Consider the following 57,671-nt stretch of genomic DNA (forward strand, 5'->3'; position numbering starts at 1 on the left):
TAGAGAGCAGCTCCTGATCTGCCTTGGAGAAAAGTTTCTTACTCATGATAACCTCCTTAGATGCCAATACCAGTATACAAAAAGGACCCCACAGCCTAAACACTTTTTTTTCAAGTGTTCAGTCTATGGGGTCCAGTTTACAAACAGGGGCCTCTTCTTTTTTCATGCTATTATTTTTGCGGAGCGAAGTTATTGTAAATACGCGTTGCGTTTACTTTGCCGGAGCTCAGATCTTCCGTTGTAAAGCCGGATACCGCGTTGCCTACTTTGAATTCTTTTTGCAGCAGCTCATCGGATTGTTCGCCGGCTGTTGGTTCCGTGATGCCCATAATGGTGTCCGGAGTAACCGTTACCCATACGTCGTTCACTTTGAAGCTTTTGCCGTCGGCACTTACTTCGGAGATGATACCGTCAATGTTAACCGCCATTTTTCCTGTCGTAGCAGGCTTGCCTGCGTCTTCTTTCTCAGGCGCGATCAGGTTGTAGATCACGTCAGCCGTAACTTTGCCCGTGCTTACATCTTGGGAAGTATACCCGGATACGATGTCACCAACTTTGAAATCTTTATTAAGCAGCTCTTGGGACGGTGCTGTCGCTGTTGGCTCGCTGCTTCCCAGCTGCGTTTTATCCGTTACTTCTACCCACAGATCGCCTACTTTGAAGCTTTTTCCGTCCGTGCTTACTTCAGAAATAACGCCATCGATGTTAACCGCAACTTTGCCCATGATAGGAGGCTTGGATGTCGCTTCAGCTGTCTGCCCTTGATTAGTTGGCGTGGATGCCGGGCTGTTTTGATTCTGGTTTACGCTAATTACGCCAACCGCCAAGATTGCTGCTGCTGCAATACCTACTGTCCAACCTGTCAATTTCTTTTTGCTTTTTTCCATTTTAATCGGCTCCTTTTGATTTGTAGGATTATGTGAAGTCTTCTCTAATTCCAGCATTAACTTCTGATAGGTTGCCTCTTTGAAGTCGTCGCTGGTTCGCAATTTAGACATCGCGGACTTATAGACAGATTTCTTCATTCTCCAGGCCTCCAATCTTATCTTTTAAGAGTGCGCGTCCTCTGGCCAGCCAGGTTCCTACCGTTGCGGCCTTCGCCTGCATAATAACGGCAATCTCCTGGATCGAATATCCTTCGTAATAATGAAGATGGATCGGAATCCGATACTTCTTGTCCAAGGAGAGCACCGCCTGCAGAACCTCATTTTCTTCCTTGGGGAGGTAGCTCAGGTCTTCGGGAACAGGGTTTCTGCTTTTGAACCAGCCGGTCTTCAGCATATTTTTGCTTTTATTAATGGTTGTTCGAATCAACCATGCTTTTTCGTGTTCACTGTTCTCGAAGACAGGACGCTTCTGCAGATACGTCAGGAAAACCTCCTGCGTCACTTCTTCCGCATCGGCTATATTTTTCAAATAAGCAAAAGCAATCTTGATCATGCTTTGCGAATATAGATCCAAGGCCCGTCGCACAGATTCATTGAGCTCATATGAATTGTACACCTCAGCACCTCCTTTCACTTGTAATACAACTGAGTGCCCCATTATTTTTCATTCATGCGTTATTTTTTTAGTAGACGTAATGAGATGCGGAAATGACTGCAATGATCCGGCTAGTAAAATAGCCCAAACAACAAAAAGGGCACAATCCCTTTGCCCGCCATGCAGGTTGAGGAATGTGCTTTTTTTACGGAAACAAAATCCACTCATATTTTTATTTCTACAGCTAACCTTAAGCGAGGGGAAAAAAACATACCTAACTTAAGGAGAGAACAACAAATGAAAAAAGCAGCAATGATCGCAGTAACTACATGCCTATTCCTGTCCGTGTCCGCAGCAACAGCTTCCGCATCGGCTGTGGAACCAACAGCGACTAAAAAAGTTGAGCACAAAATGCATGTTAAAGAACACAAAGTAAAAGCAAAGGAACATAAGATGCATGCGAAGCAGCACAAAGCAAAAGCGCATGAGCTTCGCGCTAAATCCGAATCTAAAGTGCATAAGCTGCATGCCAAATCAACTAAGGAACAAAAGCTGCGTGCAAAGGCTCTCCCTAAAACAGGCTACGGCGGAGTAAGCGAATAAGACGCCGGTCGAATCACTAACAGCGGAGGAATAGAGACAGCTTGCTCTCTATTCCTTTCCCTTTAGAGGATGAATAATATGAGCAATCGTTATGGTATTTTAATTTTGGCACTATTTATACTGCTAACAGGCTGCACGTCGGGACAAACCAAGCAATCGCCCAAACAACAAACCAAGGAACAAACCAAGCAGCAAAGTAAACCAAATAGAGAAATCACGCTGCCCGCCCCTTCTCACACTATGGTACCGTTGCGTGAAGCGGAGACGAAAGCTCCGTCAAAGCCTAAAGACATAACTGCCAAAACTCCCGTTATTGTACCTAATCGGATCTGGATACCGTCTGTCGGGATAAAGGCTCCCGTGGAGCCTGTTGGATTACTGGAAAACGGACAGATAGACGTGCCTGTATCCAGCGATATCGCCGGGTTATTTATAGATGGAGTTCTTCCGGGAGAAAAGGGCAATGCTATTATTGCGGGGCATGTTGATAATTATACGGGGCCAGCTATTTTCTATCCCTTGAAAAAGCTGAAACCGGGCGATCCCGTCGTCCTTTCCGACTCGTCCGGCAAATATCTCGTATATGCGGTTGATGCTGTTGAATCCTATCCGACGGCTGAAGCGCCACTCGATAAAATTTTCGGCGACACAAACGGTAGAAGGTTAAACATGATTACCTGCACCGGAAAATACAACCGCCTCAAAAAGGAGCATGAAAAGCGCCTTGTCGTATATACCCATTTACTGCAATAAAAAAGCCGCTAAACTTGCTCGCGGCTTTTACATATTCAAATTTCGCTACTTGCTTCTTGCAGCCAGCCGGCCTTCCCGCACGAACCTTGCCGCTTCCACCATATTCGACTCGCTTACGGCCTCCATTGTGGCAAAGCCGTATGGCTTGTGCTGCTCAAGCAGCTCGAAGAATAACGGATAATTCAGCTCGCCAAGACCGGCTGCCGTTTCTATTAAGGTACCGTCAGCCGCGCGATTCAAATCCTTCACATGGGCGCTTACGATGCGCGGGCCAAGCAAACGGAAAGCTTCGCGGACCGTATGATCCTGATTCTCGAACCGGGCCGGATTCATCAAATTGCAAGGGTCCATCACGACGCCAACGCAAGAGGATGGAAAACGTTCAATCGTCTCGGCCAATGTTTCAGCCGTATCGATCATATGTCCTTGGGCCGCTTCCAGCCCAATTGTTACGCCCCAGCGCTCCGCCTCTTCAACAAGCTCCTCAAGCGCACGGTTTAACCGTTTCATGTGCTCCCCGCGGCGCTCCGGATCCGTTACACCGCCAACCTCCGTCGCCACAATCGGCGCGCCGAAATGACGGGCATTCCGAAGATGCTCTTTGAAGCGGTCTACATTATGGCGGTAAACCTCGTCATCGAGATCGACCAGACTTGCATAACAGCCGAGCACCGCAATGCGGACGCCATTCTCCGCAAATACGCCGCCTACTTCCTGAGCAAGCCCCGGGCTTAACTTGCCAAGCCGCGAGTCTATATCGGAGAACGCTTTCCCCAGCGCCAATTGGACATACGGAAATCCGTTAGCGGCTATCTTGGCCGCCAATTCCTTATAAGGCAAAGTTCCAAGCAAATGAGCTAAAATTCCGACTGACATGATAACCATCCCCTCACGTTTCATCTGAAATCTACTTGTCTCTCATTATACGTTGTAATGCCCGGATGGCAAGGCGAAACCAACGTAAAAGAAACCCGCGCTTCACTCTCGAAGCAACGGGTTTTCTATCTAGCCTTCCTGCAAAACAAGGTTTAACCGATCAAAGTTTTGCTCATTGCCATCGGCCGCATAAGCCTTAACCGCCTCAAAGGTCTTCTTGTCCATGAACAGCTGACGGAACGTTAGTCTCGCACGGCCATCCAAATCCTCGAATATAGCCGTCACCCGGAACTCGGGATTGGACATATGCTTAAGGACGATCCGCTCCAAGGGTACAATCTCTTCGAAGACATTATGATTCGCATAGTCGACGCCGTTGGGGCCATGCATCGTAAACCGCCAATTACCGCCCGGCTTGATCTCGAACTCGTGGAAGGTATTCGTGAAGCCGTTAGGTCCCCACCAGCGCTTGAGCAGCTCCGGATTTACCCATGCTTCAAACACCCGTTCACGGGAAAACTCAAACTCACGCGTCGAAACAATCTCATTCTCGCCAAGAATAGCAGCCATAATTAATCCACTCCGCCTTCCGTATATTCATTCATTAGAGATTAGCGCTAACTGTTTACCGGTAGCCTAAGCATAATAGATGACGTTACGTAAGGTTCAAGAGGTTTTTTATGCGAGCTCAAAATTTTTCATCAAAGCCCTTGCTTCCTCATGGTCAGGTTCGAGCCTCAGCAGCTCCCCTAGGTAATGCAAAGCCTGTTCTTCCAGCTCCAGCTCGAAACAGCATATTGCCAGACAATAAAAGACGGTAGATACAATCTCCTCTTCGTCTTCCTCCACGGAAATCTCCAGGAACCGCTTGGACTCGCCGTACATGTCCATTTCGAACAGCACGAGACCCGCTTCAAGCGCCAGATCGTACTTCTGCTCCATCACGTAATACGACGACCACATCCGTTCGATTCCGAGCAGAATATCCTCCTTCTCCTCATCAAGGGCATCCGGCAGCAGACTCGAAATCTGCTTCGTGCTCTGGATAAAGAATTCCGCGTCATAACCGCCAAGACGCCAGAAGCTTAAGATTTGCCGAAGCCCCATGTCGTCGATAAAACGGTCTATCCACCACTTCAGGCTGTAAAAATCATCCGGTCCGAAACGCTCGACGCCCCGACGGTAAGCCAGCCTTGTCTGGTAATAGTCCTGCGGCGAATTCACGCTGATCATACAGCCGATATTAATATTGTCATAGTGATGCGAAGGGAACATGACCAGAGCACCGCTGCGTTCCAACACTTCCCCCATCGCATGATAGTTCGCCGTCAGAGAAAAGCTGCCATGAAAGACAAGCTCCGGCGGTTCCGCGAACCTCCAGTGCTCGAGCAGGTGATCCCCTTTATCCGCCGTCAGCAGCACGATTCCCGCCTGAGACAACTGATTCAGCCGGTCCAGGCAAGCCAGAGAGGCCTCCGGGAATAAAATATGCGAGTCCTCCAGCTGCTCCTGATAGACGGCAATAACGTCGCGGTAAGGATAAGACGCATCCTCGTACTGCGGCGCGCGCCGGAGCTCGTAGCTCAAGGCGATTTGCGACAGCAGCTCCGATGGTTTAAGCGAATCCTTGTCTTCAGGGTACTTAACCAGCACATCGGCCTCATATACCTGGCCTTCGCCTATATAGAGCAGCTCCTGCGGAATACTGTCAAAAAAGTAGTTCGCCACAATGACGAGAGGCTGCTGCAAATCTCCCCTCCGGATGGTTTCTCCGGATGCAGCCAGTAATAATTCCGAATCTTGCACAGCATCAAACCGGGCAAAATCAAGCATTCCCCGCTCGATAAAAGTCTGAAGAGCAGGATGCTTCTGCCATGCCTCCACATTGTTTGCCGCAAGGTCCGTCATAATATACCGGAACGGCGGCACCGCAATTCCCGCAAAGTCTATTAAACGGCTTAACTCATGCAGCACATGGAAGGCAAACCGCCCCGCACCTGCTCCAAGCTCCACGATCTGAACAGGCTCATGGCATTGTCCCTGATTAGCTCTGTCCTGAAGAAATCCGAACAGCATCTCAGCATAAGCAGCCGCGATCATCGGATTACTCGTTATATATTGAGGAACCTGGTCGTTATTCCAGGCCCTCAAGCCTTCTTCTTCGTAATATTGTCTGTTTATTTGCCATATTGGCGCTTCACTAAAGCGGTAACGCTGCGTATTTGAAATCGTCATCTATTCTTAACCCTGCTTTCTATGCTTTGAACAATATCTCCTATATTACCTCAATAGAAGACATTTTACGAAATTTAGGGCTAAATTTCTCTTAAGAGGCCTCTACCTTCTGCGGTTTCTTGCCTGGGGCAAACCAGCCGAGAAGCGCAATGGCAACCAACACGCCGTAGAACACAAGCGTCCAACCCGTACTATGAGGGAAATCATGATCAAGCACGCCGATGTCCTCATGAGCAAGCGTAATTACGGCCAGCTTCACCCCTACCCAAGCTACGATGGCATACGCCGTAGTCTCCAGTGCCGGGCGATCGGCAAGCAGCTTCACAAACCAGGTTGCCGCGAATTTAATTAGGATAAGACCCGCAATACCGCCAAGCAATACAACTGCGAATTTGCCTCCGTCCATACCGCCAAACTCGCCAAGCGGAGAGTCAGGCAAACCAAGCGCAAGAGCTACCGCAGCCAGAATGGAGTCAATTGCAAAAGCGAGATCCGCGATAGCGATTTTGCTTACCGTAGGCCAGAAGCCCGAGCCCGCCTTTTGTTTCTCGTCCTTATGAACATCCTCGTTCTTTTTGCCGAAACGCGCTTGAATGATGTGCTTTAAACCCAGGTATAGCAGATAGGCTGCGCCAATCGCCTGTACCTGCCAGACATTCGCAATAAAAGAGATTGCGAATAGAGCGCCAAAACGGAAAACAAACGCCATAATAATACCGTAGTTAATCGCTCTTTTCTTCTGATCGTCCGGTAAATTTTTGGCTATTACCGCAAGCACTAGCGCATTGTCGGCGGATAACAAGCCCTCTAAACCTATCAGGATCAACAATGCCCACGCATACTCCAGCCAGATCGATTCCAACGTGGATTCCCCTCTCTTCGAACATAATCGGTATGAGTAATCTTCTCTTGTCCGTTAATGCATATACGTAAGAAATACTCAAAGGAGTTCACTTTTTTTCTCGGAAAGAAGGAAATGGAAATCAATTGGATAAAAAACCGTATCAGGAGAAAGCTTTATCCCCTTTCAGTAGGCGCACGCATAGGATAAAGCGATGAATATATCGTTTTGTCGAAAGGAGAACATGGATGTACCTTTATCCTTACCGCCATGATCTATGGCCTAACAACTATTGGGGTTATTATTGGGATCCCCGGTATTACAATTGGAGCTTTAACGTTCCGAACGCGCACTACAGAGAGATTGAGCTAAAGGATTACGGAACAGGCCCGCTGGTTGTGAACCTGGAGGAGGCAACCAAGCAAAACAGGAATTACCGTACCGCATTATGGACAGGAAACTACCTTCAATTGGCTTTGATGAGTATTCATGCTGGCAAGGATATTGGGCTGGAGGTCCATCCAACAACCGATCAATTCTTGCGGATTGAGGAAGGCCAAGGACTCGTACAGATGGGAAACAGCAAAGATCATCTTGATTTTCAAACCATGGCATACGACGGATATGCCATCTTTGTTCCTGCAGGCACATGGCATAATGTCATAAACACCGGAAGCACGCCGCTCAAGCTCTATTCTATCTATGCGCCGCCGCATCATCCGTTTGGTACCGTACAGGAAACCAACCCGACTGAACAGGACTAAGGCGAGCTCAGCTCATTCAAATCAAAACGCCCCTCAATGCCGTAACCATTGCCTTGACCATTTGGCTTAATAACAACCGTTCCCAATGATTTGATCTCCCCTAATCCCACGCCCGGAGGGAAACTATGGGCAACGATAACCTTGTTGGTCCCTGGAGACGGGGGGATTTCCAACTGGGCCGACAAAGCTTTCAGAACAGCTTCTTGCTGGGCAGGGGGAACGGAACCGCTTAATTGATAAATCTGTACCCAGAACGGATCCGTACGGACATTACCTGCTCCAAAAGCTAGCTCCGCGGTTTCCTTCGTCCTGCAGAACGGGCTTGCAACAACCGGCACCTGAACAGGGATGTGCAATTGCCGAAGCGCATTCCCATAGCTTACGGCCTGGTTCCTCCCGGCCTCCGAAAGATTCCTTTGGGTTGAGCAGTCATTGAAGTTGATACTTGGCGAGTCCGTGCCAACCGTTGCGTCTCCATGCCTGACATATAAGATGTACCCTCCTTGTTGGAGGGACTTTAACAAGGAAGGATCCGCGGGCATAGCTTCAGCGGGGTTCGCCTGAAGCAGAATGAGTATACACAAAATACTGAAACGCCAAAGCTTTTTCATGTTCTTCCTCCTTTAGGCACTTACGTTCCGTGAACTAGTATCCCGCAAGGTGGAGGAAATAAAACCAATAAAAAAGGCGTCCGGAACCCGGATGCCTTTGTGAGCCTAACATCTTACATACTTGCGTTTGAAGCCAATCTGCCCTCTACCCATAAACTTCTCAATATTAACGGTAGCGTTGATACGCTTGCTTTTATTCGTGCCTTGGCCGACCTCTACGGGGCCTACTTCATTCGCGATCTCAACCGCTTTATCATGAAGCGGCTTGTAGGATATCGCCACCGTGTACAGGAAATTGTTCATCGAATATTTCGTCCGCTCGGGAGCATCGTGGATCGTATTTTTCACCAGCTCCAGCATGCCGGCGATTTTGTCTTCGGAGAACTCGCTGTCCTTGCGATTGCCTAGCAGCCAGCAGTAGCAGCTCCAGCCCGCCGACATCTTCAGCTCCTCGCCGCTCGCAATCCATTTATCCGACACCTCTTGGGCGATGTCCGTCTCGGACAAGGTGACCGCCACCACATAGTCGGAGATCATATAGAAATACGCGCTGTCGATCCAACGCTCGAAATCCGCCTCGGTCATCGCCTTTGGCTCGGCAATGATCCCGGCGAAATACATGGCATCGTAATTGCCTGTTGCATACAGTTGATCCGCCAGCGGCTGATTATGTTTGATTTTGCGGAAAATAGGCTTCATCTCGCCTGTCGCCACGCCAAACAACGGTTCGTGCGCGCCATTGCCCATATAAATCTTCTTGGTTCTTTCTTTGCCAAGCCCTTCAAGCTCCTGCATGACCTCTTCTAGATTCATTGTTTGCACTTCCTTTGGAATGGTTTATTGCTAGTCCATAGCCGTCTTCCTTGAATATACCATAAAAAGCCTACCCGCTCATTAGGACAAAAAAAGACACCTCTTCGGGTGCCTTTAACCTGTTGCCTGATATGATAAGTCCATTGATATGAAAATGGTTTATGCCTGCTGCAAGCCGGCTAATCTCTTGAAATGATCGACCGACGGCACCGGCAGCCCCAGATGCTCGCGGAGCGTCGAGCCCTCATAGTCCTCACGGTAGCGTCCGCGGCGCTGAAGCACCGGAACGACTTGCTCCACGAAATCGTCCAGATCGCCCGGCAATACCGGCGGCATGATGTTAAAGCCGTCGCAGCCATAACCGTCATACCATTCTTCCATCAGATCAACCAGCTGCTCCGGCGTGCCGACGAATTGCATATGACCCCGGGCGCCAAGAAGTCTGCGGCCAAGCTCGATAATGGACAAGTTGTCTTTGCGGGCGAGATCCATGATGAGCTGGACACGGCTTTTCATGCCGTTGCTTGCTTCCACGGGATCCGGAATGTCCGGGAGAGGCTCATCGGCCGGGTATTTGCTAAGGTCCGTCTGAAGCATGCCGGATACCATCATGACCGCTTCCTGCGGATCGATCAGGTCAAGCAGCTCCCGCTCCTTGCGGCGGGCTTCCTCCACCGTCGAGCCAAGGATGGGCGACAAGCCCGGCATGATGAGCAGGCTTCCCCGCTCCCGTCCGGCCGCAATCAGCTTCTCGTTTACGCTCTTGTAGAAGCCTTGCGCCGAAGCCAGCGAGGTCTGCGCCGTGAAGATCACCTCGCCAATGCTCGCGGCAAAGTCCTGCCCCGGCCCCGACGAACCCGCCTGAATAAGCACCGGGTAGCCTTGCGGCGGACGCGGCACATTCAGCAGCCCCTGCGCGGAATAGAATTGCCCGCCGTAATCGGCGGCACGGAACTTCGACTCATCCGCGAACGTTCCCGATGCACGGTCCATCACAAGCGACTCCTGCGGCCAGCTGTCCCACAGCGCCGTTACAACGTCCACGAATTCCTTCGCCATCTCATAGCGAGTCGCATGCTCCGGATGTTTTTCCCTGCCGAAGTTGCGGGCTTCGGTATCGACCTGGGACGTTACGATGTTCCAGCCGGCACGGCCGCCGCTCAAGTGGTCAAGCGTTGCAAAACGGCGAGCCGCATTATAAGGCTCGTTATAAGTCGTCGACAGCGTTGCCGTCAGGCCGATTTTCTCTGTTACCGTAGACAAAGCGGATAGCAGCGCTACCGGGTCGAGCATGCCCGCCGCCGCGCGGCTTGGATAAATCAAGTGCAGCAGATCTGCGAAAAAGATCATATCGAACTTGCCCTTCTCCGCCGACTTTGCGATCCGCTTATACCATTCGATATCAAACATCCGCTCCACGCCGGACTCCGGATGACGCCAGCCGGCATGATGATGCCCCGTGAAATAAATAAACGCGCCTAGATGAAGCTGCCCTTGTCGTTGTCGACTCATGCCTGTTCCCCACTTTCCAAGTAAGTATCGATCTATCCTTAACCTTTATAACTGTTGTTCCAGCGCAGGCATCTTCTCTCCACCAGCCGCACGACCGAATCCGACAGCTTGCCGACCAGGGCGAACAAAATAATGCCAACGAACACAATGTCCGTCTGCCCGTACACGCGGGCATCTTGAATCATATAGCCAACACCGGCGCTTGCGCCCATCATCTCCGCTACGGCAAGCAGCAGCCAGGAGGTCCCGACAGACAACCGGACGCCAAGCAGAATATTCGGAAGCGCCGCCGGAATAATGAGCTTCGTCAGCAGTTGAAGCTTGGAGTATTGCAGAATGCGCGTCACCTCGTACAGCTTGCGGTCCGCGCTGCGAACGCCAAGATGCGTATGGAAGTAAAGCGGGAAGAAAGAACCTAACGCGATAAGCAGAACCTTCGAGAATTCGCCTACCCCGAACCAAAGAATGAACAGCGGGATTACCGCAAGCAGCGGAACCGTCCGCAGCATTTGAATGCTTGGATCAAGCGTACGCTCCGCCCATTTGCCAAGACCGGTAAATACGCCAAGCAATAGTCCCGTCGCTCCGCCAAGCAAGAAACCTCCGCCTGCCCGAATCGCGCTAGTAGATACATGCTTCGCCATATCCCCGTCCACGCAGAGCTTCCAGAAAGCCTCCGCAATCCGGGATGGCGCCGGCAAGGCCGACTCGGATACAAGCCCAAGCGCCGATGCCGATTCCCACAAGGCCAGCACGATAACGGGCAGTACCCAGCCGTACAGCCATTTCGGCATTCCCGCTCGGCGCTTCCGGCCAATCGCCGCTTGTCTTCCGCCTGCGTTGGAGCCTAATGTCACTTCGTTTGCACTCATCCCATTAGCCCTCCCCGCCTAAGGAATCGCGCCAGCGCAAAAGTCTTTTCTCCGCCAGCCTTACCAGTGAATCGGTGACCTTGCCAACTACAGCAAACACAATAATGCCTACGAAAATAACGGCTGTCAGCGAGAACGATCGCGCGTCGTTAATGATATAACCGATGCCGGAGCTGGAGCCCATCATCTCGGCTACAACGAGGCCAAGCCAGCTTACCGCGATGGAAAGCCGAATGCCGAGAAAGAGAGAAGGAAGAGAGGCAGGGAGAATAAGCTTCGTTATCGTCTGCCATCTCGTAAATTCCAGTACGCGCGCTACATCAAACAAATTGCGGTCTACCGAACGGACGCCAAGGAAGGCGTTCACGTAGAGAGGGAAGAAAGCCCCCTTCGCGATCAGCAGGATTTTGGACGTCTCGCCAAAGCCGAACCACAAAATAAAAAGCGGGGCAACGGCGAGGTGAGGCAGCGTCCGGAGCAGCTGCAGCGACGGATCGAGCAGCCGCTCGGCCTTTAGCGAGAAGCCTACCCATAATCCGGCCGCCAGACCAAGCCCCCCGCCAATCAGGAACCCAAGCGCTGCCCTGCCCGCCGAAACGCGCAGGTTGCTCAGCAGCTCGCCCGAGGAGAGCATGCGTCCGAATTCGTCCACAATGTCCTTAGGAGGAGGGATCAGCACGGCATTCACCCATCCGTTTGAGGATGCGATCTGCCAGATGACCAGCACGGCCAGCGGAACCATCATTCCGATCAGCACGTGAACCGCGCGAAACGCAAGCTTATTCCTCGTTATCTGCATGATTGCACCTCTTCTTTACTTAAGAGCTTTTTCGATGTATTGATTGTCGAACACGTCCGCGACTTTAATCGGTTTGCGGATAGTGCCTAATTCGTATTGGAAATCGGCCGTTTTTTGCTGATCGGCGATTGTCTCGTCGCTTACCGGGATATTAATCATGGTCGAACGGGATTGAATACCCTTCACCAGTTCGAGCGGAATGCTGCGCTCGTCGGCGTAACGCTGGAATGCTTCGTCTTGATTGTCCGCTTCCCATTTACGAGCCTCTTCGAAGGTCTTCAGATACAGCGTCACCAGATCCGGATATTTCTTCGCAAACTCCGAACGAACCAGCTGGAACGACGGAGACAATACGCCTTCGCTCTCGCCGTCTGCCAGCACGCGGGCTTTGCCGCTCAGCGTATTCAGGGAAATGTACGGATCCCATACGGCCCATGCGTCCACTTTGCCGCCCTCGAAGGAAGGCTGCGTCTCATCCGGCTGCAATTGAATCTCTTGAATATCGGATTGCTTCAGGCCTGCTTTATCCAGTACCCGGTAGAGGAAGTTATAAGCGTTGCTGCCCTTCGTTACCGCTACCTTTTTGCCTTTCAGATCAGCAATGCTCTTAATGTCGCTGTTTGCCGGAACAATAATCGCCACGTTGTTCTTGCCGTCGAGCAGCTGCGAGATGATCGTGAAATCAACGCCTGCCGCCTGCGCGGCGATCGGAGGCATATTGCCCATGCCCGCAAAATCGAGATGATTGGAAGCCATCGCTTCAATCATCGGAGGACCACTCTGGAACTCTACCCATTCCACTTTGGCGCCTAGCGCTTCAAAGGCATTTTCGAACCATTTCGCTTCTTGCGCTTTGCCGAACAGACCGCCTTTGCCCTGCACGCCAATCTTAACGGTTACACCATCATAGGAAGCCGGAGCAGTTGAGGCATTGCCTTCCGCATTCGTCGAAGCACCAGCCGATTCGGCAGGCTTGTTATTCCCGCCGGCATTGTTATTGGAATTGCCGCAGCCCGCTGCGATAAGGACCAAAGCGATGATTGCCGTTATCAAACCGTATTTTCTTCTCATATATCTGCATCTCCCTCAAGTTTCCGATTAAATGCCTGCACCCTGATCAAAGAGGGGCGGCTGTTCTACCTTCTCAAACTCGCCAAGCACCTTCGAGCGAAGCTCCTGGAAGGCTGCTCCCGTCCGCTTGCGCGGGTAGGGAAGATCAACGTTAATGACGTTTCGAATATGGCCGGGACGCGGGTTCATGATAACGACCTTCTCCCCGAGAAATACCGCTTCGTCCAAATCATGCGTAACGAACAGCATCGTTGTCTTGCTGCTTCGCCAAATGTCCAGCAGCGCCTCCTGCATATGCGTGCGGGTGAAAGCATCCAGCGCGCCGAACGGCTCGTCGAGCAGCAGTACCTCCGGCTTGCGGAGAAGCGCTCTAGCAATCGCGACCCGCTGGGCCATCCCACCGGACAGCTCCTTCGGATAGGCCTTCTCGAACCCTTTCAGTCGAACCAGCTCAATCAGCTGGTCGACCTGTCGGCGGACCTGCGCATTGCCAAGAGACAGGTTGGCGGCAATGTTCTTCTCCACGGTCAGCCATGGAAACAGCCTAGGCTCTTGAAAAATAAACCCTTTATCCACGCCTGGCCCCGTAATGGGCTTGCCGTTTAACTCCACCGTTCCTTCGTAAGCCGTATCCAGCCCTGCTACGATCTTGAGCAAAGTACTCTTGCCGCAGCCGCTTGGTCCGATAAAGGTAATGAATTGTCCCCGCTCTACCTGCAGCCGAATATTGCTTAGCGCTACCACCGGTCCTGCAGGAGCAGCAAACGTTTTGTTTAAACGCTCAATCGTTAGCATGAATGCCGCCTCCAGCCTAATCTAAATTTTTCACACCGATTTACTTGGTATTATAGTTATAAAAAATGGGGCATCTGCCCTCGTCGTTTGTACCCTCACCAATCTCTGGATGTCCAGTCGATATTCCGGCGTACTTTTTCACAAACCGAATAATCGCTCGGTTTGTTATTGGCTAAATTGTAGCAGTGGCCCCCATTTGTTGTCAATCACAAAAAAAGCGAGTTCGGCGCTTCCGCGCAACCCGCTTTTCCTACCGCTTGGCTCTTCCCGCAAATAGAGCGACAATCGAGCTCGCTCGCGCACGGATCGGCACTTCCGCGCCCGGCACCTTCTGCAGGGTTAAGCCCTGAATCAAGCTTACGAAATAATAGGCAAGCTCAAGCGGATCGCCGCTCACGACATGCCCCTCCTGCTGGCCCTGCCTCATCATGGCCGCAACCGGTCCAAGGTTGTTCGTAAAACGTTCCGTTACTGCCTTCCTAATTTCCTCCGAGGAAGCGTCCGATAGACGTGACGTATGAATGAGGATCGTATACGCCCAGCTGTTCTCAAGAGCAAGCCAAGATTCGGCTAACATAAACAGCTTTTCCAACGCCGGACATTCCTGTTCGGCAATTCGGGTGACATGATCCCCGTATCCCGTCTGTCCTCTTCGCAGAATCTCGCTTATAATCTCGGTTTTCGATTTAAAATAATGATACATGTTGCCAATGCTCATGCCTGCTGCCGCAGCGATATCGTTGATGCTTACCGAACCGATCCCTTTTACGGCAATGGTCTCGAGAGCGGAATCAAGAATATGGTTGATTCTTTTCTCCCTCTGCAGGAGGTCCTTCTCTACGTTTCTAGGCGACATAAAATAAAGCAGCCCCTTTCTTGACCTCCATTATAGCAGAGGGCATGAAACAGGGCGATCCCGGCCTTCCATGGTTACTTGAAGGTGCGTATCGGAGTTGAAAGTGCGTACTTCACGGCCTCCCTTTTCTGTTTCACAATAGTCATCAGAAGCAGAGGAGGAATGTTAGATGAAAACAACAGACATATCCAAAACCGCCCTGGTCGTAGGCGCAAACGGCGTGATCGGACGTAATCTGATTGATTATTTGAGGACGCTTCCCGAGTGGGATATTATCGGCGTGTCGCGCCGCGGCGGAGAGGATTCCGAGCGGTTGCGGTATATCGCGGTTGATCTTCTGGACGAAGCGGATACCCGGGAGAAGTTAAGCGGCCTGACCGCCGTTACGCATATCTTTTACGCTGCCTATCAGGATCGGCCTACGTGGGCTGAGCTTGTAGCCCCCAACCTTGCCATGCTCGTAAATGTAGTGAATGCCATTGAACCGATTGCACGGAATCTGCAGCATATCAGCCTCATGCAAGGTTATAAAGTGTATGGGGCGCATCTGGGTCCTTTCAAGACGCCGGCGCGCGAGACGGATGCCTATCATATGCCGCCCGAATTTAATGTCGATCAGCAGCAATTTCTTGAGCGGCGGCAACCAGGAAGCAGCTGGACCTGGTCAGCCCTTCGTCCCTCGGTTGTTGCCGGTCTCGGACTAGGGAATCCCATGAACCTTGCGATGGTTATCGCCGTCTACGCTTCGATGTCCAAGGAGCTTGGGCTGCCGCTTCGCTTCCCGGGAAAACCCGGCGCTTATCACAGCCTGCTGGAGATGACCGACGCGAATCTGCTTGCCCGCGCAACCGTATGGGCGGCTACCGACGAACGCTGCGCCAATCAGGCTTTTAACATTACCAACGGCGACCTCTTCAGGTGGAACGAGCTTTGGCCGAAGATCGCCGCCTATTTTGGCCTGGAGACCGCCCCTCCGTTACCGATGTCGCTGGAGGTCGTTATGGCGGACAAAGAACCTCTCTGGAATGCCATGGTCGATAAATACGATTTGCAGAAAATAGGCTATAAAGACGTCTCCTCCTGGCGGTTCGGGGATTTCGTGTTTTCCTGGGATTACGACTTCTTTGCCGACGGTTCAAAAGCCCGCCGCTTCGGGTTTCATGACTATATCGATACGGAGAAAATGTTTATGGACATCTTCGAGGACTTCCGCCAGCGGAAGGTCATTCCTTGATTTCATTATCGGATACCGGAGGCCGGAACAGCACCTTTCCTTTGCCGCCGTACTTTTTGTCGATATACCCATCACCCCACCGGCACATGGCATGCAGGATATCCTTCAGGCTCCACCCGTAATCCGTTAACTCATATTCGACCTTCGGAGGTATCTGATTATAAGAAATGCGGTTGATGATTCCATCTCTCATCAGTTCATTTAATTGCTGCGTCAGTACTTTTTGCGATATATCGGGAATTAGGCGCAGAAATTCGCCATTACGCTTCTTGCCGAATGTAAGATGGAACAAAATGACCGGCTTCCATTTGCCTCCGATCGCTTCAAGAGTGGCTTCGACCGCGGTATTGAAAATTTTCTCGTCATTCTGCATAGCCTGGCATCGCCTCCTATGCTCCACTTTATCATTTTACCTCTAACAGGAGTATCACTCTTATGCAAAAATAAAGGGCGCCCATATGCTGGACGCCCTGTCCTTGTATTAGAAACGCTCAAAGCTTACGAACTCGCCAACCGGCTTGCGGTAGCCGCGTACCCGGCGGTTCGATGTATCTTCTTTCCCGATGCCAATGAGCAGAGCGGGAACATAACGGTCCGGCACGTCCAGCGTCTTCATCATCGCCTCCGGATCAAAGCCGATCATTGGGCTTGTGTCCCAGCCTTTCTCTTTGGCTGCCAGCATGAACAGCATGGCGGATAGATTCGCGTTGCGGATCGCCTCATCCCGTTTGAAAGCCTCGCCCCGCTCTTCGTAAAATTGCTGCACGGACTCGACCGTATGATCGAATTCCTGTTTATTAATAACGCCGAGATGCAGCAGCCCTTCATTAAGCTCCGCCGTGTTGTGATGCGCATCCAGATGGCCAAGAACAAGAATAACGGCCGAAGCGGTTTGGACTTTATACTGTTTGTTTGCCGCTTCATACACTTTCTGCTTCATCTCTTCATCCCTAATAACAATATAGTGAGCATGCTGCAGATTGAAGGACGACGGCGCGTATTTCACAAGATCAAAAATTTCATTCAGCTCTTTATCCTCAATGGAAACCCCTTTAATAAATTTGTTTGCGGATCTTCTTTCTGTCACTACGGATACGAAATCGTTCATCTCGCCCGCCTCCTCTATGTATATGTATTATCTTTAATTTAATTATCTTAATTTTAAGACTTATGAAATGGAAATGCAAGCCTTTTTCTAAAAAACCCGCATACAAAGCTTCTCCACCCCCATCCTTTTCCTGTACTATCATAAATGTGTGCGTACTTAGAAGAATGACCATTTTCGGTAAAATAGGAGGCTGCCTAATTGGAACTTGATGATCGCGTAAGCAGACTGGAGGCAAGGATTACCGAGCTCGAAAAAGAAATAGCGGAACTAAAGGAGAGCAAACCAGCCTTATACAAGCCTTACGTCCCGCCTGTCCTTCCCAAAAATTCGCCGAGAGCTCCGTATACCCCCGTAGGCGTAGGTAAACCTGCTGCGCAGAAACACGAAATTAAAAAAGAAAAGCCCGATTGGGAGCATCTGATTGCGCGGGTATGGCTGCCGAGAATCTTTTTGTTCGTGCTTCTTATCGGCATCATCTGGGGATTCAAAGCAGCCGTCGATGGCGGGTTCCTGACGGAAACCATGCGCTGTATTCTTGGTTATGCGGCCTGCGGGGCTTTTATATTCGTCGGATTCCGTCAGCAGAAAGCCAAGAGACCGCTGCTCGCGCAGGTTTTATTCGGAGGCTCCATCGGCATTGGCATGCTCACTACCTTTGCGGCCCACGGCCTGTACGAATTAATGAGCGTACCTGTCGCGTTTATTATCAATATCTTGTTTGTCATTGCGGGAGTCGCATTCTCGCATAGCCTGCGATCGCAGCCTTTGGCTATGTTGGCAAGCGCGGCAGGCGTTCTGACGCCGTTTTTGCTAAATAGCGATCATCCCTCCGTCGTATTTTTTGTCGTGTACGAAGCCTTGCTGTTCATCAGCTTTATGATCTTTGCGTTAGCCAGAAAATATGCGGCATTGTTCTATCAATCCTTTGTCTTGCTGCAAATCGCATTCGCGATCTATGAGTGGATTGCGGACGGGAACGAAAAAATCGTCGCTATCGGGATACTCGCCCAGCAGTTGGCGCTGCTTCTTTCTATTTTCGCCAGAACGACGATGACCCGGCATCAGCTCCGATTGCTTATTCCAAGCTTCGCGTTAACGGCCCTCTGGTTCAAGCTGTCGTATTCGGACCTGACCTTTAACGTGGCTATGCTTGCGTTCTTTGCCGTGTACGCTCTAATAGCCTTCCGGTTCTTGAAGAAACAGAAAGAGGAGCACAAAGATAAAGCTCCTTACGCCTTAACTATTGCAAGCTATGCCCTGTTGTTCGGCCTCTCTAACTTCCTTCCGGCTGAATCCGTGCCCGTAGTCTTATTAATTGAAGGAGCTGCGGCATTATGGCTTGGATTCGTTGTGAAGTCGCTCATGCAGCAAATAAACGGCGTTGTCATTTATTTGATTGGCTGCATCCTTGGACTCGATACCGCATTTGGACTCATGGATAGCATTGTTTCGATGGAGACGCTCATTTGGATTGTTTTGCTCGTAACACTCGGTTACCTGATTCAAATGGTTTCCCATTATGGCGTTGGCAAGAGCACCAAGGAGGCCTTGCTTGTCCTCTGGTATGGCCTCGGTATAGCCCTCCTGACTTTCCTTACCGAAGTAACGAATGTATTAACGAAGGATCTCAACACGAATGCGCAGCATCTAATCGTATCGGCGGTATGGGTCGTCTACTCGGTTGCGGTAATCGGATACGGATTGAAAAAGCAAATAAAGAAAGCCAGGCTGACAGGTCTCGCCCTGTTATTCCTGACCTTGATGAAGGTCATTTTCATGGATCTGCCAAGCGTCTCCCTGCTTGCTAAAGCGGTCTTATTCATGGGGCTTGGCTTCATCGGCATCTTGCTATCGCGCTTCTTCTACAACAAGAAAGATTAGACTAAGCAATCGGTATTCGCACAAAAAAAACCATGCTACCGCAATGAAGGAGAGGCCTCCTTGCAAGTAGCATGGTTTCTTTGCTTCTATTAGGCTTTAAACGAATCAAGCAAGGCTTTAATGTCCTTATTCAGATCCAGAACGCGCGCAATCATGCTCAAAGCTTCCGCTCTGGTCGACTGCTCTTGCGGAGCAAAGATGCCCTCCGCCCGGCCGTTAACGATACCCGCCGATGCCGCGCTGCGAATGTCGTCGGCATTCCAGACGCCCGCGATGTCATTGAAGCTTGCGGTCTGCTCCGACACTGCCGCCTTGAAGTCCACAATACGGCTGAGGATGTCGATGATCTCGGCACGCGTAATCCCTTCATCGGGTCTAAACGTACCGTCTGAATAGCCCGTAATGATTCCGCTCGCGGCCAACGCTTTAATATCTTGACCCGCCCAGTAGCTTTCCTTCACGTCGGTGAAGGTCTTTGTCCCGCCTTGCGCAATGAACGGGAACACCCTAACGATCATGGCCGAAAATTCCGCGCGCGTAATCGAAGCATTCGGGCGGAAGGTGTCGTCCTGATACCCCGTAATAAAGCCCATCGCGGCGAACAGATCGATATTTGCTTTGCCCCAATGCTGGCTCACGTCAGAGAATGGAGTGGAAGCAGGGTTCTTGATTGCTTGCTCAACCTTGCCCTTCAGATCAGCCGTCAACTTCTCCTCGTCTACTACCGTCTTGAAGGTTGGTTCAGAAGGCTTCGGATCCGTTGGCACGGAAGGATTCGAAGTAGTAGGGTTCGATGCCTTAAACGTCAGAACTACCGTGTAAGGAATAGAGGAGCCTTCGGAATCCACCGCGTTAATAATCGGGGAAGAGCTTAGATCCGTTGCCGTCACGCCCGATTGCTGCTCAACCCCATTGATTTCAAGGTGATCCCCTGTCGTAACGAACTCCGCCTTGGCGGCGCTAAGATCTGTTCCATTCGGGATATCGGCCAATGTAATCGTATGGGTATTGGCGTCAATAACACCATTCACCTGTACCGGGGAGGTGAGCTTGTAGGAAGTCAGCTCATTTGCCAGCTTCACGTTTACGACATAATTTTGCGTCAATCCGTTCTCGGCAAATACCGTATACGTCTGAGGAACGGTAAAATCGTTTGCCGTAGTTCCGGAAGCTTGAATGGTGCTGCCAATGCTAACGAACTGGCCGTTTGCCGTAAACGAAGCCACTTTATTCTGGCGCGTTGTTCCGGATGGCAAAACAACCGTTACCGTATGCGCGGCTTCATCCACGATACCCGACACCCCGTCTATGCCAAAGGTTTGCAATTCCTTGGTTGTGCCAGCGTTGCTAGCCGCTTCTTGTACTGTAACCGTATAAGTCCGGGAGTCGCCGGCTTCATCAAAAACGACGTAATCTACAGGCGAAGAGAAATCAACAACGTCTTCTCCGCTGACTTGCTGCCCCCAATTCGCGATGACTCTTGTACCCGTCGTAATAAAGGTAGGGACTAACATCGTCCGGTCCGTCCCGTAAGGAACGGTCAGCGTTATCGTATGGTTAGCCTCATTGATCGTTCCTATGGACGAAAGCGAGGACAAACCGAAGGAGGTAATTTCTTTAGCCGTGCTAGGTACGCTTTGAACAGCCGCGGTGACGATATAATTGCGCGTGCTGCCATCCAACGCTTGCACGGTGTACGTTACCGGATTCGTGAAATCCTGTGCGCTAGCGCCGCTATTCTGAACGATCCCGTTCACTAGTACGGAAGCTCCGCTGTCATCTGTAGCAAATGTAGGCTTCAGCGCTGTCAGATCCGTACCTTGCGGAACGTAGAGATAGATTAAAAACGCTTCATCGTCGATAAAACCCGTCACGCCCGGACTGGTGAAATTAAACGAAGTGATAGACTTCAGATTGCTCGGCCCGATCGTAACGGTTACCGCGTAATCCTGCGTACTATTATCCTCCGCAACAACGGTTAAGGTTCTCGAACTCGAATAATCCGTACGCGTCACATTGCTCGTGTGATTAAGCACGGTGGCGCCATCCGAAACCGTAAAGCTTTCCAGCATATTATAGACTGCCGAACGGAAAGGAACGGTAACCTCAATCGTATGATTGACGTTATCAATAATACCGGGGTTCCCTTCCACCGAGAAAGAAAGGAAGTCCTTCGACGAACTTCCGGCATCCGCGAATATCATTTGCGGAAATAAACTGATGAATAAACAAAAAACGAGTGCGAGTGCTGCGGTTTTTTTCATTGCTCGTTGCACTTATGTAAGCCTCCCCTTTAGTCATGCTGTTCTATCATTTCTAAGATGGATTTTTTCACCTGCCTTCATAGATAGTATACAGGATAGCCCTCGGCTATAGCGCATCTTATAACCGCGAAGTATCCGTTTATTCCGATTCCCCCTCTGAATGCTCCGTTCCATACAGCGATTCCATATGCTCGGTATGCTCCTCGCCCCAATCGTTCATAACCTGCAGCACTTTGCTTAATCCTTTGCCGTATTCCGAAATCGAGTATTCGACCTTCGGAGGAACCTGGTTATACACCTCGCGGTGAACGATATCGTTGTACTCAAGCTCTCTTAATTGCTGGGTAAGCATTCTTTTGTTAATGTCCGGTATGGCTTTAAGAAGCTCGCTGAATCGCATCGTCCCGTTTGAAATAAGCTGAAGCAGAATAACGGGCTTCCACTTGCCGATCAATATATCGAGTGCCGATTCGAATTTGCAATATTGCTTCATGATCTCTCCACCCCTTATGCTGCGCTAGGTAACTTTTTATTTACTTTGTTTAGATAAAGTGCCTACTTCCTTCTATGGATAACTCGGGTCTATTATACCTTACAGGAGCTAAACAAAGAGAAGGAGGACGGCATTTTTGACGAATATCACGTTATGGATCATTCAAGGGCTTACGGCCTTAGGCTTTATTTACTCGGGGTGGTTGAAAGCTTTTCAATATGAAAAAGCCACAGCTTCCTGGGGTTGGGTAAAAGACCTCCCGAGAGGACTTGTCGCCTTTATCGGGGCGGCGGAGCTGCTTGGAGCTATTGGCGTTATTCTTCCGGAAGCGCTTGGTATTGCGCCAATCTTGACGCCGGTTGCCGCGGCCGCGCTTGCCGTTGTTGTCTTGCTTGGTGCGGTGCTTCATGTTAGTCGAAGAGAATACAGGGAACTAGGCGTAAACCTTGTCTTTATCCTATTAGCCGCGTTGGTTGCCATTGGCCGTTTCTAAGCCACGCAACGCGGCGCGAAAAAAACAGCCCTCCGCCTGGCCAGCAGCCGGGTAGAAGGCGATAATATTCCAAACGTGATCTCCTTAGCTTAACCTTCCTTCGGAAAATCCGTTGAGTAGGCGAGCTCCTTCTGAGCCTCCAGCTCCTGAAGGCGGCTGGTCAGCGCCTGATGAATGACCTGATAGCAGTCGCTGCCAAGGGCAATTCTTTTGGGTGCGGGATGCTGGTCAACGCTGTCGATCATAATGGCGGCCATCTTAGCCGGATCGCCAATGGAGACGGCTGTTTTATCCTCAACGATCTTTCTTGCCTGCGCTGCCGGAGAGATATCGTAAGCTTCCATTCTAGAAGCAAGCTTTATGCTGTGATGCCTGAAGTTCGTACGCGCTCCGCCTGGCTCCACGATGGTAACGCCGATATGGAAAGGAGCGACTTCCTGCCTTACGGCCTCGATAAAGCCCTCGATTCCCCACTTCGTCGCATGATAGAGCGACCCGCCCGCAAACGCGGCTTGTCCGCCTACTGTTGAGAGCTGTATGATTCGCCCTCCTCCCTGTGCACGCAAGTGTGGCAAGGAAGCGCGTACCAGCTGTATGGAACCAACAAGGTTGGTGTTAATTTGATGGTTAATCTGTTCATCCGTCAGTTCCTCCGCCGCGCCAATAAGGCCGTAACCCGCATTGCTGACAACAACGTCGATGGTGCCCAATTGATCGAAGGCCTGGTTAACAACCGTATATATAGCCGGGGTGTCGGTCACGTCAAGATGAGCCACCCACAGAAGATCGCCGTACTTTTCCTTAAGATCATCCACCACATCCAGATTACGCACCGTACCGGCAACGCGGTCGCCCCGCTGCAGAAGCTGCTCGGTCATATGCCGGCCAAAGCCGCTGCTAATCCCCGTAATAAACCAAGTCCGTTGTGCCATCTTTCATTCCTTCTTTCTTGGAGGTTCTGATCAGCGCTTATAACTAACCAGTTAGTTAAATATAGTCCTTTCTAACCGGTTAGTCAAGTATGATATACTAGGTCAAAAATGAACGAAGGATGATTACGGATGAGAAATGCCGAAGCGACGCGCGAACGGATTCTGGAGGCTGCTATGGATGAGTTCTCCACTTTCGGCATTGCCGGGGCACGGGTCGACCGCATTGCCAAAACCGCCGGCTGCAATAAAAATCTGATCTATATTTATTTTGAAAATAAAGAGACGCTCTTCACCACGGTTCTTCAAAAGCACCTTGACCAAGCGTTTGAAGGCATTCCCTTCTCGTTCGACGATATCCCGGGCTTTGCCGTTAACGTCTTTGATTTCGCTATGGCGAATCCAAAGATTATGCGGTTGCTTATGTGGTTCACGCTGGAGCAGAATACGGTCAGCAGTCTTCCCGTACGCGATGTCGCCCATGAACAGAAGATCGTCAAAATAAGCGAAGCGCAAGCAAGCGGCCGGATAGGCTCCGCCCTGCCCCCCGCTTTTCTTCTAACATCCATCATGACGATTGCGACCTCTTGGGCGGCAACCAATCCTTTTGGCCCCGGACTGAATCCGGAAGCGGCGAAGAATCACGATGCTCTGCGGGAATCCGTCGTCAAAGCGGTCGAGCTGCTGCTCCAAGCGAAATAAAAAAACGCCAAATGAATGCCTGTGCGCTTCGCGACATTCATTTGGCGTTTTTTTATGTTATAGCCGTTTTCTCCTTTGATAGGACGAATACGGGTTGTTATGATCGAGGTAACATTACGATGCAGCAACTAATTAAGAAAAGGGGCGAGTTTATGATTGAAATTACGGCCGAGCTGGTGCGTGGATTAATTTGCAGTCAATTTCCCGAATGGAAGGACTTGGAGGTAAAACCCGTGGAAAAAAGCGGGCACGATAACCGTACCTACCGGCTGGGCAACGAAATGACGGTGCGCCTGCCGAGCCATGAGCGGTACGCCTCGGCTGTTGAGAAGGAACTGACCTGGCTTCCCGTGTTTAAGCCTCTCCTGTCTCTGCCGATACCCGCTCCCGTTGCGCAAGGTAAGCCTACCGCGGAATACCCTCTTCCTTGGTCCGTTAACCGCTGGCTCGAAGGCAATACGGTTACGTATGCCAACATCCGCGATCTCAACGAATTTGCCGAAGACCTCGCCGCCTTTCTGAAGGAACTGGAAGCCATCGATGCCACGGACGGCATTCCGGCAGGCATACAAAACTTCCATCGCGGGGGAAACTTAGCCGTATACGATCAAGACTCCAGATCGGTCATCGCGAAGCTTGGCGGAGAGTACGACCGGGAGCTTCTAACCGAGATTTGGGAGCTTGCCCTTGCGATGAAATATGAAGCGGCTCCGCTATGGCTTCACGGCGATATTGCCGTAGGCAATCTGCTTGAGCAGAATGGCCGGCTGTCCGGCGTCATTGATTTCGGAACCATGGGTGTCGGCGACCCCTCCAGCGATCTGGTCATGGCATGGAACTTTTTTGACGAGTCCAGCCGCAAAGTGTTTCTGAGCGCCATGAATGTCGAGCAAGATACCATAGATCGCGCCCGCGGCTGGGCCCTATGGAAGGCGCTTATTACTTACGCCTGGAATGAGCCGGGCTCGGAAGCTTCGGACTGGGGCAAGCGTGTTATCGATGTTATTGTTCAGGACTACGGCAACTAACCGGATATCCCTCAAAATTGACATAACAGGTCCATTCTTTACGCTTATTCCACAGCCCGATTCAAGCGAATCTGCCTTTCCGGTATAATTATTTTTAATATTTCGTAAAAATTCGAATCCGGGTGAACGCCATGCTAAAAGTAATGATTGTCGAAGACGAACCCCTTATTCGCGCTGGCTTAAAGCATTATTTCCCTTGGGAGCAGCTTGGCGTCGGCGGAATTGTGGAGGCCGAGAATGGCAAGATCGGCGTAGACGTGGCTCTGCGGGAAGAGCCGGATTTAATCGTGACCGACATTCGCATGCCCGAGATGAACGGGCTGGAAATGATCGAGCAGTTAAAGCCGCTGCTTCCGAATGCCAGCTTTATCATTCTCACCGGCTACAACGAATTCAAATATGCGCAGGAGGCTATCCGTCTCGGCGTAGTTCAGGAGTATTTGCTTAAGCCGCTGGAGTATGACGTCAGCATGGAGGCGATAACGGCCTGCATCAGCCGGCTGGAGCAAAAGCGGGAAGAGCGGCGGAAGAAGCAGGACTTCGAGGCAAAAGCCGCCGAGCTAACGAAATGGCAATACGGTCAAGCTGTGAAGCAGCTTATGGACGGAAGCCTATCCGATCTGCCGGGCTGGAGGCAGCTGCTTGGATTTAATGAGCAGTCAGAGCTGACTTACGTGGCGCTTGCGGCAAGCTGTTTTGGCCGCAGCGGACTGCAACAGGAATGCAAATGGCATCAGACTGCGGAGCAGCTTATCGCTCAGGCGGCTGCCGACATTTCCCCGGTGCATCGGCTTATGGGCTATATGAGCAGAGGCAGGCTTTACGTTCTGTTGGTACTCGCAGGACTATCCGATCCGGCTGAGGCAGGCCAGCTTCTAAGCAAGCGGCTAGCCTCTTCTTTAAATCCCTTGCATCCCGATACTCACCTCTATCTCTCCGTAGGCCCTGCGACGTCTGATCCAGCAAAAGCAGGAGCTGCTATCAAGTCCGCGGGACAAAGCCTGCTCCAACGTTTTGCTTCGCCCGGACAATGGTTGATATCGGCGGCTCACTGGCCGGCTGACGAATCCCCGGCAGGCGGCGACCGCTTCGTCTCGCTTCACCCGGATGACCGCAAGAAGCTGCAAGCTTGCCTGGAGCAAGGGGATTCCGCTGCTGCCAGTGAGCTGATGGACAGGCTATGCGAGCAATCGGAGCAGGCTCTGCCCCATATTCAAGCAGAGCAATGGCTCGTATTCCTGCAGGAGATTATTAACGTCACCCTGCGCTTTGCCCACAAGGAGGGCATACCGGTCCAGGGAGTATCCAGCGAAAAGCTGCTTGATTTGTCTTTCGTCCATGATTACCGGACCCTCAAGAGCTTATTCGAGTATTTGGCGCTATGGGTCGTCCACCTGAATGATGTGTACTCTAAGCAGACTCACCAGTCTTCCCAGGAGAATGCAGTGTTCAGCCAGATTAAGGGGTTTATCGAGAAAAATATTGACCAGGAGCTCAGCCTTCAGATGGTAGCCGATCATTTCTTCTATAACCCTTCGTATTTAAGCCGGCTGTTCAAAACGAAGCTGAATCAGAACTACTTGAGCTTTGTCACGGAGATTCGCATTGATTACGCCAAGAAGCTGCTTCGCGACCCTAACCGGCTTGTGACCGATGTATGCGCGATGTGCGGCTACAAGAGCTACAAGCATTTTGTGAAAATGTTCCGGCTAGTGGCGGGCACAACGCCAACCGACTATCGCAGGCAGCTGGGCATTATGCATTAAAAAGAAATGGCGATGCTAGGCATGCATCGCCATTTCTTTACCCTTTTACGGCCCCCATCGTAATGCCCTGCGTAAAGGCTTTCTGGAACAACAGGAAGATTACAATCATCGGAAGCGAAGCGAAAGCCGCGCCAGCCATCAACACGCCGTACGGTGTCGTATATTCTCCCTTCAGCGTCGCTACGCCTAACGGCAGCGTCATCATAGGGGTAGAGCGAATCATAATGAGCTGGCTGAAATAATCATTCCAGGCATTGATGAAGGTAAAGATCGCAAGCGCCCCAAGCGCGGGCTTGAGCAGCGGAAGCACGATGCTGTAATAAAGCCTAAGCTCGGTGCAGCCGTCCACCTTGGCCGCTTCGAGCAGCTCTCCGGGCAAGGTCTGCGCGAACTGTTTAACGAGAAAGATGCCAAAGGGCCAGCCAATCGCAGGCAGAATCAACGCTTTATAATGGTCGATCCAGCCGAAGTCGGCAATCATCGTAAATAGCGGAACCAGGATAACCTGCTTGGGCAAAGCCATGGCTGCGACAAACAACGTAAAAATGATTTTCCGTCCGGGAAACTGTTTTTTTGCCAGCACGTAACCGGCCATAGAGGCTACGAGACATACGCCCGCCATCTCGGCCGCCGCAACAAAGAAGCTGTTGAAGGTCCAGCGCCAGACGGGATTTTTGAACAGAACCGTGAAATTATCGAGCGTTGGAGCGTGCGGGAACCATTCCGGCGGAATAGCCACTGCCACGTTTTGCACCTTGAAGGCGCCGGTAACGATCCAATAAAAGGGAAAGATAAAAAACAAGGCCACCGCAAGGAGCACGATATTCGGGATCAGCCTTCTTGGTTTTTTTCGAAACGGCATAGATGCATTCATAAGCTCTCCTCCTAGTACTCAACGTCGCTGCCCAGAAATTTGAACTGAATGAGCGAAATGATGCCAATAACAACCGCCAGAATCATGCCCATCGCGGCTGCTACGCCAAACGACCCCAGCATAAACGCTTTCTCGTACACGCCGTACATGACGGTCGAAGTGGCGTTAAGCGGACCTCCTGCGGTAAGGAGCTGGACAATCGCAAAGGTCTGGAACGTATTAATCGTCGTGATTACGATGATGTACAGATTGGTTGGCATCAGCATCGGCCATATGATCTTCCGGAATATTTGACCCGGGGTAGCCCTGTCAATTTGAGCGGCTTCGATATAAGAGGTTGGGATATTCCCCAAAGCGGCTACATACAGAATAATCGGCTGGCCAACGGAGGTCGTCACAAGCACCGCAATAATCGCGAATAACGCCGTCCGAAGATCGCCCAGCCAGGCAATGGGTTCCGCGCCAAACAGGCTGGTTACATAGTTCAGAATGCCGTAATTCGGATCATAGATAGATGCCCATACCACGGTGATACTGACAACCGAGGACACCGCCGGCAAGTAGAACACGCCCCGGAAGAAGGATCTTGCGAGCTCGCTTTTCCGGTAAATCGTGTTGGATACGAAGATCGAAAAGGCAATAACCGCAGGAACGGTAACAAGAACGATAAGAATCGTGTTCTTCATCGATTTCAAGAACGTCTTGTCCTTGAACAGATCGGCATAATTGCGGAGGCCGATAAATTCGAATCGATTCAGGCTGTAGTCGAACAAGCTGATATAAGCGCCCCTTAGCATCGGATAAGCGACGAACAGCAGGAAGAACGCAAGTGCGGGAAGCAGGAATAAATAACTGGCTAGCCATTCGCGCCATACCAGGCGTTTGGATTTCAGTGCCGTCAGAAGCATGATGCGTCTCTCCTTTCTTTCTGAAAAAAGAGCAGCGCACAGGCGCATATAAGCCGTGGCAAGCTTGGCTTCTATGTCGTTAAGCCTGTGCGCTGCTCAGTAGCACGCTTTCTTATTTCAGCTGGGCTTTGGCCTTCGCAATAGCTTCATCGGCGCTTTTCGCAAAACTGTCCAATGCCTCTTTGCCGGTCTGCTGGCCTAACAGCACGCTTTGCAGCGCCGGGAACCAGTACGTGCGGATTTCCGCATAGCCGTCCGCGATGGTCGGAGGTGCCGTGATGAACTGGCGGGCAAGCTCCGAATAAGCATATTCCTCATCGTCGTACAGGCCCGTAATCGAATTGCGCACGGACAAGCCGCCGGTCTGAATCAGGTTTTTCTTGCCGTACACTTCGTCATTGGCTACAAAATCGATAAACGTTTTTGCGGCCGCAATCTTCGCATCGTCGCCGTTGTTGAAGATTGCCATGCCTCCCAAGTAAGGCTCCAGCTTAGGCGCTGATCCGTCCAGCGTCGGGAACGGCAGCAGCGCTTCCTCAAACTCCGCTTTTTTGAGCGTCGAGTTTTGCGCTTTCAACACGGCCGAATAGTTGATGGAGAATGCCACCTTGCCTTGCAGGAACAAATCGTTGACATCGGATGCCGCAAGCGCCGCGGAGCCCGAAATAACAAGCTTATCCTTCTGCGCCTGAGCGATCCAGTCCAATGCCGCGCCGGCTTGGTCCGTATTGATGGCAATGGCCGAGAGATCATCCTTCAGAAAAGAGGAAAGACCCAAGTTCGCAATATACGCCCGCGTGCCTTGGTCGCCGGCTTGGCTCTTGGCGAAGAAGACGGACGGAATAACGTCGGGAGCCTTCTCTTTTACCGCCTGCAGCGCAGCCTTATACTCGTCAAAGCTCCATACGCGATCCTTGCGGTCCAGCGGAAGCAGATCGAGGGCGCCTATTTTCTCGAATACCGTTTTGTTTACGGCCATCATGAACGGAGCCGTGTTGATCGGGTACATAACCGTTTTGTCGCCTACCATGGACTGCTTCCAGAACGCTTCCGGAATATCGCTGCGCACCTCGCTTGATATCATGTCGTCGAGCGGTGCGAGCAGTCCTTTTTTACCCCAGTCGATAACTCGTCCGGGTGCGTCATAAATGACGTCGGGAGCGGAGTTGGAGGCGATCGCCACGTTCAGCTTCTCCGGCCCTCCGTCAAACGTAATCATTTCAAGATTCACTTTAATTTCCGGGTGTTTCTGGTTGAATGCGGCAATCATTTCTTTCTCGTACTTGCCAACCTCTCCGTCTAAAGCCTGGAAGTTGGGAAAGTTCCACCATGTAATCTCTACGGGCTTGGCTGCCGGTGTTGCTTCACTGCCGCCCGATGCGGTATTCTGCGGTTCGCTGATTGTCTTGTTGCCTGGTGCATTGTTGTTGGAACTGCAGGCTGCCGTAAGCATAACTAACAAGATGGTCATCAGCATTGCTGCCTTCTTGGTCCGTGCTGCCATTTCTATTCCCCCTGCTCCTGATTGAAGACAAGCAGCTGCAGCTTGCTCGTCTCCTGCTGTTTAAGCATAATTTATTTGAAAAAGGGGGAGAATCCCCCGGTTTTTACATGACATTCCCCTTTTTTTACGTCATCTCGTCTATATTATCATTGCAGTAGCAAATGTTATAAACAGTGCTATATTTAGGTCGTAAAGGCGGTGAGAAGCTTGGGCAGATTCAGACAATTGCGCGTCAATCATCAAATTTTCATCCTTATGATTTGCATTATTACCCTACCGCTGACGATCATGTCGGGCATCGTGTACCTGTTCTCGCTTCAAACGGTAAAAAACGAATACCAGAACAGCGCCAACCTTATTCTGAACAATTTGTCCTTTAATATCGACCAGTATCTGCAAAGCATTGAGACCGGCACGCTTACCGCCCAGCTCGACAGCCAGCTGCAAAGCTCGCTTGTCCATTGGTCGGAGAACAAAAATACGGATCCAAGCGATATCAGCATCAAATACGGCAGCGTCATTGAACAATTTATCAGCCGGATTGAGCTTACGGTCAAGAACGTCGATAGCGTGCAGGTATTTGCCGGCGGCCGGATCTTCTATTCGGCGGACTTTAATCAATCCGACTATAACACGGACGATGTCTTCAACCAGGACTGGTACAAGAAAACACTCCATTCGCAAGGCAAGGCGGTTTTATTTGGCGCGCATACCCCTTTTCTGCGGACGAATTCTTCCGAATCGGTCATCTCGATCGCCCGGGTCATCAACAAGACGGGAACCAGATCTAACCTGGCCGTCATCCTTGTCGATATCCGGCTTGATTCCCTTCGCGAGATCTTAAGCTTGTCCGAGAATACGAACCGGAATTTTCTTATTCTCGATGATGAGGGCGGCATCGTCTATTCCTCGGACCCTAATCAGGAGCAGCTTCTGAAGGATCTTCGGCAGCCGGGCAGTCAATCGAAGCTGCAGGCGTACACGGGGAACTATTACTTCACCATGAACGGCGTCCCTTCATACCTGAACTTTATTACCTCGCCTTTCTCCGGCTGGAAGGTTATCCAGTACATGGATGAGCATAACATGACGAAGGATGCGGCTATGTTTCGAAAAATATTGCTGTGGGGCGCTTTATGCTCCCTCGTTACCGCGCTGCTGTTCATGATTATGCTGTCCAAACGCGTCACCAAGCCGATTATTCAGCTCAGCAAGCAGGTCAGAGCGGTTGGCCTTGGCAAGTTCGACGTCGATCTCAGCACGCAGCGGCAGGACGAGTTCGGCGTGCTCTATAAGGGTATCCGCAAAATGGTGGAGGATCTGCAGGAGCATATCGAGAGGTCGTCCATGACGCTGGCCCAGCAGAAGGTTGCGCAATACGGAGCGCTGAAGAGCCAGATTAACCCGCATTTCCTGGCCAACGCGCTTGAGTCGATCCAGATGAAGGCTATTATTGCGGGGCAGCGGGATATTGCGGATATGGTGGGCCTGCTTGGCCGATTGTTCCGCATTCATATCCAGACCGGCAAGGATATCGTAAGCCTGCGGGAGGAGCTTGAGCATACCCGGCTGTACGTGAAGGTGCAGCAAATGCGCTTTGGCGATAAAATCAGCTATTCGGAAAAAATCGAGCCCGGCGCCGAGACGCTTCCGGTTCTACATTTCTCGCTGCAGCCGATTGTGGAGAACGCCATCGTTCACGGCTTGGAGCGCAAAAGCGGTCAAGGCAGTCTTGGAATAGCCGCCTTTGTTTCCGGACAAGCCCTGCATATCGAGGTTGCGGATAACGGTGCCGGCATGTCGGAAGAGAATTTCGCAAAGCTCCGTCAACGCTTGAACGAAGCCGCCGAGGACACGCTTGGCAGCACGCATATCGGCGTCAAAAACGTGCAGGACCGCATCCGTTATTATTACGGCGACGGATATGGACTCGCGATTGAAAGCCAGCCTAACGAAGGCACAAAGGTGACCCTTCGTTTCCCTGCCGCCAAAGCGATTTCCGACTCCCCGCGTTAACTAAACCCTCTGAAGTCTCGTCCAAACGGCGGGACTTTTTTCTTTTTCGCCATTTTGGAAGCGCTTCCCACAGAGATACCTCTCTTTTTACACCCCAAGGTTCATTTTTTACCTCATCGTCCGAAACCGCAGGCAAAGCTGATTTTTTGTGTTAAAACGTTAGCTAAGGACAGCCGGCAGTCCTTACCGCAGTTCAAACCAACGATCGGAACGCTGTGTTCCAAAAGGGAGAAAATTATTTTCATCCGTTCCCAAGGAGAGAAAATAATCCTCCAATTACTTCAAGAACAATAGGGGGACTAACCGTGAGCCTGCAAAAATTTCATGGGATCATTCCAGCTTTTTACGCTTGTTACGACAATGACGGAAACATCTCAAAGGATCGAACCGGACAACTTGCGTCCTATCTGTTAGCCAAGAAGGTACAAGGCGTGTACGTAGGGGGAAGTTCGGGCGAGTGCATTTACCAAAGTATCGAAGAGAGAAAAGCGGTACTCTCCTATGCAGCGGAAAGCCTGAAAGGCAGGATGACGCTTATCGCTCACGTTGGAGCGCCGTCCACCAGAGACAGCATCGAGCTGGCGAGGCATGCCGCAGAGCTCGGTTATGACGCTCTTTCCGCTATACCGCCGATTTATTTCAAACTGCCGGACAGCGCGGTCATTCGTTATTGGAACGACATTATCGATGCGACCCCGCTTCCGTTCATCATTTATAACATTCCGCAGACAACCGGCTACCAGTTAACGCCTGCCGTATTCCGCAAGCTGCTTGCAAGCGACAAGGTTATTGGAGTAAAGAACTCGTCTATGCCGGCACTCGATATCGAGCGTTTCAAATCCGTCGGCGGCGACCGCGTTATCGTCTTTAACGGTCCGGACGAGCAATTCGTGGCTGGCCGCATGATGGGAGCGCAAGGCGGAATCGGCGGCACTTATGCCGCTATGCCGGAGCTGTTCCTGGAGGCCAACGTATTGCTGCAGGAAGGCAAGCTGGAGGAAGCTACGCGTCTTCAAAGCGCAATTAACGACATTATCATTGCGCTTTGTTCCTTAAACGGCTCGATGTATGCCGGCATCAAGGAAGTGCTTCGCGCAAGAGGGGTAGACATTGGCGGCGTTCGTGCCCCGCTCGAGAACCTCAGCGGCGATGACGGAGAGAAGATTCAGCTGATTGTTGCCAGCATCGATAAGGCCATTGCCGATTTTGTTCGCTAGAAAAATCCACTGCCAGATCAGATCCTAACACGAAAAGGGAGCGGTTAAAGATGAAGAAATGGTCCATGGGCATTACAGCGGTAACGATTATGGCTTTGCTGGCCGGTTGCTCCGGCAATGCCGATAACGGGAATTCAAGCGCAAACGACGGAAGTGGTTCGAAAGGCAAAGAAAAGGTTTCCATTAACGTATGGCTGACTCCGCAATGGAAAGGCGTGCTGGATGCAACCGAGCAAGGCGCCGATTACGACAGCTTCCTGAAATACGCGGCCAAGAAATTTACCGAGCAATACGACAAGTATGACGCTGACATTAAGGTAGAAGTGATCGCCGGCGACCAACGCGACCAGCTGCTGAATGTCAATCTGAACGGCGGAACCGCTCCAAACGTCTTCTTCGAAAGCACATTCGCCATGGGTGACTACGTACACCGCGGCGCGCTGGAGCCGCTTACGGACATCATCGATGACAATGCGAAGAGCGATATCGCCCAGAACTACTGGGACATGGTGAAGTTTGGCGACGATATTTACTTCTACCCGTTCCAGAACAATCCGGGGACGCTCGTCTACAATGCGGATATGTTCAAGGCTGCCGGGCTCGAGCAGTACGTCGGCGGAGAGAACGAGATCAAGACCTGGACGCTTGCCGAATACGAGCAAATTCTTGAAGGCCTCAAGACCAAGCTTCCTAAAGATAAATACTCCAACGCCTACCCGATGGCGCTGTTTGCGGTCAACAACCAGGGGGATACTTGGAACCTGTCTTACCTGAGAATGTTTGGTTTGGACTTCTTCGATAAAGACGGCAATATCGTGCTTGGCGAGAACGGCGTCAAATCGGCGGCATGGCTGAAGAAAATCTACGACGCCAAATATACGAATCCGGGCGCGGAATCCGTCTCCTCCAATGACGCAAACGCCATGTTCCAAAACCAGCAGCTCGCTATCAGCTTTACGAACCCGGTTCTGTTCAACGGCATTAAAGCCAATATGGCAAGCGGTACTTCTCCGAAATTCGATATCAGACTGGCGAATATCCCTTCGGAAAGCGGCGACCCGCTGACTTTCACTTACGTCGTTGGCGCAAGCGTATTCCAATCCAAAGATCCGAAGAAAACCGAAGTGGCCAAAGACTTCGTGAAGTTCTTCTCCAGCGATCCGGAGCTCGTGAAATCGTCGAAAAACGGCATTCCGGTGCGTGCATCGGTCATTAAAGAGCTGAGCGGCGAGAATCCGTTCTTTGCGGCATACGATGCGAACTCCAAATACATTTTCAACTTCAGCGGCAACGTTCCGGGCTACAGCCAATTGCGCGAGGCGCTGTATCCGGAGCTGCAGGCTTTGTACATGGGGGCAAAAACGCCTGAGCAAGCCATTAAAGACTATGTAGCGAGCGGCAATAAGGTTATTCAGTCCAACAAAGAAAACTCGGTCATCTATAAGAAATAGCTAGGCTAGACAAATAAACAGGATCAGCGGCTCTTCGTCTTCGGGGAAGCAGGAAGAGCCGCTAATCGGAAAGGCAGCCACCATGCGCATTCGGAACAGTTTTGTGAAAGAGAACCTTACCGGCTATTTGTTTATTTTACCGCAAATGCTCATTTTCCTTGCTTTTCTCGTGTATCCGATACTGGAAGGCATCCGGCTCAGCTTTTATAAAATCAATTACCAGAATGAAAGCTTTGTAGGCTTCGACAATTACGCAGCGTTGTTTAATGATCCCGTCTTTTTCAAAGCGCTCGTGAATACGGTCGTGTTTGTTGTATTTATCGTTCTGTTAACCGTAGGCTTTGCCCTGTTTGTGGCATCCGCCATCTTCGATAAAAATGCCAAGTACGTTTCCTTCATCCGGGGAAGTTACTATATACCGGTCATGGTCTCCATGGTCGTCATGAGTATGGTGTGGAGTTTCCTGCTTAATCCGGCTAACGGCCTCATCTCCTATTTTGCAAGGGAAGCAGGGATGGGCACGGTTAATCTGCTTGGCAATACGCAGACGGTCATGCCCGTTATTATCTTCGTAACGTTCGCCGGCAACGTCGGTCAGTCGATTATTCTTTATATCGCTTCCATGATCGGAGTATCCAAGGATCTCTTCGAAGCCGCCGAGGTGGACGGAGCCAGCAGATGGCAGGTTATTACGAAAATCCTGATCCCTTCGGTTCAACCGACCACGATCTACATTACGATCATCAACATTATTGCCGTGCTGAAGATCTTTGTCGTTATTCAGCTTCTCACAGGCGGCGGGCCAAATAACGGTTCCGTCACCCTCATGTATTACTTGTACAATAACGCGTTCAAATACAACCAGCTTGGCATAGCTTCCGCAGTTGGCGTTATCATGTTCGCCATCACCTTGCTGCTGTCGATCCCTCAATTAAAGGCCATGCTCAAACAGAAGTAGAAGCGAGGAGTTGAAATCACGATGTCGCAACCGAAGAAAGCAAATAAACTGCAGCCCTTTGACCTGGTGTCGAATATTCTGGTTACCTTCTTTGCGGTAATCAGCCTGTTCCCTCTATATTGGCTGTTCACCAGCTCCTTGAAAAACAGCTCCGATGTGGTGAAGATGCCGCCGGACTGGTGGCCCGCTTCCATTACCTTCGCCAACTACGTCGATATTTTTCGGAACCAGCCCGCTTTAAGATGGACGTTCAACAGTATCTTTGTTGCCGGAGCTACGACGATTCTAGTCATTGCCGTTGGCTCCATGGCTGCTTACGCCTTCTCGAAGATCCATTTCAAAGGGCGGCAGATCATCTTTATCGTGTTTATTTCGAGTCTGATGATTCCAAAAGAAATTATGATTGTCCCTTTATTCCGGATTGTGCAGGATTTCGGCATGGTTAACAGCTTCCACGGCATGATCTGGCCTAACGTAGCCGGCGCATTTGGGGTATTCCTGCTGAAGGGCTTTTTCGACAGTACGCCGGATGCGCTGCGGGAAGCGGCCAAAATCGACGGTGCGGGGGAATGGCGGGTTTTCCTGCAGATCATGCTGCCTATCGTCAAGCCGGGCATCGGGGCTTTGTTTATTTTGAACTTCGTGCAGATTTGGAACGATTACCTGTGGCAGCTTGTGATCGGTCAGGAGAAGACCATGAAGACTCTGATGGTTGGTACCGCAACCCTCATGCAGGACCTCAATCCTAACTTTGCCTACAAAATGGCGGGAGCAACCGTTGCGGCGGTTCCCATGCTGATTATCTTTATTTTGTTCCAGCGCTATTTCACTTCCGGAGCTACGGCCGGCGCCATTAAGGAATAGCTTCACACATTGAGAGAAGAGAGAGGTCATTGGCATGAATAACTTGTTTGAACGAATACAGGGAAAGCTCGTCGTCTCCTGCCAGGCGCTTCCCGAAGAGCCGCTGCACAGCCCGTTTATTATGGGGAAAATGGCCTATGCCGCTTCGCTTGGCGGAGCGGCGGGAATCCGGGCGAACAGCGTGGAGGACATCCGCGAGATCAAGACGCGGGTTAACCTGCCGATTATAGGCATTATTAAGCAGGTATACGGGGATTGTCCCGTCTTCATTACGCCAACGATGGCAGAGGTGGATGCGCTTTGCGAGGAGGGCGTTGAGCTTATCGCCATGGACGCTACAGACCGCGTCAGACCGGATGGCTCGACAATCGCCGAGCTGTTCCCGCAAATCCGCGCGAAGTATCCGAACCAGCTGTTTATGGCGGACTGCTCAACCTTCGAGGAAGCGCTGCAGGCCGTCCGGCTTGGCTTCGATTGCGTGGGCACAACGTTAAGCGGTTACACGGGAGCAACGAAAGGCCAAGTGCTCCCTGACTTCGGGCTGATTACCAAGCTGGTGCAAACCTTGGATGTGCCCGTTATTGCCGAAGGCGGAATTTCGACGCCGGAGGAGCTGCGAGCCATGTTTGACCTTGGCGCGTATTCCGCCGTCGTTGGCTCGGCAATTACAAGGCCGATGGACATTACGAAACGTTTTCTGAAAGCGTTGGAGTAAGTCTCATGCGGATTCTATCGGCGGATATCGGCGGCACCAACACTAAGCTTTGTCTTTGCGACGAATTTGGAAATGTGGAGCAGTTTACGGAGTATCCCACGGAAAGCGGAAAAGGCGGGCCGCATGTCATCAAGCGGCTGATGGAGCAGATGTCTTCATACTCGGGCTATGACCGCATCGCAATCAGTACGGCCGGACAGGTGAATGCCGAGGATGGCTCCATCGTGTATGCCAATGCCAACATTCCGGATTATACCGGCATGCAGCTAAGCAGGATTGTTGGCGAACGGTTTGAAGTACCGGTAAAGGTGGAAAACGACGTAAACGCGGCGGCGCTTGGCGAAGCCCGTTATGGCGCCGGCATGGGCTTTTCCAGCTTCTTATGCCTCACCTTCGGAACCGGTATAGGGGGCGCCATCGTTATCGAGAACCGGCTGTATAAAGGGGCTGGCGGAGTGGCTGCCGAGTTCGGTCATATGTTTACCCATCCGTCGTCCTACTATGAAAGCTTCGCTTCCACAACCGCTTTGGTAAATCAGGCTAGGCAGACGGACCCGGACTGCATCAACGGAAGAATATTATTCGAGCTGATTCAGCAAGGCAATAAACAGCTGGACGGGGTCTTGAATAGATGGATTGACGAAGTCAGTCTTGGCCTCGCTTCCCTGATTCATATCTTCAATCCGGCGGCTATCGTTGTTGGAGGCGGCGTTATGGAGCAGCTGCCGCTAGTAAAACGCGTAGAAGCGAGAACCAAAACGCTGATTATGAGCAGTTTCGCGGATGTTGCCATTCGTCCGGCGGCGCTCGGCAATAAAGCCGGCTTGCTTGGGGCGGCATCCTTGTTTCTAAGCTAGGGGGGACAATTTGCGGGAGATCAGCATTACCTCAACGATAAATTCTCACTACAACCGGTTTACGGCCACGGAGAAAAAAGCTGCCGATTATATTTTGGAGCATGCCGAGGCCGTCGTCTATATGTCGATTACGGATCTGGCCGAGGGCTGCGGCGTAGGGGAGGCCAGCATCTTCCGGTTTTGCAAAGCCTTGGGCTTTAAAGGCTATCAGCAATTCAAAATTGCGCTCGCCCACAGCATCTCCGCGGATAATGAAATTCCGCAGCTCTCCGCTCAGGTAAAATTGCAGGATACGCTGGAGGAAGCCGTCTCCAAGACGCTTCAGAGCAACATCAATGCGTTAAATGAGACGTTCAAGCTCATTCAACTGGACTTCATCAATCGGGCGATTGATCTGCTCATCCGGTCCGACCGTTTTATTTTTTACGGAGTTGGCTCGTCCTTGATGACCGCAATGGAAGCGAACAACAAGTTCATGCGTATTACGAACAAGACAGGCTGCTCCGTTGATTCGCATCAGCAGGCGATGTCGGCTGCTCTAATGGGCGAGAAGGATGTCGCGATTATTATTTCCTACTCCGGTTCAACCAAGGATTCTATTGAGGTCGCAAAAAAGGCCAAAGAGCGGGGAGCGGCGATTATCGTGATTACCCGCTTCGTCAAATCGCCGTTAACCTCCTATTCAGACATTACTTTGCTATGCGGAGCCAACGAAGGTCCGCTGCAAGGCGGCTCCTTATCGGCAAAGATCGCGCAGCTCTATTTGCTTGACGTGCTGTACGTCGAATATTTTAAACGCACCTATGAAGCATCCATCGTAAACAAGGAGAACACGTCAGCGGCGGTTGCCGTCAAGCTGTTCTGAAAGGCAGAAAGGAGAGTTATTATGATACTTGGGCTATTATCCGGGGCGAATGATCCCCATTCCGGCAGCTATGCCGCCATTGAGGAAGCCCTGCAGGCTTTGCGTCAATGGAGCGAGAAGGGGGAATGGCCGGAGGGCAGGCTGGAACTGCGGGGCGATTCGCTCTATATCAGCTTCATGTCCTTCGATACGAAGAGCCAAGAGGAGCAGGTTGCGGAGAAGCATGAGCAATACCTCGACATCCATTATTTAATCGAAGGCTCCGAGCTGATCGGATGGTCGCCGCTGCGAGAGGGTATGATTCCATCTCAGCCTTATGACAAAGAGGACGACTATGCGTTATACGCTCCTCAAGCCGATGAACAACTGTTGGCAATGAAGCCGGGTATGTACGCCGTCTTTTTCCCTGATGACGTTCATCGTCCGGGCATGGGCGACGGTTCGCCTATTAAGAAGGCCGTTGTCAAAATCCACATGGCGCTGCTTGCTTAGCGCTTTTGCTCTCCGTACGTTAACCCTAATTTGCTACTCTAACACTCCATTATAAGGGCTGTTCCAATGTCGGTTTTTGACTTTTGGGATAGCCTTTTTTGCAGCCTGCTATTTTTATAAAAATAATTACCCAGCATGCCTTTCTTCCCTGACACACTGTTGTCAACAAGGGTAGCTTATGATGATCTCAGATGATTGTTCAGCAATCAATTCAGGAAGAAGAAGGGAATGGTGTGGAATGAAGAATAAATTAGGTGCCATTATCGGAGGACTGCTGCTGGCCATTCTGATGGCATCCATGGATAACACGGTTGTGTCAACGGCGATCGGCACAATCGTGGGAGAGATGGGGGGACTCGATAAGTTCGTCTGGGTCACCACCGCTTATATGGTCGCGGAAATGGCGTGTATGCCGATCTTCGGCAAGCTTTCCGATATGTACGGCCGCAAGCGGTTTTTTATCTTTGGGATAATCGTGTTTATGATCGGCTCGGCACTCTGCGGAATGGCCCATTCGATTATCGAGTTAAGTATTTACCGGGCTGTTCAAGGGGTTGGAGCCGGTGCGATGGTATCCATTGCGTTTACGATTTTGTTCGATGTCGTGTCTCCTAAGGATCGCGGCAAAATGATGGGCGCGTTTGGAGCGGTATTTGGCCTCTCCAGCGTGGTTGGTCCCTTGCTTGGCGGCTATATTACGGATCACCTCAACTGGTCGTGGATCTTCTACATGAACCTTCCGCTTGGCTTCATTGCTCTGCTGATGATTGCCCTGTTCTACAAGGAATCGGCAGCCCACTCGAAGCAGCGTATCGACTGGGCCGGTTCCATCCTTCTCGTAGGAGCTGTTGTCTGCTTTATCTTCGCGCTGGAGCTCGGCGGCAAAACCTATGCCTGGGATTCCCCGCAAATTATCGGTCTGTTTGCCGGATTTGCCGTTCTTGCCTTCCTGCTCGTACTGGTCGAGAGAAAAGCGGCCGAACCTATCATCTCGTTTGGCTTATTCCGCAGCAGACTGTACACCACAAGCAATCTGGTCGCCATGCTTAGCGGCGCGGCTTATATGACGGCAGCGATTTTTATTCCGATCTACGTGCAGGGCGTCATTGGCGGCTCCGCATCTAACTCCGGTCTAACCCTATTGCCCATGATGGTTGGTTCGGTTATCACCGCAACGCTAGGCGGCTTCCTCATGACGAAGCTGCAGTACCGGACGATTATGATAGGAACGCTGGCCATTCTGCTCATAGGCCTTGCTCTTCTCTCGCAAATTACGGTAGAATCTTCTCGACTTTTCATCACGGGAATCATGATTCTGATTGGACTTGGAATCGGCGCTTCCTTCTCGGTATTAAGCACCTCGGTGCTTCATTCGTTCCCTGCCGCGCAGCGGGGAGCGGCAAGCTCGACCTTGAACTTCAACCGTTCGCTTGGCATGTCGCTTGGCATTACGATCTTCGGGATTATTCAAAGCCACAGCATGCTCTCGAAGCTTACCGAATCCCTAGGCAACGGCACGGTGCCCCCTGGCTTGAATTTAAACGATCCGCATTCCTTGCTGAATCCGGCATTCCGGCAGACCGTCGACCCTCAGCTTCTGGATACGATAACGGCGGGGCTGTCGAGCTCGATTGGCGCAACCTTTGCCTGGAGTCTGATTCCTGCGGCATTAGCGTTAGTTGCGGCATTCCTGATGTCGAAGGACAAAATGGAGGCGCCCGCCGAAGGCGAAGAATACGCGGCCGCACACTAATTCATATTACGGCAGGCTGAAGCATGCCGGTTTAGGAGAGATAACGATGAAGCTGGAACGGTTAATGGCCATCACGATTTTGCTGCTTAATCGAAAGCGGGTACAGGCGCAGGAGCTGGCGGAGCAGCTAGAGGTTTCCTTGCGTACCATCTATCGCGATCTCGATTCGCTTGGTCAGGCCGGCATTCCCATTGTCTCCTACACCGGCATGGAAGGCGGCTATGAGATCATGGACAGCTTCCGGCTGGATCGGCAGCTCTTGTCCTTTGAAGAGCTGACCGCTCTCTTCACGGCGCTTCGCGGTCTGGAATCAACAAACGCTTATGACCGCTCGAATATGGATCTCCTCCTTAGCAAGGTTGGCGCCATGGTAGCGCAGGCCGAGCAAGGCCGGACAGGTGAAGGAGACCGTATTCAAGTCGATTTCACCCCTTGGAAGAACAGTGAAGAGGATCAGGCGCGATATGACCAGCTCCGTCAAGCTGTTAATGACCGTAAGCTGATTCGGTTTCACTATACGAGCAGAACCGGCGGCGAGCAAGAGCGCGAGATCGAGCCCATGGCCCTTGTTCTGAAGAACTATGCCTGGTATCTTCACGGCTATTGCCGCTTGCGCGAGGATTACCGCATCTTCAAGCTGACGCGTATCCGGCAATTGAGTATTCAGGCCGGTACCTTTACTAGACGGACAGATTCGCTGGAACAGCTGAACGACAGGTGGAATTCATCCGCGAGAAGAGGCGACAACGAGGAAATTCCTGCCGTCCTGCAGTTTAAAGCGGCGGCGGCTCTATCCGTCATGGACCATTTTGACGAGAAAAATATCGAACGGCTGCCGGACGGCCAGCTTATTGTGCGAATGACCTACTCGAGCGAGCACTGGCTGATCCGCAGCTTGCTTCATTATATGACCGATGTTATTGTACTCGAGCCCGCTTCGATTGCGGCAAAGATCAAACAGACCGCTCTGGATATCGCGCGTCAGTATGGCGGGCTGGATCAGGAATAAGTCACTTCTGAAGGAGGCTTGCTCATCATGTCCTTGCAAGGAAAAGTAGCGATTGTTACAGGCGGTGCCCAGGGGATCGGGAGAGCGGCGTGCATGCAGCTCGCCAAACAAGGGGCGAAGATTGCAGTAAGTGATTTCGAAAGGGATTTAACCGCGGTGATCTCCGAAATCAGGGCAAATGGCGGCGAGGCCATAGCTATTCCAGCTGATGCCCGCAACCAGGAGCAGATGGAACAGCTTGCCCAGACCGTCATTCATACCTTTGGACATATCGATGTACTCGTATGCGGCTTAAGTCAATCAGCCGAGGCGGCCAGCTTTGCCGAGCTCTCCTGGGAATCCTTCGAAAGACAATTGACCGGCGAATTAAAAGCTGTCTTTGAGCCAACGAAGGCTGTATTAAAAGCAATGATGGAGCAGCAAGCCGGCCGAATCATCTATCTGTCCGGCACGGAAGGGAAAGATCCTACCCCGCAATATATCGCCTTTGGTACGGCTAAGGGAGGCCTTGATACCTTTGCCCGGTATATTGCCCAAGAGTACGGCCCCTACGGGATCTCGGCCAATATTGTGGCACCGGGATTTGTCAGATCCGATGAAGCCTTCACGATCTCCGAAGAAGAAAGCCGCGTGATAGGCAGCTTCACCCCGCTTGGCCGAATCGCCGATCCGGAGGATGTGGCCGGCGTTATTGCTTTTCTCGCCGGAGACGGCGCGCGGTTCCTGACGGGCACTTACACGCCCGTTACCGGCGGACTTGTCATGGAGTGAAGCATCCATAAAATAGAAGAAGGCCCGCTGCAGCTGCTGCAGCGGGCCTTCTTTTATTTGCATCTATTCTTCGTAGATCTTGGTCAACATAGCGCCCAGAGCGTTAAGCGCCTCTTCCTCGCGCTCGCCATCCACTTCCAGCGTAACCTCGTCGCCTTTTGCCAGACCTAGGGTTAACAGGCCAAGCGAGCTTTTGCCGTTTACTTTTTTTGTCCCTTTGATCAGCTTCACATTGCAAGGGAACTCCGATGCCGCTTGAACAAAAAGCTTCGATGGACGGGCATGGAACCCGGATGGATGGATAACGGTATAGGTTTGCGATAGCATTATTGTGGTCTCCTTTGCTTAACGAATTGTTGTACTTCTTCCTGCGTGCTCATGGCAAGGGCTTCTTCCGCCAGAGCCGCCCATTCCGGCTTGGACAGCTGCCCCACCAGCTCGCGGGCAGGCAATATGGAACCCGCACTCATGCTGAACTCGTCTAACCCCATTCCGAGAAGGAGAGGGATTGCCGTCTGGTCGCCCGCCATTTCACCGCACATGCCGGCCCAAATGCCGGCCCGTTCAGCCGCCTTGATGACCATGTTCACGAGTCTCAGGATCGAAGGATGATACGGCTGATACAGATAAGCCACCGATTCGTTCATCCGGTCGGCTGCCATTGTATATTGAATCAGGTCGTTTGTACCGATGCTGAAGAAATCGACTTCCTTCGCGAAAATATCGGCCCCAATCGCGGCAGCCGGAATTTCGATCATCATGCCCACTTCGATCGAGCCCGACACCTGAATCCCTTCCTGCTCCAGCTTCGCGCGTTCTTCCTCAAGAATACGCTTCGCTTCGCGAAGCTCGCTCAGTACCGCAATCATCGGGAACATGATGTTCAGCTTGCCATGCACGCTTGCCCGGAGCAAGGCCCGGAGCTGGGTACGGAACAAGTCCTCCCGTTTGAGGCATAACCGAAGCGCGCGCAATCCCAGGAACGGGTTGCTTTCCTTCGGCAGCTCCAAATAAGGAAGCTCCTTATCCCCGCCGATATCCAGCGTGCGAATAACGACGCGCTTGCCGTCTAATTTCTCAAGCACATGCTTGTAAATTTGGAACTGCTCTTCTTCCGTCGGGAATGAATTGCGTCCCATATAAAGAAACTCCGTGCGGAACAATCCAACGCCGTCGGCGCCGTTCTCCAGCACTTTGTCCAGGTCTTCAATGCTGCCAATGTTGGCTGCAAGCTCGAGATGCTCGCCATCGGCCGTTACCGATGGCTGCTCGGCCAGACGCTTCAGCTGTACTCTGCGCTCATCGTATTGCTTCTTTTTCTCCTGATATTCGGCCAGCACTTCTTCCGAAGGATCCACAATCACTTTGCCTTCCGTCGCATCCATAATAACAAGAGCGCCATCCGCAACGGCTGCTGCCGAAGGGCCCGCGCCTACTATCGCAGGAATCTCAAGCGAGCGTGCCATAATAGCGGAATGCGATGTACGGCTTCCGATCTCCGTTACAAAGCCGCGAATATAATTCAGATCCAACTGCGCGGTATCCGACGGCGTCAGATCCTCTGCCAGGATGATGGTCTCCTCGGAAATGCCGGACAGCGAAGCGTACGGCTTGCCGATCAGGTGGCTCATCACTCGACCGGAGACGTCTTTGACATCGGCCGCGCGCTCGCGGACCATCTCATTATCCAGCTCCAGCAGCATCTCGACAACGGCTGTCGTCACTTCGTGCAAAGCGTATTCCGCATTAAGCTTCTCGTCTGCGATCTTGTCGAGCACCGAATCCACTAGGTCCGGATCCTCCAGCAAAAAAAGATGCGCTTCGAAAATTTCCGCTTTTTGCGCGCCTAGTCTTTGCTCGGTTTTTACGCGGATCTCTTCGATCTCGCCTTTGGACTTCTCGATGGCCTGCCGGAAACGGCCGGCTTCCTCTTCAGCATCCGTAATTGTCTGCTGCTGCGGAATATATGGGGAATGGTTGAACCGAAACACCTTTGCGATTGCCACTCCGGGAGATGCGGCAACACCGGTAATTATATTAGCCATACTGCGTACCTCTCTAATTGTTTGTCTTCTTAAGCGTTGTTCTTAACGCTGGTTTGCAACAGCTTCGCAGCTTTCAAGGATCAGCTTGTATACCGGATGTCCTTCCGGAATCGAAGTGTAATGCGACACGGTCTGCCCGATACCTTTTTCTTTGATCGACTGCTGCAGCTCGACAGCTTCCGGATCATCGGCGTTAACGAAATGAAGCGCCGCCGCCATTACCTTTGCCAGCTGAACGGGCCTCATTCCTTGCTCATAGGCTTGCAAAGCCGGCTTCACTAGACGGTCATTGGGTGACAGCTTGCGGATCGGCGACCGTCCAACGCGGGTAACCTCGTCGGTCAGCTGGTCGTTGCGGAACCGTCCGATAATCTTCTCGATATATTGATTATGTTCTGCTTGGTCAAAGCCATATTGCGCAACAAGTACGGCCCCCGTCTCCTTCAGGGTCGCCTTCACTTCGCCAACGATGGCCTCGTCGGCCATTGCCTGTTGAATGGTCTCGTAACCGCGAAGGCTTCCCAGGTAAGCTGCGGCGCAATGCCCCGTGTTCACCGTGAACAGTTTACGCTCGATATAAGGCATAAGATTACGCACGTAGTGGACACCGGCAACCGGTTTGTACCCCTCGAACATCGCGGATTCGTCTACGACCCACTCATAGAATGGCTCAACTGTCACTTCAAGAGGATCTTCATTGTGCTGGATCGGAACAATCCGGTCAACGGCCGCATCGGGAAAAGCAACCAGGTCCGCTGCCTTTGCCTTCGTCTCTTCATCAAGATGTCCGAATACATGCTCCTTCAGTTGAGTGCTGCCGCCGATAGCGTTCTCGCAGGCGATAATATGCAGCTGGCCTCCTCCGGATTCGATCCGCTTCTCGATCCCGCAGGCGATGCCCGCCGCAATATGCTTCAAGATGTTAACGCCTACGGCTGTGGTCACCAGATCGGCCTCCGCCACTGCCGCCGCAACATCGTCTATTTTAGTTCCGTCAATGGCGGTTACGCCCGTCACCTGCAGTTGATCCTTAGCTTCGTTAGCCAGCGTTACCGTGTAGGCTCCGCGCTTCTGAAGCTCCGTAACTAGCGCCTGGTTGACGTCGGAGAAAATAACTTCATAGCCCGATTGCGAAAGAAGAAGTCCGATAAATCCGCGTCCGATGTTGCCCGCTCCAAAATGCAAAGCCTTCATTATTCCATCCCGCTTTCAAAGATCTCGATCATCTCTTCGGCCGTGGAAGCCTTCAAGATCCGTTCCAGATTGTCGTCGTCGGAGCAAACCATCGCTACGTTCGTCAGGATGTCCAGATGATCGTCGCCAACCGCTGCGATTCCGATGACCAAATGCGCAATATTTCCTTCGCCGAAATCAACGCCAGCCGGAATTTGAACAATGGACAGGCCCGTCGATTTAATGGAACCCTTCGATTCGTTTGTTCCGTGAGGGATCGCAAGACCGCCGCCCATGTAAGTGGATAGAGACTGCTCGCGTTCAACCATGCTTTCCACATAGCTCGGATCAGCGTGACCCCCATCTACAAGCAGTTGACCTGCCATACGAACCGCTTCGAATTTATCTTTTACCGCTGCATTCAATTTCACTTTATCCGTAGACAAAATACTCATTGTACGTCACTCGCTTCCGCTTTTATATTGAAAAACATTCTAAGATGTATCGTTAAGTAATCTCGAATTTCCGCTTCATCGCCAGCCTCGAGCAAATCAATCATGACCGTATCGAGCAGCATGGCGCTTATTTCGCTCAGTACCTCGAGCGCTTCCTTCGTTAAGGTCCGGGGCGCCAGCATTAATAAAAAGTGGCTTAACCGGGATGGCGATGCCATCTCGAGCGTAAGTGGAGCTTCTAATCGGTATAACGAGAGCGAGGGCCTCGTTATTTCTTCTCCGCGGGTATGAAATAACGCTACCGCGGTTCCCGGTATCATCTGACTCCCGCTTTGTTCCCGCTGCATCAGCCGCCGCGCTGTAAGACCGGCATCCGTTAGCACGCCTTTGGCTTCTTCCCTCACGCAGGCTTCTTCCAGAATAACCGGGAGGTCTCCGCTCTTCTCCTTAATCAACACAACCTCAAACCGCCGAATCAGACTTACCATCTCATCAAGCGTCGTCTTAAGGCTGACCAGCTGCTCGAAGGTAGAAGCCTCGCTTCCCGTTTTCTCTTCCTTGGTCAGTGCACCGTCCCGTTTCTGGATTAAGCCCGTCTGGACGAAAGCCCTCAATCGGTCCGTCTCTGCCTGCGTCAGGAGAGGACTAACCTTAATATATTGCTCACCGTTAAGAGGAAGATCTACGGTGGAAATAATCAGATCGTATTTCTCTTTTTCCGTCCTTGATGCCTCGTACCACGATACGCGGTCAACGATATGAATCTCCGGAAGCTCCTTCTGGAGCCTGATCTGCAGCAGCTTGGAGGAGCCGATGCCGCTCGAGCAGACGAGAATGGCACGGACATTCTGCCGCAGCTGCTTCAGCCGCTCCAGCGATGCTCCAAAATGCATGACGAGAAACCCGATTTCCTCGTCCGGCACAATCATATCCGTAAAAACGCGGTTTGCCGCTTTGCGAACGACGTTGAATAAAGACGCATAATCCTTCTTGATCTGATCCAGAAGCGGATTTCGGATATTCGTGCCTTCGTTCAGCCTTTGCAACGCATCCTTCAAATGAAGGAATAATCCGTCGCGCAGAGAGCGATCCTTATTGTACTCGGCTCCCGTTGCATGCTGTACATGCTCAATTAGGGTACGCACCGTATCGGTCAAGACCAAGTCATCCGCAGGCAGCACGGATAGATCGTCGCTCTGGACCGAACGAAGCAGCCTGCCGATATAAGCCGTCTCTGCCGGCGGAAATGTTCGTTCCGTCAACGCGGCTAACCTTTCCGTCACATATACCGCATCGGATTCCCGACGGAAAGCCGCAACGGAAGAAGCTTCAACCGTCTTGCCCGCTCTGATTCGCCTCAGCGCAATGGACAGCCTGATCAACAGATCGGTATAAGCGCCCTCGCTTAACCGACTGCCTCCGTATTCTTCCCAGCTCCATAAGATTTTCTCAACGGCTTCCATCTCCGATTGACCAACAATCGTAAGCAGCCGCCGGTCAAGAGGATGGACCGGAAGCTCGTTGCGGCTGGAGATCAGCTCCGTATCTTCGAACCGGTCCCTGATGATCTGGCGAATCATCTCCCGCATATGCTCTTCCTGACCGGTAAGCTCAATCCCGTAGCCCCTTCTCCGGGTCAAGGTAACCTCGAACCTTTGAACCCATTGATCAAGATCGTCCAGATCATTAGCTACGGTAGGAATCGTCACCTTGAACTCATGCGCCAGAGTGAACAGCTTAACTGGCTCCCCGCTCTCGAGAAGGAGGCAAAGCAAATAGATCTGTCTCTCCTCCGGCGAGAATTCGAGCTCTTCCGATACGGTAACGAGCTTGGCTAATCGGTCAAGTACCGCTTGATCGCCTTGAAGCCGTATGCCGGAGCCTGATTTTTTAAGCAGCCTTGCACCTTCGGCACGCAGGATCTCCTCCACCGCTGCCAGCTCCCGGTGTACGGTTCTGGAACTCACCTGAATTTCTTCCGCGATTTGCGCCGCCGTCAGATCATGATCATTCCGCAGCAGCAGCTCTAGAATTCGGCGGGACCGGCTGGATATACGCATTCACACAACCCTTCCTATAACGATAGAATGGCCCCAACGCCGGAAAATAACCTCCAGCGCTGGCAGCCTTGATGAGAAAGGATTCTTACGAAAGCCGGTCTACGAGTTTGTCATACTCCGGACTTTTCAAGAAATTATCGATTGAGATATGCTCGGCTTTCGGAGCCTGGATTTTAGCGCGATCCGTCAGCGTTTTGTGCGTAATGACGATATCGGCATCGCCGGGAATATCGCTGATTGCCGTATTAATGACGGTAACGTCCGAACCGGCGGCTTTCATCTTCTTGCGAAGAATCGATGCGCCCATTGCGCTGGAGCCCATGCCGGCGTCGCAGGAGAAGACGATTTTATGAACGTCCTCTTTCGCTTTGACCGTTTCGCTTGCTGCCTCAGCATGCTGAGCGGCTTGCGAAGTCGCTGCCGGAGCCGCAACTGCTGTTGCCGCTGCCGCCGTATTGCCTGCCGCCTTCATTTCTTTCATTCTTGCCGAAGCCTGTTCGAGATCGTCTCCGTCTGCAGCCTCTTTCTTCGTTGTCTTGAGCAGCAGAGCCGCAATAACAAACGAAACAATAGCAGCGGTTACGATACCGCTAAGAGCCGCGAGAAGGCCGCCTTTAGGAGCCATGGCAATGTAAGCAAAGATACTGCCCGGCGAAGGCGGAGCAACAAGGCCCGCTCCAAACAGCGAGAAGGTGAAGGTACCTGTAACGCCGCCGGCAATAACCGCCAGAATCAGACGCGGATTCATCAGGATGTACGGGAAGTAAATCTCGTGAATACCGCCGAAGAAGTGAATAATCGCTGCGCCGGAAGCCGATTGCTTCGCCGAGCCGCGGCCTGCAATCATATAAGCAAGCAGAATGCCGAGGCCTGGACCCGGGTTCGACTCCAGCATGAAGAGAATCGATTGCCCCGTCCGGGACGCTTCTTCTAATGCGATTGGACTCAATACGCCATGGTTAATGGCATTGTTGAGGAACAGAATTTTTGCAGGTTCAATGATAATGTTGGCCAACGGAATCAGGTTATGATTAACCAGGAATTCTACGCCGTTAGATAAAATCTTGGTTAATTGTTCGATAACCGGACCAACGCCGGAATAAGAAATCAGCGTAAGAATCGCGCCGATAATACCAAGCGAGAAGTTGTTCACCAGCATTTCGAAGCCGGATTTGATTTTCCCCTCGATCGATTTATCGAATTGCTTCAGTACCCATGCGGCCAGCGGACCGCAAATCATAGCCCCGAGGAACATCGGGATGTCCGTACCGACGATGATGCCCATTGTCATCAGAGCACCGATAACGCCGCCGCGCTGCTTATGAATCATCGTACCGCCCGTATAACCGATCAGAAGCGGAAGCAGATACTTGATAATCGGATCAACAAGCTTTGCAAGGGTATCGTTCGGCAGCCATCCCGTAGGAATGAACAACGCCGTTATGATCCCCCATGCTATAAAAGCACCAATATTGGGCATAACCATACCGCTGAGAAAACGTCCGAATTTCTGGACTCCCACACGAATTCCCCCGGTTGGAGAACTGTTTTGCACTTGCTGCATATTTGGGTTCCTCCTCTATAAAATCGCTTTCTTTTTTACCGGACCGGCAGTGCCGCCCGGGTTACTATCATCGTAAATGATGCCCTCCGTTAGAACAACAAAAGGAAAACGAGGTTTTGTCAATCATACTGTTGACAACATTTAATTAGATTATGAACGGCAAAAAAGCCACCCCTTATAAAAGGAGTGGCCTGTTGGTTTTTGACGGAGGATGCTTGAGGCAACTCAGCTCTACCCATCCGTTTATTTTTCCAGAAACTTTCTTAGTATTCACCTTTAATGACGAAAAACGAACCGCGGATCGTACCGGCCAGCTTGGATTTCTGTCTGGCAAACTTGAACTTTCCTTCCAGCTCCTGCGGCACTTCCATCCCTTCGGAAAGCTTGAAGCCAACGGCCCGCTTCTTCCCGTCATCTACCGTGTACATCACGTTAAGAGCCAGTCCGTCCTCATAGAAGACGTAGGTAAATTTAATATTCTCCACTTGGAACTGCGACGTTTCCAGCGGTTTTGCCGAGAACTCGATATTGCGTTCCTGCAAGATCCGGTTCACGTAATCCAGCGCTTCCTGACTTTCGCTCGCGGGTACAACCGTAAATTCATGCTTGTATTTGGTCATGAAATAACGGGCTTCGTTCGCGCGAAGACCAGCCAGCGTCTCTGCCACAGGCGAGGATTCCAGGCCAACGGTAGACACATTTTTAAAATCGACGGTATAGGACATTCCCATTCCTCTTCTCTCATGAAATTTTCCTATTTACAGGATTCCTAATCTAGCAGATATTATACCAAAAAATGTTTAGTAGAAAGCCTCTTATCTGAATATTCCCTGCGACAATGCCTCAAGCTCGTTTACTTAACGGTCATGTAATCCTCGAGCGCTTGTTGAAGTGTGCCTTTTGTTATCGCTTTATGCTCAAAGGACAAACCTGTCCGGATCATCCTCTTTACGATCTCCGGTCTGAGCCCGGTCACAATCGGTTGGCAGCCCATCATATTGATCCCGTCGAAGACATGAATGAGCTGTTTAATCACGCTATCCTCCATACCCATGACGCCCGACATATCAATAATTAACGTTTCAATCCGGTTGTTGCCGATTTGCGAGATAACCTTGTCCTCAATGATGTTGGCCCGGATCTCGTCAATCGTCCCGATCAGAGTCAGAATGTAGGTTGCCTTCGTTAGCGGAATAATGGGAACGGACAAATCCTCAACCATGGTCCGCTGTGCCCGGATAAGATCATCCTTGAATAAAGAGTAGCTGATAAAAAACTGATTGAGGAATTGATCCATCAGCTGGTTAATGCTCTTCTCCATGCTGTAATAGTGCTCTTTGCTTTCATTATGATTGTTAAGGCGATCGTAATTGTACAAGAAGTCCCACATCACGCGTCTTACGGCCTGTACCCACTCCAGCTTGAATGCGAGGGTCAACGAATGCCTGGCCCAAGTGATTCCTTCCTGTTTGGCAAAAGCAATCGTCTCGTACTCTTTCCCATCGATGATGAAGAGGACCAGCTTATGCGCATTATCCAGCAGATTAATATTGCCAATGGTGAGAATTTCATCGATTTTGTCCCGGACGTTGACGGCTTCAAGGAACAACCTTTGCTCGAAATTATCCCGGTTTACGATAAAGAAATCCTTCATGCTCGTCGTGGCTTCCAACTCCAAATAGATGACCTCTTTCCATTTCGTATTTTTTGTTCCCTTAGGAAAGGTGATGGTAAATTTGGTCCCTTCTTTTTCCGAGCTTTCTACTTCAATGGCACCATTATGCTGATAAATAACGGAGAAAACGAGAGTTAATCCCATGCCGGTCCCGTTTTCCTTCGTTGTATAGAAGGGCGTACCCAGCAATCCAAGCTTCTCTTTCGGAATACCGACCCCGCTGTCTTGAATACGGACGATGACTTCATTGTCGGTCGACATGTGCTCAATCGAAATAGTCCCGTTGCCCGGAATGGCCTCAAAGGCGTTTTTCAGCAAATTGAAAAATACCTTCTTCAGCTGATTCCTTTTGCCCATAATGTATGAACCCGGATCTCGTAAATCCGTATGAACCGAAACCCGGTAAATCTGATCCTGAAATAGCTGGATCAATGAGTCCAGCTCTACGGACAGATCGATCCCAACATACGGCTCTTCCTCCAGATCGGGCTTGGATACATGTAAGAGATTCTGCAGGATATTAATCGCGTTACCCAGCTCTGACTCTGCAATTTCTATGTACTTCAGTTCGTTCTTTTCTTTAAGAAGCTGTAAAAAACCCTTAACGGCAGTCAGAGGGTTTTTCACTTCATGAGCGATACCCGCGGCTATTTGCCCCACGGAAGCCAGCTGACTCAGATGAGTATCGTTTCTCTTTATTGCCGCGGCGCCTTCCTTTTCCTGCATCCCGTTTATATCCCCGATCTGCTGCAAATTATTCTGCATAGCAGCTGTTATACTGGCGATTTACATGGTATATACATAAATAGTTATACTTCTAGTATACCTACTCCTTAAGTATTTTTTCTATACTGAAAAAACTGAATATTTCGTTGATAAATGTGATATTTTAAACATTTCTGTCGAACCGCAGTACAAAATTTCGATGCTATTTATTCAATTATAGGCTAGTACTCCTGAAAGGAATTTACTCATAATCAGCAACGATCTGCCTGGTGGATTCCAACAATAATTGAAATTCAATTTCAAGGCTGAACGGGAGTCGGATTCGGACAAATGAAGAAAAATAAAAGGCCATCCTGTGGGGTGGCCTCTTAAATAAATTTACGCCGCTTTTTGTTTCTTGCGGTTAGACAATAATAAGGCCGGAAGAAAGGACACCGCCGCAAAACCGACCGACCACCAGAAAGCGACTTGATAAGCATCGGCAAGGGAGGCCAGGCTGCCGCCGGCTCCGCTTTTTAGCTGATGCCCGATGACCGTTGCCAAGACTGCCGAACCGAACGCTCCCCCAATCGTCTGGAAGATCCGTGTCGAAATGCTTGCATGCGGAATTTGCTCCTTCTGCAGTCCTTCATAAGCGGATACCATAATCGGAATAAAGATGCCGTTCATCGCCGCCCCGCGTATAAGCTGTGCCGCGCCCAGCACCATATGGCTCGTATCCGTTCCCGCAAAAGCGAACGGAATGCTGGACACCAGCGTGACTGCCAAGCTGACAAGCACAAGGTTTCTGGAACCTGCGCGGTCGGCCAGTTTTCCAATCCAACTCCTCGTAAGCAGCATCCCTACCCCCTGAGGAATCAAGAGAAGCCCCGTCGTCAGCACGCTTTCGCCGCGGACCTGCTCGTAATAGAGCGGGAGCAGCAGCAAGGCACCGTTCATGACCATGCCCGAGAAAAACAAAATAATGTTGGATGCCAGGAAATGCCGGGAACGGAAAAGATGCAAATCAAGCAATGGAGCTTGTTTCGTGCGCAGCGCATATACGATATAGGCAGCCGACAATACAATTCCTGCCGCCAGGGGAATTATGGCCTCTGCCGATGAAAGACCCTCGGAGCTAATCTGTGAAATCCCGTAGATGAGAACCGCGAATGCCGGAGACAATAGCAGCAGTCCAAGAAAATCAAATTTCGGTCTTCTTGCGGCTGCTTCGCCCTTGGGAATGTGCCTCCACGACAGCCAGAGCGCAACCAGCATAACCGGGATGTTTACATAGAAAATCCAGCGCCAGCTCATGTTGTCCATAATGAGCCCGCCAATGACCGGACCAAGAATCGGACCGATCAGCGTCGGGATACTAATAAGCGCGATCAGCCTTCCGAGCCCGCGTCCTCCAGCCGATTGAACAAGCACATTCGTTATCGTAGGTACGAGCAGTCCCGCTCCAGCTCCTTGCAATAACCGGAAGCCGATCAAGCTTTCGGTGCTCCATGCCAGCGAGCATAGGAGTGACGAGATAAGAAACAACCCCAGCGAGAACAGATATAAGTTCTTTCCACCGAAGCGCTGTATAGCCCATCCCGATACCGGCACCGCCAGTCCCATCGTGAGCACATATCCCGTAATCACCCATTGAGTGGTCGATACCGTGCTATGCAAATCAACCGCAAGCGTATTGATTGCCACGTTAATCATGGTGGAGTCCAGTAAGGGAACAATAGCTCCGAGAACAAGAATAAGCGCGATTTTTAAAATGCCGGGATCAATCTTTTCCTTTGGAGCTTTGACTGCCTCCGATTGGCTTTTGGCCATTATCGTTCACCCCTTTGCAATATAGGGTACGGTACGTACCGTACCTTATTTTATTACAATATTATAATTCTAGCGAAAATGCAATATACTATTTACAAGAGTCTAGAAGGACGTTGTCCTAACACAACGCGGGAGATGGAACAAGCTATGACGGAATCGCGGCAAGATCGCAAAAAGAATAACGAGGAACAACATGCGGGGGGAACGCGGAGACGCGGAGACGTTCTGGAGAACGCCATATTGACTGCGGCATGGGAGGAGCTGCGGGAAACCGGCTACTCCAAGATGACGATGGAGGCCGTTGCGACCCGGGCAAAAACAAATAAGACCGCCGTCTATCGCAGGTGGCCGAATAAGGCGAAGCTGGTCATCGCCGCAATGATCAAGCATATGCCAAAGCCCTCGCTCGACACTCCCGATACGGGCAGCTTGCGGGATGATGTCCTCTCCTTAATGGATCGGATTATCAAGCCCATGCAGCTGATTGGAGCCGAGACCATTCATGGCCTGATGGTTGATTTGCACGGAGACGAGCTTCACGCCAAGATGACACTGTCGCCAAGAGCGGAAGATCCGCTGTCCGTCGCCATGACGAATATTTTGAAGAGTGCCGAAAAGCGTGGCGAAGTCATTCTTGAAGGGCTGCCGGAACGCGTGATCACCCTTCCCGTCGACCTCGTGCGGTACGAGCTGCTCACCACTCATACCCCGCTGACCGATGAGGCTATTCTCGAGATTGTGGACCAAATTTATTTGCCTCTCGTATGGAAGACAAGCAAACAAGGCTGAACCGAATTGCCTCGGCTCAGCCTTGTTTGCTTTTTTTTACTTCCTTCCGCTTCAGGAATTTCAAATCCTCTAAACGAAGAACTTGAATAAGTTAGGCCGCCTTCGCGTATGGCCTTTAAAGCAGGTTATTTCCGTACGACCGCCATCATGGGATAAAAGTCGGTCGTCATTAAGCCCGCAGTAACGGCGGGGTCCTCCGCGATTAGTTTTGTGACTTGATCCGCATTCTCCACCTCAATGACAGCAAGTCCATGAGGATCATCCGGTTTTTGAACCGGGCCGAAGACGAGAGCAATCCCTTGATTCTGCTGTTCCGTCCAATAGGCAATATGCTGGTGCATAATCCCCCTCTCTTCTACCGTCATATCCAGATGAAACGTTGCTCTTGGCGGTGTAGACCATAACATGAAGTGCATCTTCTGAAAGCCTCCGATACCTTAAAGTTGTCGTTTATAACTCAATCCTACTTATTTAGAATAGTTCCTCAAATTCTTCTAGGCAATTCAACACATTTTCTTCGTGCAAGAAGATTAAATCCTAGCGAATAGGGTATTTGAACGTAAGGTTCTTATACAGGGAAATAACTACGGCTAGGAGGAATTATCATGGACAATAAGAAGACGGAGCAATTAAAGAAATACACCGTTAACAACGAAGGTATGCATGACTTGACCACCAACCAGGGGTTGAAAATGGCCGAAGACGAGTTCTCCTTAAAGGCGGGGCAACGCGGCCCTACTCTTTTGGAGGATTTCCACTTTCGCGAGAAAATGACTCACTTCGATCATGAGCGCATTCCCGAGCGGATCGTTCATGCACGCGGCGTAGGCGCTCACGGTTTTTTCCGGCTTTACGAGTCCCTGGAGGAGTTCACCAAGGCCGATTTTCTTACGGATCCATCCAAAATTACGCCTGTATTCGTGCGTTTCTCCACGGTGCAAGGATCAAGAGGATCCAACGATACCGTTCGGGACGTACGCGGGTTCGCGACCAAGTTTTATACGGATGAAGGCAATTATGATTTGGTGGGCAACAACATGCCCGTTTTCTTTATTCAGGATGCCATCAAGTTTCCCGATTTCGTCCATGCCGTTAAACCCGAACCCCATAACGAAATCCCGCAAGGGGCCAGCGCGCATGATACGTTCTGGGATTTTGTCGGGCAAAATCCGGAGACGGCCCACATGGTGATGTGGGTCATGAGCGATCGGGCCATTCCGCGCAGCCTTCGCATGATGGAGGGCTTTGGCGTGCATACCTTCCGCCTCGTGAACGCGGCAGGACGATCTCATTTCGTCAAATTCCATTGGAAGCCCGTCTTAGGGATGCATGCCTTGGTTTGGGATGAAGCTCAGCAAATCGCGGGCAAAAATCCGGATTTCCATAGGGAGGATTTATATGAGGCGATCGAAAAAGGCCAATATCCGGAGTGGGAGCTTGGGTTGCAGCTTATTCCGGAAGAGGATGAGCATAAGTTCGGTTTTGATCTGCTGGACCCCACCAAGTTGTGGCCTGAAGAGGAAATTCCGGTGAAACGGGTCGGTAAAATGACCTTGAACCAAAATGTCGGCAATTTCTTCGCGGAGACGGAGCAGGTGGCCTTCCACCCCGGTCATGTCGTGCCCGGTATCGATTTCTCGAACGATCCCCTTTTGCAAGGGCGTTTATTCTCCTATACCGACACGCAACTATCCAGGCTAGGCGGCCCCAACTTCCACCAAATTCCGATCAACCGGCCCGTTTGCCCGTTCCATAACAATCAACGAGACGGCATGCATCAGATGAACATTCATCAGGGACAAACCAGCTATCATCGGAACGGATTGAACGCCAATCAGCCGGCGCCGGTTCCCGAAGAGCATGGCGGTTATGCGCATTATCAAGAGCGAATTGACGGCCGCAAAATCAGAGGACGCAGCGAAAGCTTCATGGACTTTTATTCGCAAGCGAAGCTTTTCTACAATAGTCTGGCCCCTTACGAGCAAGAGCATGTCAAGAAGGCATTCAGCTTTGAGCTCGGCAAATGCAAATCCGATCTCGTAAAAGCAAACGCTATCGCCCTGTTAAATCATGTCGACCGCAGCTTGGCGCAAGAAGTGGCGGACCAAATCGGGGCCCCTCTTCCCGATGAGAACCTCGAAGTAAAATCCGACAAAAAATCACCCGCTCTCAGCATGGCCGATACCGTCCTTCTCCCGGATACGAAAAAAGTCGCCATCGTGCGGGTTGGCGATCCTGATGTGGAACGGTTCGCCGAATGGACGACGGCTCTAACGGAACAGAACGTTAATTATACGATTGTTGGCCATAGGCTCCATGACTTGCCTAACCCGCTGA

At 51.2% G+C, this 57,671-nt stretch carries 55 protein-coding genes (1 of these 55 running past the window's edge); 23 read left to right on the forward strand and 32 right to left on the reverse strand.

Annotation, left to right across the window (positions count from 1 at the left end):
• Positions 1-170: 170 nt before the first annotated feature.
• Together WFJ73_RS27740 and WFJ73_RS27745 are read right to left on the reverse strand one after the other, a co-directional pair.
• Entirely contained in the window at positions 171-887 is a 717-nt protein-coding gene (locus WFJ73_RS27740; protein WP_336776173.1) for a DUF5666 domain-containing protein, read from the reverse strand.
• Positions 888-1,005: 118 nt separating this feature from the next.
• On the reverse strand, positions 1,006-1,503 hold the full coding sequence (locus tag WFJ73_RS27745) for an RNA polymerase sigma factor (RefSeq protein ID WP_248756458.1): 498 nt from the start codon (positions 1,501-1,503) through the stop codon (positions 1,006-1,008).
• 276 nt (positions 1,504-1,779) lie between these two features.
• On the opposite strand from WFJ73_RS27745, the gene WFJ73_RS27750 reads away from it, so the two are divergent.
• Both WFJ73_RS27750 and WFJ73_RS27755 read left to right on the forward strand, forming a co-directional pair.
• Positions 1,780-2,085 carry a hypothetical protein gene (locus WFJ73_RS27750; protein WP_127494800.1) on the forward strand — a complete coding sequence of 102 codons (306 nt, stop codon included), beginning with the start codon at positions 1,780-1,782 and terminating at the stop codon, positions 2,083-2,085.
• 78 nt (positions 2,086-2,163) lie between these two features.
• Positions 2,164-2,838, forward strand: coding sequence for a class F sortase (locus tag WFJ73_RS27755; protein WP_336776174.1), 675 nt, complete (start codon positions 2,164-2,166; stop codon positions 2,836-2,838).
• Positions 2,839-2,883: 45 nt separating this feature from the next.
• Here WFJ73_RS27755 and WFJ73_RS27760 read toward each other — a convergent pair whose 3' ends face one another.
• From WFJ73_RS27760 to WFJ73_RS27775, 4 genes are all read right to left on the reverse strand, one after another.
• On the reverse strand, positions 2,884-3,714 hold the full coding sequence (locus WFJ73_RS27760) for a sugar phosphate isomerase/epimerase family protein (RefSeq protein ID WP_336776175.1): 831 nt from the start codon (positions 3,712-3,714) through the stop codon (positions 2,884-2,886).
• Positions 3,715-3,843: 129 nt separating this feature from the next.
• Positions 3,844-4,284: an SRPBCC family protein gene (locus WFJ73_RS27765; RefSeq protein ID WP_336776176.1), complete on the reverse strand. Its 441-nt coding sequence runs from the start codon at positions 4,282-4,284 to the stop codon at positions 3,844-3,846.
• A 108-nt stretch (positions 4,285-4,392) separates the two neighbouring features.
• Positions 4,393-5,949: an SAM-dependent methyltransferase gene (locus tag WFJ73_RS27770; protein WP_336776177.1), complete on the reverse strand. Its 1,557-nt coding sequence runs from the start codon at positions 5,947-5,949 to the stop codon at positions 4,393-4,395.
• Positions 5,950-6,040: 91 nt separating this feature from the next.
• Positions 6,041-6,811, reverse strand: coding sequence for a TerC family protein (locus tag WFJ73_RS27775; protein ID WP_336776178.1), 771 nt, complete (start codon positions 6,809-6,811; stop codon positions 6,041-6,043).
• A 227-nt stretch (positions 6,812-7,038) separates the two neighbouring features.
• Here WFJ73_RS27775 and WFJ73_RS27780 point away from each other — a divergent pair, with 227 nt between their 5' ends.
• A complete protein-coding gene (locus WFJ73_RS27780) occupies positions 7,039-7,554 on the forward strand; it encodes a cupin domain-containing protein (RefSeq protein ID WP_336776179.1) in 516 nt (171 codons plus the stop codon).
• On the opposite strand, the gene WFJ73_RS27785 is transcribed toward WFJ73_RS27780, so the two are convergent.
• From WFJ73_RS27785 to WFJ73_RS27820, 8 genes are all read right to left on the reverse strand, one after another.
• Positions 7,551-8,165, reverse strand: coding sequence for a histidine phosphatase family protein (locus WFJ73_RS27785; protein WP_336776180.1), 615 nt, complete (start codon positions 8,163-8,165; stop codon positions 7,551-7,553). The genes WFJ73_RS27780 and WFJ73_RS27785 overlap by 4 nt on opposite strands.
• A gap of 105 nt (positions 8,166-8,270) precedes the next feature.
• Positions 8,271-8,978 (reverse strand): DNA alkylation repair protein, encoded by a 708-nt coding sequence (locus WFJ73_RS27790; protein ID WP_336776181.1) that lies wholly within the window; start codon positions 8,976-8,978, stop codon positions 8,271-8,273.
• A gap of 159 nt (positions 8,979-9,137) precedes the next feature.
• Positions 9,138-10,490, reverse strand: coding sequence for an LLM class flavin-dependent oxidoreductase (locus WFJ73_RS27795; RefSeq protein WP_336776182.1), 1,353 nt, complete (start codon positions 10,488-10,490; stop codon positions 9,138-9,140).
• Between the two features lie 38 nt (positions 10,491-10,528).
• Complete coding sequence (locus tag WFJ73_RS27800; RefSeq protein WP_336776183.1) at positions 10,529-11,362, reverse strand: ABC transporter permease; 834 nt, start codon at positions 11,360-11,362, stop codon at positions 10,529-10,531.
• Positions 11,363-11,366: 4 nt separating this feature from the next.
• Entirely contained in the window at positions 11,367-12,161 is a 795-nt protein-coding gene (locus tag WFJ73_RS27805) for an ABC transporter permease (protein WP_336776184.1), read from the reverse strand.
• Between the two features lie 15 nt (positions 12,162-12,176).
• Positions 12,177-13,232: an aliphatic sulfonate ABC transporter substrate-binding protein gene (locus WFJ73_RS27810; RefSeq protein WP_336776185.1), complete on the reverse strand. Its 1,056-nt coding sequence runs from the start codon at positions 13,230-13,232 to the stop codon at positions 12,177-12,179.
• A gap of 27 nt (positions 13,233-13,259) precedes the next feature.
• A complete protein-coding gene (locus WFJ73_RS27815) occupies positions 13,260-14,027 on the reverse strand; it encodes an ABC transporter ATP-binding protein (protein ID WP_336776186.1) in 768 nt (255 codons plus the stop codon).
• A 250-nt stretch (positions 14,028-14,277) separates the two neighbouring features.
• A complete protein-coding gene (locus WFJ73_RS27820) occupies positions 14,278-14,883 on the reverse strand; it encodes a TetR/AcrR family transcriptional regulator (protein ID WP_336776187.1) in 606 nt (201 codons plus the stop codon).
• Positions 14,884-15,052: 169 nt separating this feature from the next.
• Here WFJ73_RS27820 and WFJ73_RS27825 point away from each other — a divergent pair, with 169 nt between their 5' ends.
• The gene (locus tag WFJ73_RS27825) at positions 15,053-16,117 is read left to right on the forward strand and encodes an SDR family oxidoreductase (protein WP_336776188.1); all 1,065 of its coding nucleotides are present in this window, start codon (positions 15,053-15,055) and stop codon (positions 16,115-16,117) included.
• Here the strand turns inward: WFJ73_RS27825 and WFJ73_RS27830 are convergent.
• Entirely contained in the window at positions 16,107-16,490 is a 384-nt protein-coding gene (locus WFJ73_RS27830) for a winged helix-turn-helix transcriptional regulator (protein WP_336776189.1), read from the reverse strand. The genes WFJ73_RS27825 and WFJ73_RS27830 overlap by 11 nt on opposite strands.
• A gap of 108 nt (positions 16,491-16,598) precedes the next feature.
• Positions 16,599-17,225 (reverse strand): nitroreductase family protein, encoded by a 627-nt coding sequence (locus tag WFJ73_RS27835; RefSeq protein ID WP_336776190.1) that lies wholly within the window; start codon positions 17,223-17,225, stop codon positions 16,599-16,601.
• Positions 17,226-17,423: 198 nt separating this feature from the next.
• Between WFJ73_RS27835 and WFJ73_RS27840 the strand changes: the two genes are divergently transcribed.
• On the forward strand, positions 17,424-19,106 hold the full coding sequence (locus tag WFJ73_RS27840; protein ID WP_336776191.1) for a DUF2339 domain-containing protein: 1,683 nt from the start codon (positions 17,424-17,426) through the stop codon (positions 19,104-19,106).
• 89 nt (positions 19,107-19,195) lie between these two features.
• Here WFJ73_RS27840 and WFJ73_RS27845 read toward each other — a convergent pair whose 3' ends face one another.
• Positions 19,196-21,382, reverse strand: a complete 2,187-nt coding sequence (locus WFJ73_RS27845; protein ID WP_336776192.1) for an S-layer homology domain-containing protein — start codon at positions 21,380-21,382, stop codon at positions 19,196-19,198.
• 127 nt (positions 21,383-21,509) lie between these two features.
• Positions 21,510-21,863, reverse strand: coding sequence for a winged helix-turn-helix transcriptional regulator (locus WFJ73_RS27850; RefSeq protein WP_336776193.1), 354 nt, complete (start codon positions 21,861-21,863; stop codon positions 21,510-21,512).
• Between the two features lie 136 nt (positions 21,864-21,999).
• On the opposite strand from WFJ73_RS27850, the gene WFJ73_RS27855 reads away from it, so the two are divergent.
• Positions 22,000-22,356 carry a DoxX family protein gene (locus tag WFJ73_RS27855; RefSeq protein WP_336776194.1) on the forward strand — a complete coding sequence of 119 codons (357 nt, stop codon included), beginning with the start codon at positions 22,000-22,002 and terminating at the stop codon, positions 22,354-22,356.
• Positions 22,357-22,445: 89 nt separating this feature from the next.
• Here WFJ73_RS27855 and WFJ73_RS27860 read toward each other — a convergent pair whose 3' ends face one another.
• Complete coding sequence (locus tag WFJ73_RS27860) at positions 22,446-23,288, reverse strand: SDR family oxidoreductase (protein WP_336776195.1); 843 nt, start codon at positions 23,286-23,288, stop codon at positions 22,446-22,448.
• A gap of 129 nt (positions 23,289-23,417) precedes the next feature.
• Between WFJ73_RS27860 and WFJ73_RS27865 the strand changes: the two genes are divergently transcribed.
• The 3 genes from WFJ73_RS27865 to WFJ73_RS27875 all read left to right on the forward strand — a co-directional run bounded on the left by WFJ73_RS27865 (position 23,418) and on the right by WFJ73_RS27875 (position 26,781).
• On the forward strand, positions 23,418-23,987 hold the full coding sequence (locus tag WFJ73_RS27865) for a TetR family transcriptional regulator (RefSeq protein WP_336776196.1): 570 nt from the start codon (positions 23,418-23,420) through the stop codon (positions 23,985-23,987).
• A gap of 152 nt (positions 23,988-24,139) precedes the next feature.
• On the forward strand, positions 24,140-25,015 hold the full coding sequence (locus WFJ73_RS27870) for an aminoglycoside phosphotransferase family protein (protein ID WP_336776197.1): 876 nt from the start codon (positions 24,140-24,142) through the stop codon (positions 25,013-25,015).
• Positions 25,016-25,146: 131 nt separating this feature from the next.
• A complete protein-coding gene (locus tag WFJ73_RS27875; protein WP_336776198.1) occupies positions 25,147-26,781 on the forward strand; it encodes a response regulator transcription factor in 1,635 nt (544 codons plus the stop codon).
• 37 nt (positions 26,782-26,818) lie between these two features.
• On the opposite strand, the gene WFJ73_RS27880 is transcribed toward WFJ73_RS27875, so the two are convergent.
• The 3 genes from WFJ73_RS27880 to WFJ73_RS27890 form a co-directional block, all read right to left on the reverse strand.
• Positions 26,819-27,655, reverse strand: coding sequence for a carbohydrate ABC transporter permease (locus tag WFJ73_RS27880; protein WP_336776199.1), 837 nt, complete (start codon positions 27,653-27,655; stop codon positions 26,819-26,821).
• Positions 27,656-27,666: 11 nt separating this feature from the next.
• Positions 27,667-28,563 (reverse strand): carbohydrate ABC transporter permease, encoded by an 897-nt coding sequence (locus WFJ73_RS27885; RefSeq protein ID WP_442956000.1) that lies wholly within the window; start codon positions 28,561-28,563, stop codon positions 27,667-27,669.
• A gap of 112 nt (positions 28,564-28,675) precedes the next feature.
• Positions 28,676-30,067 carry an ABC transporter substrate-binding protein gene (locus tag WFJ73_RS27890; RefSeq protein ID WP_336776200.1) on the reverse strand — a complete coding sequence of 464 codons (1,392 nt, stop codon included), beginning with the start codon at positions 30,065-30,067 and terminating at the stop codon, positions 28,676-28,678.
• 207 nt (positions 30,068-30,274) lie between these two features.
• Between WFJ73_RS27890 and WFJ73_RS27895 the strand changes: the two genes are divergently transcribed.
• The 12 genes from WFJ73_RS27895 to WFJ73_RS27950 all read left to right on the forward strand — a co-directional run bounded on the left by WFJ73_RS27895 (position 30,275) and on the right by WFJ73_RS27950 (position 43,035).
• Complete coding sequence (locus WFJ73_RS27895) at positions 30,275-32,083, forward strand: cache domain-containing sensor histidine kinase (protein WP_336776201.1); 1,809 nt, start codon at positions 30,275-30,277, stop codon at positions 32,081-32,083.
• Between the two features lie 305 nt (positions 32,084-32,388).
• On the forward strand, positions 32,389-33,300 hold the full coding sequence (locus tag WFJ73_RS27900) for a dihydrodipicolinate synthase family protein (RefSeq protein ID WP_336776202.1): 912 nt from the start codon (positions 32,389-32,391) through the stop codon (positions 33,298-33,300).
• Between the two features lie 50 nt (positions 33,301-33,350).
• A complete protein-coding gene (locus tag WFJ73_RS27905) occupies positions 33,351-34,751 on the forward strand; it encodes an ABC transporter substrate-binding protein (RefSeq protein ID WP_336776203.1) in 1,401 nt (466 codons plus the stop codon).
• Positions 34,752-34,854: 103 nt separating this feature from the next.
• Positions 34,855-35,709, forward strand: a complete 855-nt coding sequence (locus tag WFJ73_RS27910) for a carbohydrate ABC transporter permease (RefSeq protein WP_336776204.1) — start codon at positions 34,855-34,857, stop codon at positions 35,707-35,709.
• Positions 35,710-35,730: 21 nt separating this feature from the next.
• On the forward strand, positions 35,731-36,573 hold the full coding sequence (locus tag WFJ73_RS27915; protein ID WP_116394582.1) for a carbohydrate ABC transporter permease: 843 nt from the start codon (positions 35,731-35,733) through the stop codon (positions 36,571-36,573).
• Positions 36,574-36,607: 34 nt separating this feature from the next.
• Positions 36,608-37,288, forward strand: coding sequence for an N-acetylmannosamine-6-phosphate 2-epimerase (locus WFJ73_RS27920; protein ID WP_336776205.1), 681 nt, complete (start codon positions 36,608-36,610; stop codon positions 37,286-37,288).
• A 5-nt stretch (positions 37,289-37,293) separates the two neighbouring features.
• Entirely contained in the window at positions 37,294-38,145 is an 852-nt protein-coding gene (locus tag WFJ73_RS27925; RefSeq protein ID WP_336776206.1) for an ROK family protein, read from the forward strand.
• A gap of 10 nt (positions 38,146-38,155) precedes the next feature.
• Positions 38,156-39,010, forward strand: a complete 855-nt coding sequence (locus WFJ73_RS27930) for a MurR/RpiR family transcriptional regulator (protein WP_336776207.1) — start codon at positions 38,156-38,158, stop codon at positions 39,008-39,010.
• A gap of 21 nt (positions 39,011-39,031) precedes the next feature.
• Positions 39,032-39,502, forward strand: a complete 471-nt coding sequence (locus tag WFJ73_RS27935) for a YhcH/YjgK/YiaL family protein (protein ID WP_336776208.1) — start codon at positions 39,032-39,034, stop codon at positions 39,500-39,502.
• A 238-nt stretch (positions 39,503-39,740) separates the two neighbouring features.
• Positions 39,741-41,255 carry an MDR family MFS transporter gene (locus WFJ73_RS27940; protein WP_336776209.1) on the forward strand — a complete coding sequence of 505 codons (1,515 nt, stop codon included), beginning with the start codon at positions 39,741-39,743 and terminating at the stop codon, positions 41,253-41,255.
• A gap of 46 nt (positions 41,256-41,301) precedes the next feature.
• On the forward strand, positions 41,302-42,264 hold the full coding sequence (locus WFJ73_RS27945; RefSeq protein ID WP_336776210.1) for a helix-turn-helix transcriptional regulator: 963 nt from the start codon (positions 41,302-41,304) through the stop codon (positions 42,262-42,264).
• 27 nt (positions 42,265-42,291) lie between these two features.
• On the forward strand, positions 42,292-43,035 hold the full coding sequence (locus WFJ73_RS27950) for an SDR family NAD(P)-dependent oxidoreductase (RefSeq protein WP_336776211.1): 744 nt from the start codon (positions 42,292-42,294) through the stop codon (positions 43,033-43,035).
• A 63-nt stretch (positions 43,036-43,098) separates the two neighbouring features.
• Here WFJ73_RS27950 and WFJ73_RS27955 read toward each other — a convergent pair whose 3' ends face one another.
• The 9 genes from WFJ73_RS27955 to WFJ73_RS27995 all read right to left on the reverse strand — a co-directional run bounded on the left by WFJ73_RS27955 (position 43,099) and on the right by WFJ73_RS27995 (position 54,545).
• Complete coding sequence (locus tag WFJ73_RS27955) at positions 43,099-43,362, reverse strand: HPr family phosphocarrier protein (RefSeq protein ID WP_336776212.1); 264 nt, start codon at positions 43,360-43,362, stop codon at positions 43,099-43,101.
• Complete coding sequence (ptsP, locus tag WFJ73_RS27960) at positions 43,362-45,080, reverse strand: phosphoenolpyruvate--protein phosphotransferase (protein ID WP_336776213.1); 1,719 nt, start codon at positions 45,078-45,080, stop codon at positions 43,362-43,364. Before ptsP ends, WFJ73_RS27955 begins: the two co-directional genes overlap by 1 nt.
• Before the next feature lie 42 nt (positions 45,081-45,122).
• The gene (locus WFJ73_RS27965) at positions 45,123-46,274 is read right to left on the reverse strand and encodes a mannitol-1-phosphate 5-dehydrogenase (protein WP_336776214.1); all 1,152 of its coding nucleotides are present in this window, start codon (positions 46,272-46,274) and stop codon (positions 45,123-45,125) included.
• Positions 46,274-46,708, reverse strand: coding sequence for a PTS sugar transporter subunit IIA (locus WFJ73_RS27970; protein ID WP_336776215.1), 435 nt, complete (start codon positions 46,706-46,708; stop codon positions 46,274-46,276). The genes WFJ73_RS27965 and WFJ73_RS27970 overlap by 1 nt, the downstream gene beginning before the upstream one ends.
• Positions 46,705-48,768 (reverse strand): BglG family transcription antiterminator, encoded by a 2,064-nt coding sequence (locus WFJ73_RS27975; RefSeq protein WP_336776216.1) that lies wholly within the window; start codon positions 48,766-48,768, stop codon positions 46,705-46,707. Before WFJ73_RS27975 ends, WFJ73_RS27970 begins: the two co-directional genes overlap by 4 nt.
• An 85-nt stretch (positions 48,769-48,853) precedes the next feature.
• Positions 48,854-50,332, reverse strand: a complete 1,479-nt coding sequence (locus tag WFJ73_RS27980; protein ID WP_336776217.1) for a PTS mannitol transporter subunit IICB — start codon at positions 50,330-50,332, stop codon at positions 48,854-48,856.
• Between the two features lie 263 nt (positions 50,333-50,595).
• Positions 50,596-51,057, reverse strand: coding sequence for a phage tail protein (locus tag WFJ73_RS27985; protein ID WP_336776218.1), 462 nt, complete (start codon positions 51,055-51,057; stop codon positions 50,596-50,598).
• A gap of 128 nt (positions 51,058-51,185) precedes the next feature.
• Positions 51,186-52,733, reverse strand: a complete 1,548-nt coding sequence (locus WFJ73_RS27990) for an ATP-binding protein (protein WP_336776219.1) — start codon at positions 52,731-52,733, stop codon at positions 51,186-51,188.
• A gap of 378 nt (positions 52,734-53,111) precedes the next feature.
• Positions 53,112-54,545, reverse strand: a complete 1,434-nt coding sequence (locus WFJ73_RS27995) for an MDR family MFS transporter (RefSeq protein WP_336776220.1) — start codon at positions 54,543-54,545, stop codon at positions 53,112-53,114.
• Between the two features lie 147 nt (positions 54,546-54,692).
• On the opposite strand from WFJ73_RS27995, the gene WFJ73_RS28000 reads away from it, so the two are divergent.
• On the forward strand, positions 54,693-55,334 hold the full coding sequence (locus tag WFJ73_RS28000; protein ID WP_336776221.1) for a TetR/AcrR family transcriptional regulator: 642 nt from the start codon (positions 54,693-54,695) through the stop codon (positions 55,332-55,334).
• Between the two features lie 125 nt (positions 55,335-55,459).
• Here the strand turns inward: WFJ73_RS28000 and WFJ73_RS28005 are convergent, their stop codons facing one another.
• Positions 55,460-55,750 (reverse strand): YciI family protein, encoded by a 291-nt coding sequence (locus WFJ73_RS28005; RefSeq protein ID WP_336776222.1) that lies wholly within the window; start codon positions 55,748-55,750, stop codon positions 55,460-55,462.
• 189 nt (positions 55,751-55,939) lie between these two features.
• On the opposite strand from WFJ73_RS28005, the gene WFJ73_RS28010 reads away from it, so the two are divergent.
• Positions 55,940-57,671 carry the 5' portion of a catalase gene (locus WFJ73_RS28010; protein WP_336776223.1) on the forward strand. Its footprint extends 275 nt past the window's final position, so only the first 1,732 of its 2,007 coding nucleotides appear in the window; it begins with the start codon at positions 55,940-55,942; its stop codon lies beyond the right edge, outside the window.

Origin of the sequence: Paenibacillus sp. MMO-58, from assembly GCF_037146255.1 — a bacterium.
Lineage (GTDB): Bacteria > Bacillota > Bacilli > Paenibacillales > Paenibacillaceae > Pristimantibacillus.

Excerpts from the sequence above, each read along its gene's own strand:
- WFJ73_RS27740 (WP_336776173.1), bottom strand. The coding sequence starts at position 887 with ATGGAAAAAAGCAAAAAGAAATTGACAGGTTGGACAGTAGGTATTGCA.
- WFJ73_RS27750 (WP_127494800.1), top strand. The coding sequence starts at position 1,780 with ATGAAAAAAGCAGCAATGATCGCAGTAACTACATGCCTATTCCTGTCC.
- WFJ73_RS27755 (WP_336776174.1), top strand. The coding sequence starts at position 2,164 with ATGAGCAATCGTTATGGTATTTTAATTTTGGCACTATTTATACTGCTA.
- WFJ73_RS27760 (WP_336776175.1), bottom strand. The coding sequence starts at position 3,714 with ATGTCAGTCGGAATTTTAGCTCATTTGCTTGGAACTTTGCCTTATAAG.
- WFJ73_RS27765 (WP_336776176.1), bottom strand. The coding sequence starts at position 4,284 with ATGGCTGCTATTCTTGGCGAGAATGAGATTGTTTCGACGCGTGAGTTT.
- WFJ73_RS27770 (WP_336776177.1), bottom strand. The coding sequence starts at position 5,949 with ATGACGATTTCAAATACGCAGCGTTACCGCTTTAGTGAAGCGCCAATA.
- WFJ73_RS27780 (WP_336776179.1), top strand. The coding sequence starts at position 7,039 with ATGTACCTTTATCCTTACCGCCATGATCTATGGCCTAACAACTATTGG.
- WFJ73_RS27785 (WP_336776180.1), bottom strand. The coding sequence starts at position 8,165 with ATGAAAAAGCTTTGGCGTTTCAGTATTTTGTGTATACTCATTCTGCTT.
- WFJ73_RS27790 (WP_336776181.1), bottom strand. The coding sequence starts at position 8,978 with ATGAATCTAGAAGAGGTCATGCAGGAGCTTGAAGGGCTTGGCAAAGAA.
- WFJ73_RS27795 (WP_336776182.1), bottom strand. The coding sequence starts at position 10,490 with ATGAGTCGACAACGACAAGGGCAGCTTCATCTAGGCGCGTTTATTTAT.
- WFJ73_RS27800 (WP_336776183.1), bottom strand. The coding sequence starts at position 11,362 with ATGAGTGCAAACGAAGTGACATTAGGCTCCAACGCAGGCGGAAGACAA.
- WFJ73_RS27805 (WP_336776184.1), bottom strand. The coding sequence starts at position 12,161 with ATGCAGATAACGAGGAATAAGCTTGCGTTTCGCGCGGTTCACGTGCTG.
- WFJ73_RS27810 (WP_336776185.1), bottom strand. The coding sequence starts at position 13,232 with ATGAGAAGAAAATACGGTTTGATAACGGCAATCATCGCTTTGGTCCTT.
- WFJ73_RS27815 (WP_336776186.1), bottom strand. The coding sequence starts at position 14,027 with ATGCTAACGATTGAGCGTTTAAACAAAACGTTTGCTGCTCCTGCAGGA.
- WFJ73_RS27820 (WP_336776187.1), bottom strand. The coding sequence starts at position 14,883 with ATGTCGCCTAGAAACGTAGAGAAGGACCTCCTGCAGAGGGAGAAAAGA.
- WFJ73_RS27825 (WP_336776188.1), top strand. The coding sequence starts at position 15,053 with ATGAAAACAACAGACATATCCAAAACCGCCCTGGTCGTAGGCGCAAAC.
- WFJ73_RS27830 (WP_336776189.1), bottom strand. The coding sequence starts at position 16,490 with ATGCAGAATGACGAGAAAATTTTCAATACCGCGGTCGAAGCCACTCTT.
- WFJ73_RS27835 (WP_336776190.1), bottom strand. The coding sequence starts at position 17,225 with ATGAACGATTTCGTATCCGTAGTGACAGAAAGAAGATCCGCAAACAAA.
- WFJ73_RS27850 (WP_336776193.1), bottom strand. The coding sequence starts at position 21,863 with ATGAAGCAATATTGCAAATTCGAATCGGCACTCGATATATTGATCGGC.
- WFJ73_RS27860 (WP_336776195.1), bottom strand. The coding sequence starts at position 23,288 with ATGGCACAACGGACTTGGTTTATTACGGGGATTAGCAGCGGCTTTGGC.
- WFJ73_RS27865 (WP_336776196.1), top strand. The coding sequence starts at position 23,418 with ATGAGAAATGCCGAAGCGACGCGCGAACGGATTCTGGAGGCTGCTATG.
- WFJ73_RS27870 (WP_336776197.1), top strand. The coding sequence starts at position 24,140 with ATGATTGAAATTACGGCCGAGCTGGTGCGTGGATTAATTTGCAGTCAA.
- WFJ73_RS27875 (WP_336776198.1), top strand. The coding sequence starts at position 25,147 with ATGCTAAAAGTAATGATTGTCGAAGACGAACCCCTTATTCGCGCTGGC.
- WFJ73_RS27880 (WP_336776199.1), bottom strand. The coding sequence starts at position 27,655 with ATGAATGCATCTATGCCGTTTCGAAAAAAACCAAGAAGGCTGATCCCG.
- WFJ73_RS27885 (WP_442956000.1), bottom strand. The coding sequence starts at position 28,563 with ATGCTTCTGACGGCACTGAAATCCAAACGCCTGGTATGGCGCGAATGG.
- WFJ73_RS27890 (WP_336776200.1), bottom strand. The coding sequence starts at position 30,067 with ATGGCAGCACGGACCAAGAAGGCAGCAATGCTGATGACCATCTTGTTA.
- WFJ73_RS27905 (WP_336776203.1), top strand. The coding sequence starts at position 33,351 with ATGAAGAAATGGTCCATGGGCATTACAGCGGTAACGATTATGGCTTTG.
- WFJ73_RS27915 (WP_116394582.1), top strand. The coding sequence starts at position 35,731 with ATGTCGCAACCGAAGAAAGCAAATAAACTGCAGCCCTTTGACCTGGTG.
- WFJ73_RS27920 (WP_336776205.1), top strand. The coding sequence starts at position 36,608 with ATGAATAACTTGTTTGAACGAATACAGGGAAAGCTCGTCGTCTCCTGC.
- WFJ73_RS27925 (WP_336776206.1), top strand. The coding sequence starts at position 37,294 with ATGCGGATTCTATCGGCGGATATCGGCGGCACCAACACTAAGCTTTGT.
- WFJ73_RS27935 (WP_336776208.1), top strand. The coding sequence starts at position 39,032 with ATGATACTTGGGCTATTATCCGGGGCGAATGATCCCCATTCCGGCAGC.
- WFJ73_RS27940 (WP_336776209.1), top strand. The coding sequence starts at position 39,741 with ATGAAGAATAAATTAGGTGCCATTATCGGAGGACTGCTGCTGGCCATT.
- WFJ73_RS27945 (WP_336776210.1), top strand. The coding sequence starts at position 41,302 with ATGAAGCTGGAACGGTTAATGGCCATCACGATTTTGCTGCTTAATCGA.
- WFJ73_RS27950 (WP_336776211.1), top strand. The coding sequence starts at position 42,292 with ATGTCCTTGCAAGGAAAAGTAGCGATTGTTACAGGCGGTGCCCAGGGG.
- WFJ73_RS27955 (WP_336776212.1), bottom strand. The coding sequence starts at position 43,362 with ATGCTATCGCAAACCTATACCGTTATCCATCCATCCGGGTTCCATGCC.
- ptsP (WP_336776213.1), bottom strand. The coding sequence starts at position 45,080 with ATGGCTAATATAATTACCGGTGTTGCCGCATCTCCCGGAGTGGCAATC.
- WFJ73_RS27965 (WP_336776214.1), bottom strand. The coding sequence starts at position 46,274 with ATGAAGGCTTTGCATTTTGGAGCGGGCAACATCGGACGCGGATTTATC.
- WFJ73_RS27970 (WP_336776215.1), bottom strand. The coding sequence starts at position 46,708 with ATGAGTATTTTGTCTACGGATAAAGTGAAATTGAATGCAGCGGTAAAA.
- WFJ73_RS27975 (WP_336776216.1), bottom strand. The coding sequence starts at position 48,768 with ATGCGTATATCCAGCCGGTCCCGCCGAATTCTAGAGCTGCTGCTGCGG.
- WFJ73_RS27980 (WP_336776217.1), bottom strand. The coding sequence starts at position 50,332 with ATGCAGCAAGTGCAAAACAGTTCTCCAACCGGGGGAATTCGTGTGGGA.
- WFJ73_RS27985 (WP_336776218.1), bottom strand. The coding sequence starts at position 51,057 with ATGTCCTATACCGTCGATTTTAAAAATGTGTCTACCGTTGGCCTGGAA.
- WFJ73_RS27990 (WP_336776219.1), bottom strand. The coding sequence starts at position 52,733 with ATGCAGGAAAAGGAAGGCGCCGCGGCAATAAAGAGAAACGATACTCAT.
- WFJ73_RS27995 (WP_336776220.1), bottom strand. The coding sequence starts at position 54,545 with ATGGCCAAAAGCCAATCGGAGGCAGTCAAAGCTCCAAAGGAAAAGATT.
- WFJ73_RS28000 (WP_336776221.1), top strand. The coding sequence starts at position 54,693 with ATGACGGAATCGCGGCAAGATCGCAAAAAGAATAACGAGGAACAACAT.
- WFJ73_RS28005 (WP_336776222.1), bottom strand. The coding sequence starts at position 55,750 with ATGCACTTCATGTTATGGTCTACACCGCCAAGAGCAACGTTTCATCTG.